Annotated in this window: 45 protein-coding genes and 1 pseudogene (1 of these 46 cut by a window edge); 19 read left to right on the forward strand and 27 right to left on the reverse strand. The window is 46.0% G+C overall.

The features are described from left to right. Nucleotides 1-730, forward strand: the 3' portion of a protein-coding gene (locus AAHF22_RS11500; RefSeq protein ID WP_347325146.1) for an AI-2E family transporter. Its footprint begins 368 nt before the window's first position; the window shows 730 of its 1,098 coding nt (coding positions 369-1,098); its start codon lies beyond the left edge, outside the window; it ends in the stop codon at nt 728-730. 385 nt (nt 731-1,115) lie between these two features. Further along, a complete protein-coding gene (locus AAHF22_RS11505; RefSeq protein ID WP_320543546.1) occupies nt 1,116-1,970 on the forward strand; it encodes a manganese catalase in 855 nt (284 codons plus the stop codon). Nucleotides 1,971-2,569: 599 nt separating this feature from the next. Here the strand turns inward: AAHF22_RS11505 and AAHF22_RS11510 are convergent. The 5 genes from AAHF22_RS11510 to dcuS all read right to left on the reverse strand — a co-directional run bounded on the left by AAHF22_RS11510 (nt 2,570) and on the right by dcuS (nt 9,941). Beyond that, nucleotides 2,570-3,760: an NAD(P)-dependent malic enzyme gene (locus AAHF22_RS11510; RefSeq protein ID WP_347325147.1), complete on the reverse strand. Its 1,191-nt coding sequence runs from the start codon at nt 3,758-3,760 to the stop codon at nt 2,570-2,572. Between the two features lie 203 nt (nt 3,761-3,963). After that, a complete protein-coding gene (locus AAHF22_RS11515) occupies nt 3,964-5,334 on the reverse strand; it encodes a 2-hydroxycarboxylate transporter family protein (protein ID WP_347325148.1) in 1,371 nt (456 codons plus the stop codon). A gap of 966 nt (nt 5,335-6,300) precedes the next feature. Beyond that, the gene (locus tag AAHF22_RS11520) at nt 6,301-7,344 is read right to left on the reverse strand and encodes a hypothetical protein (protein WP_347325149.1); all 1,044 of its coding nucleotides are present in this window, start codon (nt 7,342-7,344) and stop codon (nt 6,301-6,303) included. Between the two features lie 290 nt (nt 7,345-7,634). Then, on the reverse strand, nt 7,635-8,345 hold the full coding sequence (locus AAHF22_RS11525; protein ID WP_347325150.1) for a response regulator: 711 nt from the start codon (nt 8,343-8,345) through the stop codon (nt 7,635-7,637). Beyond that, nucleotides 8,346-9,941, reverse strand: coding sequence for a DcuS/MalK family sensor histidine kinase (gene dcuS, locus AAHF22_RS11530; RefSeq protein WP_347325151.1), 1,596 nt, complete (start codon nt 9,939-9,941; stop codon nt 8,346-8,348). A 240-nt stretch (nt 9,942-10,181) separates the two neighbouring features. On the opposite strand from dcuS, the gene AAHF22_RS11535 reads away from it, so the two are divergent. The 4 genes from AAHF22_RS11535 to pstB all read left to right on the forward strand — a co-directional run bounded on the left by AAHF22_RS11535 (nt 10,182) and on the right by pstB (nt 14,042). Further along, nucleotides 10,182-11,123, forward strand: a complete 942-nt coding sequence (locus tag AAHF22_RS11535; protein WP_347325152.1) for a phosphate ABC transporter substrate-binding protein — start codon at nt 10,182-10,184, stop codon at nt 11,121-11,123. Nucleotides 11,124-11,333: 210 nt separating this feature from the next. Further along, nucleotides 11,334-12,260 (forward strand): phosphate ABC transporter permease subunit PstC, encoded by a 927-nt coding sequence (gene pstC, locus AAHF22_RS11540; protein WP_347325153.1) that lies wholly within the window; start codon nt 11,334-11,336, stop codon nt 12,258-12,260. Further along, entirely contained in the window at nt 12,257-13,192 is a 936-nt protein-coding gene (pstA, locus tag AAHF22_RS11545) for a phosphate ABC transporter permease PstA (protein WP_347325154.1), read from the forward strand. The genes pstC and pstA overlap by 4 nt, the downstream gene beginning before the upstream one ends. Nucleotides 13,193-13,286: 94 nt before the next feature. Continuing rightward, the gene (gene pstB, locus AAHF22_RS11550; protein WP_347325337.1) at nt 13,287-14,042 is read left to right on the forward strand and encodes a phosphate ABC transporter ATP-binding protein PstB; all 756 of its coding nucleotides are present in this window, start codon (nt 13,287-13,289) and stop codon (nt 14,040-14,042) included. Nucleotides 14,043-14,733: 691 nt separating this feature from the next. Here pstB and AAHF22_RS11555 read toward each other — a convergent pair. Further along, a complete protein-coding gene (locus AAHF22_RS11555) occupies nt 14,734-17,817 on the reverse strand; it encodes a glycoside hydrolase family 3 C-terminal domain-containing protein (protein WP_347325155.1) in 3,084 nt (1,027 codons plus the stop codon). A 484-nt stretch (nt 17,818-18,301) separates the two neighbouring features. On the opposite strand from AAHF22_RS11555, the gene AAHF22_RS11560 reads away from it, so the two are divergent. From AAHF22_RS11560 to AAHF22_RS11570, 3 genes are all read left to right on the forward strand, one after another. After that, nucleotides 18,302-18,862, forward strand: a complete 561-nt coding sequence (locus tag AAHF22_RS11560; RefSeq protein ID WP_347325156.1) for an RNA polymerase sigma factor — start codon at nt 18,302-18,304, stop codon at nt 18,860-18,862. Then, a complete protein-coding gene (locus tag AAHF22_RS11565; RefSeq protein WP_347325157.1) occupies nt 18,859-19,593 on the forward strand; it encodes a hypothetical protein in 735 nt (244 codons plus the stop codon). Before AAHF22_RS11560 ends, AAHF22_RS11565 begins: the two co-directional genes overlap by 4 nt. A gap of 235 nt (nt 19,594-19,828) precedes the next feature. After that, nucleotides 19,829-21,037 carry an S-layer homology domain-containing protein gene (locus AAHF22_RS11570; RefSeq protein WP_347325158.1) on the forward strand — a complete coding sequence of 403 codons (1,209 nt, stop codon included), beginning with the start codon at nt 19,829-19,831 and terminating at the stop codon, nt 21,035-21,037. A 231-nt stretch (nt 21,038-21,268) separates the two neighbouring features. Here the strand turns inward: AAHF22_RS11570 and AAHF22_RS11575 are convergent, their stop codons facing one another. The 13 genes and pseudogenes from AAHF22_RS11575 to AAHF22_RS11630 all read right to left on the reverse strand — a co-directional run bounded on the left by AAHF22_RS11575 (nt 21,269) and on the right by AAHF22_RS11630 (nt 33,625). Next, nucleotides 21,269-22,381 (reverse strand): toxic anion resistance protein, encoded by a 1,113-nt coding sequence (locus AAHF22_RS11575; RefSeq protein WP_347325159.1) that lies wholly within the window; start codon nt 22,379-22,381, stop codon nt 21,269-21,271. A 100-nt stretch (nt 22,382-22,481) separates the two neighbouring features. Next, nucleotides 22,482-23,291, reverse strand: coding sequence for a hypothetical protein (locus AAHF22_RS11580; protein ID WP_347325160.1), 810 nt, complete (start codon nt 23,289-23,291; stop codon nt 22,482-22,484). A 124-nt stretch (nt 23,292-23,415) separates the two neighbouring features. Next, nucleotides 23,416-24,471, reverse strand: coding sequence for an ATP-grasp domain-containing protein (locus tag AAHF22_RS11585; protein ID WP_347325161.1), 1,056 nt, complete (start codon nt 24,469-24,471; stop codon nt 23,416-23,418). Further along, complete coding sequence (locus AAHF22_RS11590; protein ID WP_347325162.1) at nt 24,458-25,297, reverse strand: HAD family hydrolase; 840 nt, start codon at nt 25,295-25,297, stop codon at nt 24,458-24,460. The genes AAHF22_RS11585 and AAHF22_RS11590 overlap by 14 nt, the downstream gene beginning before the upstream one ends. Beyond that, nucleotides 25,297-26,463, reverse strand: coding sequence for a cysteine protease StiP family protein (locus tag AAHF22_RS11595; protein ID WP_347325163.1), 1,167 nt, complete (start codon nt 26,461-26,463; stop codon nt 25,297-25,299). The genes AAHF22_RS11590 and AAHF22_RS11595 overlap by 1 nt, the downstream gene beginning before the upstream one ends. Then, the gene (locus AAHF22_RS11600) at nt 26,456-27,928 is read right to left on the reverse strand and encodes a phosphoribosyltransferase family protein (RefSeq protein ID WP_371834059.1); all 1,473 of its coding nucleotides are present in this window, start codon (nt 27,926-27,928) and stop codon (nt 26,456-26,458) included. The genes AAHF22_RS11595 and AAHF22_RS11600 overlap by 8 nt, the downstream gene beginning before the upstream one ends. Before the next feature lie 76 nt (nt 27,929-28,004). Further along, nucleotides 28,005-29,213: an HpcH/HpaI aldolase/citrate lyase family protein gene (locus AAHF22_RS11605; protein ID WP_347325165.1), complete on the reverse strand. Its 1,209-nt coding sequence runs from the start codon at nt 29,211-29,213 to the stop codon at nt 28,005-28,007. Between the two features lie 361 nt (nt 29,214-29,574). After that, nucleotides 29,575-30,891 (reverse strand): TerD family protein, encoded by a 1,317-nt coding sequence (locus tag AAHF22_RS11610; RefSeq protein WP_347325166.1) that lies wholly within the window; start codon nt 30,889-30,891, stop codon nt 29,575-29,577. A 275-nt stretch (nt 30,892-31,166) separates the two neighbouring features. After that, nucleotides 31,167-31,745: a TerD family protein gene (locus AAHF22_RS11615; protein WP_347325167.1), complete on the reverse strand. Its 579-nt coding sequence runs from the start codon at nt 31,743-31,745 to the stop codon at nt 31,167-31,169. A gap of 178 nt (nt 31,746-31,923) precedes the next feature. Next, nucleotides 31,924-32,523 carry a TerD family protein gene (locus tag AAHF22_RS11620; RefSeq protein ID WP_347325168.1) on the reverse strand — a complete coding sequence of 200 codons (600 nt, stop codon included), beginning with the start codon at nt 32,521-32,523 and terminating at the stop codon, nt 31,924-31,926. 529 nt (nt 32,524-33,052) lie between these two features. Continuing rightward, nucleotides 33,053-33,133, reverse strand: a pseudogene (locus tag AAHF22_RS23880) (oxidoreductase dimerization domain-containing protein); the annotation flags it as partial. A gap of 64 nt (nt 33,134-33,197) precedes the next feature. Then, complete coding sequence (locus AAHF22_RS11625) at nt 33,198-33,356, reverse strand: hypothetical protein (RefSeq protein WP_347325169.1); 159 nt, start codon at nt 33,354-33,356, stop codon at nt 33,198-33,200. A gap of 41 nt (nt 33,357-33,397) precedes the next feature. Then, on the reverse strand, nt 33,398-33,625 hold the full coding sequence (locus tag AAHF22_RS11630; protein WP_347325170.1) for a hypothetical protein: 228 nt from the start codon (nt 33,623-33,625) through the stop codon (nt 33,398-33,400). Nucleotides 33,626-34,892: 1,267 nt separating this feature from the next. Between AAHF22_RS11630 and AAHF22_RS11635 the strand changes: the two genes are divergently transcribed. The 3 genes from AAHF22_RS11635 to AAHF22_RS11645 all read left to right on the forward strand — a co-directional run bounded on the left by AAHF22_RS11635 (nt 34,893) and on the right by AAHF22_RS11645 (nt 39,378). Beyond that, a complete protein-coding gene (locus AAHF22_RS11635) occupies nt 34,893-36,296 on the forward strand; it encodes a hypothetical protein (RefSeq protein WP_347325171.1) in 1,404 nt (467 codons plus the stop codon). 29 nt (nt 36,297-36,325) lie between these two features. After that, nucleotides 36,326-37,648 carry a hypothetical protein gene (locus tag AAHF22_RS11640; protein ID WP_347325172.1) on the forward strand — a complete coding sequence of 441 codons (1,323 nt, stop codon included), beginning with the start codon at nt 36,326-36,328 and terminating at the stop codon, nt 37,646-37,648. A 308-nt stretch (nt 37,649-37,956) separates the two neighbouring features. After that, nucleotides 37,957-39,378 carry a DNA-binding protein gene (locus AAHF22_RS11645; RefSeq protein WP_347325173.1) on the forward strand — a complete coding sequence of 474 codons (1,422 nt, stop codon included), beginning with the start codon at nt 37,957-37,959 and terminating at the stop codon, nt 39,376-39,378. 161 nt (nt 39,379-39,539) lie between these two features. On the opposite strand, the gene abc-f is transcribed toward AAHF22_RS11645, so the two are convergent. From abc-f to AAHF22_RS11660, 3 genes are all read right to left on the reverse strand, one after another. Then, nucleotides 39,540-41,171, reverse strand: coding sequence for a ribosomal protection-like ABC-F family protein (abc-f, locus tag AAHF22_RS11650; RefSeq protein WP_347325174.1), 1,632 nt, complete (start codon nt 41,169-41,171; stop codon nt 39,540-39,542). 603 nt (nt 41,172-41,774) lie between these two features. Continuing rightward, entirely contained in the window at nt 41,775-41,939 is a 165-nt protein-coding gene (locus AAHF22_RS11655; RefSeq protein WP_347325175.1) for a hypothetical protein, read from the reverse strand. Nucleotides 41,940-42,025: 86 nt separating this feature from the next. Next, nucleotides 42,026-42,604 carry a VanZ family protein gene (locus AAHF22_RS11660; RefSeq protein ID WP_347325176.1) on the reverse strand — a complete coding sequence of 193 codons (579 nt, stop codon included), beginning with the start codon at nt 42,602-42,604 and terminating at the stop codon, nt 42,026-42,028. A 602-nt stretch (nt 42,605-43,206) separates the two neighbouring features. Here AAHF22_RS11660 and AAHF22_RS11665 point away from each other — a divergent pair. Together AAHF22_RS11665 and AAHF22_RS11670 are read left to right on the forward strand one after the other, a co-directional pair. Further along, nucleotides 43,207-43,701, forward strand: a complete 495-nt coding sequence (locus AAHF22_RS11665; RefSeq protein ID WP_347325177.1) for a pyridoxamine 5'-phosphate oxidase family protein — start codon at nt 43,207-43,209, stop codon at nt 43,699-43,701. Nucleotides 43,702-43,712: 11 nt separating this feature from the next. Beyond that, nucleotides 43,713-43,892: a hypothetical protein gene (locus tag AAHF22_RS11670; RefSeq protein WP_347325178.1), complete on the forward strand. Its 180-nt coding sequence runs from the start codon at nt 43,713-43,715 to the stop codon at nt 43,890-43,892. Between the two features lie 157 nt (nt 43,893-44,049). Here AAHF22_RS11670 and AAHF22_RS11675 read toward each other — a convergent pair whose 3' ends face one another. Then, nucleotides 44,050-44,262: a hypothetical protein gene (locus tag AAHF22_RS11675; protein ID WP_347325179.1), complete on the reverse strand. Its 213-nt coding sequence runs from the start codon at nt 44,260-44,262 to the stop codon at nt 44,050-44,052. A 412-nt stretch (nt 44,263-44,674) separates the two neighbouring features. Between AAHF22_RS11675 and AAHF22_RS11680 the strand changes: the two genes are divergently transcribed. Beyond that, nucleotides 44,675-46,237 carry an FAD-dependent oxidoreductase gene (locus tag AAHF22_RS11680; protein WP_371834056.1) on the forward strand — a complete coding sequence of 521 codons (1,563 nt, stop codon included), beginning with the start codon at nt 44,675-44,677 and terminating at the stop codon, nt 46,235-46,237. Nucleotides 46,238-46,972: 735 nt separating this feature from the next. Here the strand turns inward: AAHF22_RS11680 and AAHF22_RS11685 are convergent. Beyond that, nucleotides 46,973-47,314 carry a YrhK family protein gene (locus tag AAHF22_RS11685; RefSeq protein ID WP_347325180.1) on the reverse strand — a complete coding sequence of 114 codons (342 nt, stop codon included), beginning with the start codon at nt 47,312-47,314 and terminating at the stop codon, nt 46,973-46,975. Nucleotides 47,315-47,440: 126 nt separating this feature from the next. Here AAHF22_RS11685 and AAHF22_RS11690 point away from each other — a divergent pair, with 126 nt between their 5' ends. Both AAHF22_RS11690 and AAHF22_RS11695 read left to right on the forward strand, forming a co-directional pair. After that, nucleotides 47,441-49,729 carry a hypothetical protein gene (locus tag AAHF22_RS11690; RefSeq protein WP_347325181.1) on the forward strand — a complete coding sequence of 763 codons (2,289 nt, stop codon included), beginning with the start codon at nt 47,441-47,443 and terminating at the stop codon, nt 49,727-49,729. Between the two features lie 753 nt (nt 49,730-50,482). Next, the gene (locus tag AAHF22_RS11695) at nt 50,483-51,778 is read left to right on the forward strand and encodes a homocysteine synthase (protein WP_347325182.1); all 1,296 of its coding nucleotides are present in this window, start codon (nt 50,483-50,485) and stop codon (nt 51,776-51,778) included. 292 nt (nt 51,779-52,070) lie between these two features. Here AAHF22_RS11695 and AAHF22_RS11700 read toward each other — a convergent pair whose 3' ends face one another. Continuing rightward, nucleotides 52,071-52,532 carry an NUDIX hydrolase gene (locus AAHF22_RS11700; protein WP_347325183.1) on the reverse strand — a complete coding sequence of 154 codons (462 nt, stop codon included), beginning with the start codon at nt 52,530-52,532 and terminating at the stop codon, nt 52,071-52,073. Nucleotides 52,533-52,582: 50 nt separating this feature from the next. Further along, nucleotides 52,583-53,068: a hypothetical protein gene (locus AAHF22_RS11705; RefSeq protein WP_347325184.1), complete on the reverse strand. Its 486-nt coding sequence runs from the start codon at nt 53,066-53,068 to the stop codon at nt 52,583-52,585. A gap of 227 nt (nt 53,069-53,295) precedes the next feature. Between AAHF22_RS11705 and AAHF22_RS11710 the strand changes: the two genes are divergently transcribed. Together AAHF22_RS11710 and AAHF22_RS11715 are read left to right on the forward strand one after the other, a co-directional pair. Next, a complete protein-coding gene (locus tag AAHF22_RS11710; protein WP_347325185.1) occupies nt 53,296-54,015 on the forward strand; it encodes a 3-ketoacyl-ACP reductase in 720 nt (239 codons plus the stop codon). Nucleotides 54,016-54,773: 758 nt separating this feature from the next. Beyond that, entirely contained in the window at nt 54,774-55,373 is a 600-nt protein-coding gene (locus AAHF22_RS11715) for an LOG family protein (protein WP_347325186.1), read from the forward strand. 313 nt (nt 55,374-55,686) lie between these two features. Here AAHF22_RS11715 and AAHF22_RS11720 read toward each other — a convergent pair whose 3' ends face one another. Continuing rightward, nucleotides 55,687-57,393, reverse strand: coding sequence for a methyl-accepting chemotaxis protein (locus AAHF22_RS11720; protein WP_347325187.1), 1,707 nt, complete (start codon nt 57,391-57,393; stop codon nt 55,687-55,689). Between the last annotated feature and the right edge of the window lie 278 nt (nt 57,394-57,671).

Genomic DNA, 57,671 nt, shown 5'->3' on the forward strand with positions numbered 1-57,671 from the left:
ATTTGTCCAGCAATTTATGCCTGCTGGCAGCAGTGCCAATAGCTCGGAAATGTTGCAAAAGCTAACCGAGTATCTGAATACCGTGTTTGATTGGCTGTCTGTGCATATTTCGGGCATGTTCTCGTTCGTCTCGAACTTTGTGCTCGTTGTCGCGACGGTACCGATCATGCTCTACTATTTGCTCAAGGATGACCGCAAGTTGTCGACTCGCTTGCAGCAACTGTTTCCAGGCAAATACCGTGAAGATGGCAAAACGATGCTGAGTGAAATCGACGATGCATTGAGCAGCTTTATCGCGGGGCGTGTACTCGTCAATTTTGCGCTCTGTGTACTGCTGTATATCGGGTTTCTGATCATTGATCTGCCGTACTCGTTGCTGCTTGTGTTTCTTGCCTTTTTCCTGAACTTTATTCCGTATATCGGGGCGATTTTATCGGCGGTTCCAGTGGCGATCGTCGGTCTAATCGAATCACCGATGATGGGCGTATGGTCGATCGTAATCGTCATTGTGGCTCAATTGATTCAAAATAACTTGCTGGAGCCGATCATTTTCGGTAATCAGCTTGATATTCATCCATTTACGATTATCGTGCTATTACTCGTTGGTGGCGATATGGGTGGTATTCTCGGCATGCTGCTCGTTATTCCGATCTATATGGCAGCCAAAATTAGCGTCGTGCATCTGTATCGTATGTACCTCAAACAAAAGGTTAGCAGTGAATTAGAATGAATACAGAGCGGAGTGACCAAGCGAGATCGCTGTCACTCCGGTCTTTTTTTGTGCGGTTCGGCTAAAACAGGGTCAACAACATCCGATTCCATAAATGCAATTTTATGGTCAAATATTCGGTTATCTCGGAAATGATATGGTTAATAGGGTTATGCGATGGCCATCGTGACCCGTCTTTCCATGGAAGACATTATTGTCGATGTCTGGCAGTATGAGGTTATAGCATATAGCCCATTCGGTAGAGCAGCTCTTCTACATACACGTAGTGCTGCCGTATCGGTGTGACTGTCCAGATACCAAACAGACTTTAAGTGAAATCACCATACCCGTACAAATCCTGACCTAACTTCAAGCGACATCATCATGCACAAGGAGGCGTTACATTATGTTCTTTCACATTAAAGAATTACAATACACTGCCAAACCGGATAAGCCAGATCCAGTCTATGCGCGTAAGCTGCAAGAAGTGCTAGGTGGACAATATGGCGAAATGTCCGTTATGATGCAATATTTGTTCCAGGGCTGGAACACACGTGCAGATAGCAAATACCGCGATATGCTGCTCGATATCGGGACCGAGGAGATCGGTCACGTCGAAATGCTGGCAACGATGATTGCCCAGCTGCTGGACGATGCTCCACTGGATCAAGTGGAAGCCGCAGCTAAAGATCCTGCGATTGGTGCCATACTGGGTGGTATGAATCCGCAGCATGCGATCGTATCCAGTCTGGGCGCCCTTCCATCCGATAGCGTTGGTTATCCGTGGAACTCGCGCTACATCGTAGCGAGCGGCGATCTGCTGTCCGATTTCCGTGCTAACCTGAATGCCGAATCACAAGGACGTCTGCAAGTGATTCGTCTGTATGAGCAAACGACTGACCCCGGCGTGCGTGATCTGTTATCGTTTATGATCGCACGCGACACGATGCACCAGAATCAGTGGCTGGCAGCCATTTCCGAGATTGAAGCGAAGCAGGGCACCATCACACCAGCTTCTTTCCCGCTTGAACTGGAAAAACGCGAAGTCGCGCACCAGTTTATGAACTTCTCGCAAGGTGAAGAGAGCGCAGCCGGACGCTGGGCAAGCGGCCCATCGATGGATGGTACCGGTACATTTGAATATGTACAACAGCCAAAAGCATACGGTCAGGCACCTATTCTCAAACCAGCTCCTGATATTATGCACTCTCGTCCAGAACAGGCACCAAGCATTATTAATGTGGGCACGTTAAGTAAATAATAGATGATCCATAATACCGCATTTTATGCACGCACAGGCATCGGTTATTTTGTTTATAACGGGAAATCCCACTATATATGTATATACAATGGTGCACGATATTCCAGACGCAATCTCACTCGTTATAATAAGATATCCAGCTAAGGTGCTGTATAGAAGTTGCCTATATGAAGTACCGAATATTATAAAAAAGTAGCCGCCTTCTCAGCATAGAACTACTGCTGAAAGAGCGGTTACTTTTTTATCTACTTATCTTCAAATATGCAGTTTATCCGTCTTGCTTTAAAAGGAACAAGTTACTGCTTACGTGCAAGTCTTTATTTATGGTGCTTGATGTTTTGATGCAAACGCAAAGAACTCAGGTAAGAAAACAGGGAGTAAGGAAGACTTACCGTGTTAGCGACTTGCTAACATAGATTTCAATGAAAATGAATTTGGCAAAGCAAAATATCTTACAGCCTTGTAGGAGCAAAAATCTTCATCCTTTCCTCATCCAAAAGATTCCCGCCGCTCTACCTGATCTCTGATCCAACCTAGGCCATGCCTTATTCTGTGCCGGAAGTAGTATGCCTCCCATCCGCAAAATTAGCTAACCACGATCAATGCACATCACTCACAACTAGCGGCTCATACCGCGCCACCCCACTACGATAGGCCGCCTCCATCACCGCCAGCCGAATACGCTCTACCACCCGCACATCAAACACATCGGGAATAATATAGTGCTCATTCAAATCAGCCGGATCAATCACCGATGAAATCGCCTGTGCTGCCGCCAGTTTCATATCTTCGTTAATATCGGTCGCCCCACAGTCCAGTGCCCCACGGAAAATACCAGGAAAACACAGCACATTGTTAATCTGATTCGGAAAGTCCGAGCGCCCTGTCGCTAATACACGTACAAAAGGAGCTGCGATGACCGGATCGATCTCTGGCACCGGATTTGCCATCGCAAATACGATACGGTCATCCGCCATACTTTGCACATCGCTCAGGCTCAGAATATTTCCGGCAGATACGCCGATAAACACATCTGCACCTCGGATCACTTCAGATAATGCACCTCTTTCACCATGCGGATTAGACATAGCGGCAAGCTCATTCCAATGCGGATTATCGTATTCCATATCGCGGCTAATCGCTCCATGACGATCTACACCGATTAGCTCAATAGCGCCCGCTTTGAGCAGCATTTTCGCTACAGATAATCCGGCTGCACCGAGACCGTTAACGATAATTCTCGATTGTGCTAGCGTTTTGCCGCATACTTTGAGCGCATTCAACACACCAGCGAGCGACACAATCGCTGTCCCATGCTGATCATCATGAAAGATTGGGATATCCAGCTCTGCGCGCAGGCGAGCTTCAATTTCAAAGCAGCGTGGAGAGGCAATGTCCTCTAAATTAATACCGCCAAATGTAGGTGCGATCGCTTTCACAATCCGAATAATCTCTTCGGTATCTTTTGTGTCCAGACATACAGGCACCGCATCCACACCAGCAAACTGCTTGAACAACGCTGCTTTGCCCTCCATCACAGGCATCGCCGCATGAGGGCCGATATCGCCAAGTCCCAGCACAGCTGTCCCATCCGAAACAACGGCAACGGTGTTTTTTTTCGTCGTTAGCTCGTATGCCTTGCTCTGATTACGTGCAATCTCCTCACACACCTGCGCCACACCGGGTGTATACACTTTAGCAAGATCTTCTTTGTTGACGATCGGGTGCTTGAGCATCGTTTCGATTTTGCCGCCTTGATGCAGTTCAATGATATCTCCGAGAATTCTCATGATGATTCCCTCCACAAATGAATAGGTTGTTCGCTCTGACGGAGCGACAGTACGATGTCTATCTCTATAGTTTATATTTCTATTTCAGTAGATATAACTGTTCTCGGTTTCGATCTCATCACGAATTCAAGTCCGAATGTAAGTGGATACCCGTTTCCTTGTATTGCAAAAAATAGGTCATACAGATTCCTTTCAAGAACGGATCAGCCTCCCCACATCGATAACAGCAAGGTCGCAATCACGACCGTTAATGCGCCGCCAATCCGAGTGGAAATTTGTGCAAATGGCATCAGTTCCATTCGACCGGAAGCTGATAAAATCGCTACATCGCCCGTTCCACCGAGACCACCACGACAGCCTGTTACAATCGCAGCTTCGACCGGATACATGCGTACCCATTTACCCACTACATAGCCGCTAACGATCATCGCCATAATGACGGAAGCACATACGAGAATGTACGGAATGGATAGGATCGCTGCTACATCACCGAGTGGAATGTACAAAATGCCCAACCCCACCATAATCGGCCAGGTCAGCGTACCGGAGACGAATTTGTAGAGCTGGTATGCGCCCTGCTCGATCGATTTTGGCAGTAGATTCGTTACTTTGAGAATTGCTGCACCGAAAATCATCAAAATCGGTCCCGGAATGCCTACAAATGGTGACAGCAAATGCCCGGTAATGAATAAGCCACAGGCAAACAGCAAGCCTGCCCCCATCAGCGCAAAATCGGGCTTTAATCCGTCGTACACACTGCCGCTCATCGTTTGGCCGTATTTCTCTCGGACGAGTACGCCGTTGCCGGTAATCGCACTATTTTTATCTGCCATTTTCTTGAGTACACCGGCACCAATAATCGCAAACACGTTCCCGATCACTGCCGCTGGTATCATTTGAGCGACATAGCTTGCCGACTCACCGCCGAGAATTTGTGAAAATGCAATCGATAGCGGCAAAATGCCCTCGCCCACACCGCCCGCAATAATTGGGACGATAATATAGAAAAAGGCATGGTAAGCACTGTAACCAAACATGATCGCTACAGCCAGACCAGCAGCGACTGCCGCCAGTGTCCCGGCAATCATCGGGATAAAAATGCGAATAAAGCCGTGGATCAATGTTTTGCGGTTCATGCCGGTAATACTACCTGCCACCAGACACGATATATACAAGTACAAAAAGTTGGATGTTTTCATCAGCGTATGCACCGAGTCGATGACCGGTGGATTCAGCACATGCCAGAAGACGAGGAACGAAGGGACCATGAGCGACAGAATCGCGGGTCCACCGATATGTTTGAGCAGAGGGAGCTTAAATCCAAGCTCACTCAGCAGCACGCCCATGACCATAATGGTAGCAAGACCGCCGATCATATCGTTAGGCAGATGACCTAGCGCAGCCGCCGCAAAAACGATTATTGCCATCAGCACATATAAAGGTAGCGGAATCGCTCCGATCTTAATATGTCCAAGCTGCTTGAGCCAGGCAGGAAGCTTGAACTTGCCTTCGTTAGCCGAAAGATGTCGTTCTTCCGCATGCGTATGAATCGGATGCTGAATTGACTTTTCCATCTTTTGTTTACCTCCTTTATCAGGCAAGCGTTCTGTCTATCGCTCGATGCTTGCTCTGTACAGATTTATAGTAAACTTTTTGAAAGCGCTTTAATATTTTTCTAAGTATCGATATCTTTTTTAAACTTTTTAAAGTGAGCCACAGGTTTCAAATGAGAATATGACTGGGATTTATTGAAAGTATAATTATAATCATAGAAAAAGGAACAACGCCTTGCATGGTAGCTGTGAGCGCTCTTTATAGTTTCATATTCATAATTTGGTATTTTCATGTATTTTTTAGGTGTAGTTTTAAATTTAGGATTTATACAGAGAGCTTTTTCAAATATAGGAGTAAAGCCACAAGAATCTTTTGGATTAGTAGTAAACAAAGACTCTCACTATCATTTTCTTGCACTGAATGTATAGAAGATACTTTTAACGATTTTAAGAATGTTATACATAGTTAATACTGAGTATTTATCATAGTTGTTCTGCATGACATACACTTTCATCCCATAATCAGCGCTACTTACTTTAAAATGTCGTTTTCCATCCATAGATGCCAGTTTTCTTTTAACAAAACAATCTTTCCCTCGATTGCTTGATACAGTAGTGTAGAATTGAAACAATGAGGCCGTATTCCTTTGCTATGATGACTTTAAGCTGAACTTATCATTTGTATTTTAAATTCAATAAAAAATGTTTAATTTTGTTGTTCGAGTGTTGTGGAAATTCAATCCTTCGACATAATAAAAAATAAAATGAAATATATTGTATACAAATAACACCAAAGTATATTCTGTGGATTTTATGTAAGCATCAACAAAATTTTGTCATTATAGAGAGTAGCATTGGACAGAGGAAAAGATCAGTTTTGGGGCAAGTCTATGTGATCCAATCTGATCTTTTGGTTTTGTTTAGTAGTAGATATTCAGTTACTCTTCATATCATATACGAGGAAGTTTTATTTACTTGTAAATGAATTTAATAATCATCAAAAAGATTGAATTTTAATTTTTCAAACACAAAAATTCTAAAAAAGTTTCTGTAGATATCTGAAGTCCTTCTCACTCCTCTAATATAAAGAGAAAATTTCAAAAATTGTATTTTTCTAGACTCATCTTTAAATAATCTGTTAATGTAATCTGGATTATATGTGACTTTTAAATCATATAACAATACGCATTTCGTAAGAAACCCCTCAAGTTTTTTGCTTTTTTTCTTCAAAAATAACTTATATAATAGATCACTTAATCGTTTACAGTGTACTGATTCATCTTTGAAATAAGAAATAACAACCTTTGTTTGATTCTTTTCAGGGAAAATATTCACAAATAATTTATCATTAACGTGACCACTATATCTAAATTTAAGGTAGTTAAATGGAAAAAAAGAAAAACATGAAATAAAATTCACTTCTTTATCAATTGTTATTACTTTAGTCTCGATACAATCCCAATCATCAATAGAGTAAGCTACCTGAAATTTTTTAAAATATTTCTGACCATATGGTAAACTAAAATTGGCGCGAAAGTTAGGACCTTTACTATGATTTGTTACTATTCCTTCATCATTCACGCGTTTCTCATGCATATAATCAAAAATAAATGCCCTCAAAGCAAACTGAAAATTTTGTTGTTTGAAGTTTTCCGCGTGTTCATCATATCTATTACCATTTTCTATTTTGTCAAATAGAGACGCATCATGCTTTCCACACAGCACATTTCTAGTATTTGCTTCATTCTTTGTGTGAACTAGAGTTAATAATTCTTCCCATCGTCCTCGTTTCTTTTTTTCACAATACGATTCATGGCCTATATTATACATAAGCACTTTATTATCCACTGAAGCAATTCTAGAAAGATAGTCATTCTCTGATATTATATGACTTCCAATTGTTAATTTATTTTTTTGGTTACCTGAACATACATGTTTAATATTCTTAAAAAGACACTCTTGTTGAGCTTCCAATTGTCTTAATCTTTCTATATTTTTATTTCCTGAAACAGTATTTCTTTTATTCCCCATTTTCCACCACCTAATTTTGAATGAACGCTTTTGTTTTTAGTGCAGCCGATTCACTTTTGTATACGTATAGACATAACAATGATAAATTGATCTGTATAGCATTAACTTTAGAAAGTTGTTAATCGCACCTTTCCTCCTAAATGTTCTTATTTTATGGAAATGAATTAAGCTTATATAAGCATGAAATCGAGAAGTACTTATAGAAGCTTTATGAAGCAGTTTCCTAGCATTTATCATAATCACACTTATACTTTAAACCATGTAGTCAATGTCTGTACTCTTTACTTAGCTCAAATATATTTGCCGATAATCGCATCTGCGCCGGATGTAGTGCGATAGCGTTTGACAGGGCGGCCGATCATGCCGTAGGTCGTTTCCAGTTCAAGTATGCCCAGCTCCTGCATGGCTGTCAGGTATTTGCCCACGGATACACGGGATAGTCCAGTTTGTCCGGCGATTTCTTCGCTGGAAAATACAGAGCCTGGATGCACGTTGATCGTCTCCCAGATCAGTTTGAGCGTGACGCGTGTAAGCCCTTTGCCTAGGTCTGTTTTTTCAGAGGCATGGGTAGGCTGAGTGAGTAGATCAAGCTGAGCCTGGGCGAAATGATTGCTGTTATACAACAGGGAATGCCGCTCGCGATAGGCAGCTAATGCGGCTCGAAACCGTTCAAATTCGAACGGCTTAATCAGATAATCGACTGCACCATTTTGCAGGGCATAACGAATGCTCGTTTTATCGCTTGCTGCGGAGATAATCATCACATCCACCTCTATATTGGCATGCCGAATGTCAGCGAGCAGCTCTAAGCCGTTATGTTCTTTCATATAAATATCAAGCATCACCAGATCAATACCGTGATTCGTTTGCTGTAATCGCTCCAATGCCTGTACCGTTGATCCTGCCCAGCCTACACAATGAAAACCGTCCACCTGACTCAAATAAAACTTGTTCATCTCTGCCACCATCGGATCATCTTCTACGATCAGTACGTTAATCATTTAATCACCACGCTTGATAGAATAAGGAATCGTTAATTCAAAGATTGTACCGCTGTTTTCATAGCTTATGACACGAATATCGCCGCCGAGCTTGGCGATGCTTCGACGTACAAGATACAATCCAACACCACGATCATGTCCTTTAGTGGAGAAACCCTGTTCATACATGCGCTCGACTAGCTCATCCGGTATACCGATACCGTTATCGTTTACCGTTATGGCTAGCTCTTCGTCATTATAATCAAAACCCAGTTCAATCACAGGTTCTATCGATTGACGCGATGCCTCCATCGCATTTTCCAGCAGATTGCCGACGATGGTCACTAATTCGTATGCCACCTGCGGATCAGCTGCTTCCGGCAGTAACGCATCTTCCTTCAGTATCATACGTACATGCAGTTCACGCGCACGGCTAAGCTTGCCGATCAGAAAGCCTGCCACTATAGGGTCTTTGATCTGCTCTCGTACTGTACCTGCCTCCATTTGCAGGCTTGGCACTATACTGCGTATATACGTCTCCAATCGATCATACTGCTTCATATGCAGTAATCCCATCATAATATGGAGTTTATTCATAAATTCATGCGTCTGCGCACGCAACGTGTCTGCATACATCGAAATCCCGGATAAACGCTCCATCAGCCTGCTAATCTCGGTCATATCGCGAAACGTCGCAATCGCGCCTTCGGTTTGTCCGTTCACCTGAATCGGCTCCACATTTACAAGCAACATATGCCCGTTAGCAGCAACCTCCACATCCTTAAGCGGCTCACCTGCCAGTGCTCGTTCCATCTGTAAAGAACGCAAAAATTCACGAAAGCGCCGTTCATCCGCTTCGCTATCACCAGCCGCTCCGATCAATCGACTGGCTTCAGCATTGGCAAGCGTAATCTGAAACCGTGAATCAACCGATAAAATGCCCTCTTTTGCCGATTGCAGCATCGCACTGCGCTCCTCCAGCAAACGTGCAATTTGTCGCGGCTCCAGTCCGAACATCAGGCGCTTGAACTGACGGGCAAGCAACACAGCTCCAATTGTACCCAGCAGGGCACCCAGGGCAATCCCCCAGTACAATATCCACTTGTTGTCACTGATCGCCGTCATCAGCGTACCGATCGATACCCCTACCGCTACCGCGCCAACTTGCTTGCCATTCGCATTGAAAATCGGCTCGAACGCTCGTATCGATCGTCCCAGCGAGCCATCGGCGATCGATATCGTTTCCTGTCCATGCAGTGCCGACACTTCATCTCCACCGCGAAAATGTTTGCCGATCTGCGCCGGGTCCGGGTGGGATAGCCGAATACCTTGCATATTCATCACTACAACAAATTCAACACCATTGATACGCCGCACATGCTCTGCATACGTCTGTACTTCCTTTGGCTCCACCTTTCCATCCAGCGCCTCATACACAAGTGGTGTGTACGCCGCTGTACGCGCAATCGCAACCGCGCGTTGCTCTAGCCCTTTACGTGTCTGTTCGGACACCTCAATGCTGTACATCACATACACACAAAGCAGTACAAGTGCGACAACAAGACAGACGAGCAATGTGATCGTCGTTTGTAAACGTAAGCGAATTCCTTTTCTCACTGAACTCACCTCAGCCTGTTTGGGGTATCGTATCCTGTCATGCCTTTTCCGGCAATGATCATTTTTTATAAAGAAGAAACACCATTTCCGTCTTACATTTCGCATACATTTTCGCAAAATTTTAATACAGAGTTTACAAAACTACGACTTAAAGCTAACACTGAACTCCTAAAATATGTTTTGTGATCAACAAAAACATACAAGTATGGCGCCTTTAATTAGGGGGAGGAGACTTTACAAATGTTTAAGAAACTGCCAATTATGCTTTTCACGCTGACTATGATTCTGGTACTTGCTGCCTGCGGATCTGGAAACAGCGGCTCAACAACTACAGGTGCATCATCCGGCACAGGTAGCACTGGAGAAACAGCTTCAACCAGCACAGATAGCGGTTCGATTCTCGCTGTAGGTTCCACTGCACTGCAACCACTGGTTGACCAAGTCGCACAGAAATTCATGGCAGACTCCAAATATGCAAACATCTCTGTACAAGTACAGGGTGGCGGTAGTGGTACTGGTCTGACTCAAGTATCTGAAGGTCAAGCAACAATCGGTAACTCCGACGTGTTCGCAGCTGAAAAGCTGGATGCTGACAAAGCAGCTGAACTGGTTGACCATCAAGTAGCGGTTGTTGCTATGGCAGCAGTTGCTAACAAAGATGCTAACGTAAAAGGTCTGACTAAACAACAACTCGTTGATATCTTCACTGGTAAAGTAACGAACTGGAAAGATGTTGGTGGCGCTGACCAGAAGATCGTGATCATCAACCGTCCAAGCAGCTCCGGTACTCGTGCAACATTTGAAAAATACGCACTGGGTCAAAAAACAGAAGATCCAGCGGGTTCGATCCAACAGGATTCCTCCGGTACAGTTAAAAAGCTGATCGCTGAAACACCTGGCGCTATCGGTTACCTGGCACTGTCTTACCTGGATGACAGCGTAGCTGAACTGAGCTATGACGGCGTAGAGCCAACGGTAGAAAACGTTGAAGCTGGTAAATATCCAGTTTGGGCTTACGAGCACATGTACACGAAAGGCGAGCCAGATGCTTCTACAAAAGCATTCCTCGACTACATGCTGAGCGATGACGTTCAAAAGAGCGATGTAACACAACTGGGCTACATTCCAATCTCTGGCATGCAAGTACAACGTGATGCAGAAGGTAAAGTAACTAAAAAATAAGCCTTACTTTCAAATAGAACGAGTGAAAAGATCCAGCTGTCGGTGAACCGCAGCGAAAAGAGGCGGATGATCCGCCTCTCTTTTCACGTTAGCACCACATACCTCCTGTGCAAGAGGTCTATTCTCCCTGTTCCTACACATATAGATATAGACTATGCAATGGCAAGACAACGGATTTTAAACGCTTTGTAGAAAAGAGGTTTTTTATTTATGGAGCATTCCAAGGTTACTCCACGAGAAGCGCAGCGTCGCAGACTGCCGCTCGAAAAACATCGGATTGAGGATTGGATCGGTCGTATTTATACTTCGATCTGTGTCGTCTTTCTGATTGCGACCATCGTATCGATCGTGTACTTTGTTACATCGAAAGGTGTAGCTACGTTTGCCGTGAATGGTGTGAGTTTTGCAGACTTCTTCTTCGGCACACGCTGGGCGCCGGATGCATCGCCGCCAGCATTTGGCGCGTTGCCAGCCATTGCGGGTTCATTTCTCGTGACATTGCTGGCAGCCGCGATTGCAAGTCCACTCAGTATTGCAGCTGCATTGTTCATGACCGAAATCGTGCCCACATTCGGTAAACGTATCCTGCAACCGGCGATTGAGCTGCTGTCCGGTATCCCATCCGTTGTATACGGCTTTATCGGCTTGACGCTGATCGTTCCGTTTCTGCGTGACCATGTAGGCGGCCAGGGTATCGGTGTTGGCGCCGGTGCGCTTGTACTGTCGATCATGATCTTGCCGACCATTACAAGCGTAGCGGCTGACGCACTGGCAAACTTGCAGCGCGGTCAACGTGAAGCTTCCTATGCACTAGGTGCTACACGCTGGCAAACGATCTATCGTGTCGTACTGCCAACTGTTCTGCCTGCACTGTTAACAGGTATCGTACTCGGTATGGCACGTGCTTTCGGTGAAGCACTGGCGGTACAGATGGTTATTGGTAATGCTCCATTTATTCCAACTTCCTTGCTGGAATCTGCGTCTACACTAACAAGTATTATTACACTCGGCATGGGTAACACAGCGATGGGTTCCATTCAAAATAACGCATTGTGGAGTATGGCGCTGGTACTGATGCTGATGACTTTCGTCTTCATCATGATCATTCGTCTGCTTGAAAGGAGAAACCGGATATGACAACCCAAACTCAGATATTACGTAGTAAAGCACGCAAACGGGCCAAAACCGCTGATAAAGTCGCTACGGTTGTCATTATCGTGTTTGCTCTGTCGATCGTCGCTATTTTGCTTGGTTTAATCGGATTTATTATGTTCCGTGGACTTGGACATATTAGCTGGCACTTCCTCACTTCCAACCCACAAACGATTCGTGAAGGCGGCGGTATCGGGCCTCCGCTGTTTAACTCGCTCTACCTGCTTGTACTCACGATGATTATTACGATTCCGCTCGGATTGGGCGGCGGTATCTATATGTCGGAGTACGCAAAGCCTGGTAAAATTACTAGCTTTATTCGACTCGTGGTAGAAGTATTGTCTTCCTTCCCATCGATCGTTATCGGTCTGTTCGGCTTGCTCGTATTTGTTAACACATTTGAAATGGGCTTCTCCCTGCTTGCAGGTGCGCTGGCGTTGACGATTTTCAACCTGCCGCTCATGGTTCGGATTACGGAACAAGCATTTTCCGGTGTTCCACGTGAACAAAAAGAAGCAGGCTTGGCACTCGGTTTGTCCAAATGGAAGATCATCACATCGATCATGCTGCCTGTAGCGATTCCATCACTCGTTACCGGTACGATTCTGGCGGCTGGTCGTGTATTCGGGGAAGCGGCAGCATTGCTGTTCACCTCCGGTATGACCACACCACCACTGAATTTCTCAGATTGGAATCCACTGCATCCGCGTTCGCCGCTAAATCCGCTGCGTCCTGCTGAAACACTGGCGACTCACATCTGGAAAGTAAACAGTGAAGGTCTGGCACCGGATGCGATACAAATTGCTGCTGGTGCTTCCGCTGTACTGGTCATCATGGTACTGCTGTTCAACCTGTTTGCACGCTGGGGTGGACGTACACTGTATCGCTATATGACTGCATCCAAACGGATGAACTGATCCGATACGACGCCGTAGCCTGTACGATCCAATATCATCATGACGGATTGTACAGGCTGTGCAACCACTCAAGGAGGAACATTCAATTATGGTAATGCCAATGCCTTTCAGTACCGAAGATTTAAGTATCTATTATGGTGAGTTTCAAGCCATTAAAAATATTAGCATGGGTTTCCCAGCAGCAAGTGTTACGGCATTAATCGGGCCATCCGGTTGCGGTAAATCGACTTTCCTGCGTTCACTCAATCGCATGAACGATGAGATTGCTGGTTCTCGTTCAACCGGACATATCTGGATGGACGGCATCGATCTGACTGCGCCGCATACCGACGTGATCAAGTTGCGTCAACGGATCGGCATGGTATGGCAGCGTCCGAACCCTTTTTACAAATCGATCTATGAAAATATCGCCTTTGGCCCACGCTATTACGGCATCAAAAACCGTAAGCAACTGGACGAGATTGTGGAAACGAGTCTCCGTCGTGCGGCATTGTGGGATGAAGTTAAAGATCGTTTAAAGGACTCCGCGTTAGCATTGTCCGGCGGACAGCAACAACGTCTCTGTATCGCACGTGCACTATCGGTTAATCCACAGATTTTGCTGCTGGATGAGCCTGCTTCCGCACTTGATCCGGTATCTACTGGTAAAATTGAGGAACTGATCACCGAACTGAAAAAGGATTTGCGTATCGTTATCGTTACGCACAATATGCAGCAGGCAGCGCGGGTATCGGATTACACCGCCTACTTCTATCTCGGTACGCTCGTTGAGCATGGCGAGACCGATCAGATTTTCACCAATCCAGAGAAAAATTCTACGCAGGAATATATTATGGGACGCTTCGGATGAAGCGTCTTTTTGTTTGCTTTGTATTTGTAGATGGAGTTAGCGATGTAGATGGAGTTAGCGATGTGGTGGTTTCATTGGATGATAACATTGTCTAGTTAGTGATGGTAAACAAGCAATTGGAGCACCGTATAGCAAAAAGATCGTATAGTCACCTTATTGTTGGTGGCGTATACGATCTTTTTTGGTTGTTATTTTGGTACGGTATTTTGTGCGGTATTGTAGGGATGTGACATGTATAGTAAGTGGAAATAGTCGCTGTGTTGATGATTATTGGATGTAGTGAGTGGACGTTGATGTTAGCGGCAATAACTGCTCCGTAAAAGAATAAGGGGACAGACTCCGTTCTGTGTTATTTGCATCACCGTGCTTCAAGTTCAAATGCTCGTAGACAGTTTGTTCTATTTCGCTACAAATGTACTCGTACATTCGTTTACAGGTAAACCATAAATACAAAGATCAAATGCTTCAATCCCTTGTAGTTAGGTTCTTTAGCACTCAATCCTCAATCCTCAATCCTCAATCCTCAATCCTCAATCCTCAATCCTCAATCCTCAATCCTCAATCCTCAATCCTCAATCCTCAATCCTCAATCCTCAATCCTTTAAAAGTGTATTCTGCGCCTTATAAACTTGCAAATATTATTCTATAAAGATATACAATCTAATCTGGCAATCACACGTCAAAGGCACGATTATGACTTAGCCGAATGGAATCTAAATTCGCTAATACGCGTTCCTTTGCTCGGTACCAGATAAATAGATTGTAAGCCGCTTAAATGATGTAAATCAGCGGTTACTTCGTGCCAGTTCACAGTAGCTGTTGTATAGGTTACGTAAGCTGCATCGGCTACGTGAGTTGTATCTGTTGCACTTGTCGAACGAGTATGTTCACCTTTAATCGAAGCAGACAAAATAGCGACTGGCTCGGAATCGGTCTTTCCTACATAAACTCGAACCCCAGCGGATTCAGCCCCGCTGCCGATGCGTGCCGTTATGCTGGACGCACCAGCGGTAAAATTCATATCGTCATATAGCAGCCATGCCTGTTCATCGATTGCTTCTGTCGCTGCGCTGCCATCGCCAGCTTCTACGAGCTGAATGGCTGTGTAGTTATCGTAATTCTCTGCACGGATCGTCTGATATGGGTCGCGTGGAGGAATGATTTCGCCATTAATCTGGATATTCGCTTCCAGACGAATATCGCTGGAAGAGCTTCCTACGAGCATGCGGTACGTTCCTGTTTCGACTACATATTGATGACGGGTGACATCCCAGAAAGCAAGTTCCTGGATAGGCAGTTGGAGCTGGATTTGCACAGATTCGCCTGCTTTGATATGAACACGCTGGAATGCGCGTAACGTTTGGAGCGGCTGTTTGACCCGTGATTGTTCATTACGAGTGTACAGCTGTACGACTTCATCGCTATCCAGTCCGCCTTCATTTTGAATGGTGACATGGATGGTGAGCAGGTCTTCGGTTTCTAAAGTGTCCGCTGATAGCTCCAGCTCGCTATAGTTCATCGGTGAATAGGTCAATCCGTGACCAAATGGGTACAACACATCCCCTGTAAAATACTGATACGTCCGGCCAGAACGGATCATATCGTAATCCAGTAGATTGCCGAGTTGCTCGACGGAACGGTACCACGTCATATTGAGTCTGCCTGCCGGTGCATAATCGCCATACAGCACATCTGCAATTGCATTGCCCAGTTCCGGTCCAGCATGGGTTATATACACAATCGCTGGAATATGTTCCTGTATCCAATCCATCGTAAATGGATAGCTTCCGACCACGACAACTACTGTATTCGGGTTCACGGCATACACTTCTTGCACAAGCCGAAGCTGTGAAGCTGCCAGTTCCAATCCTGGGCGATCGACTTCTTCTTTTCCGTTGATGAGCGGATGATTGCCGACGAACACAATCGCGGTTTCAGCATCCCGAGCTAATTGGATAGCATGTTGTACACCATCTTCCAGCACTTCTTTTTTGAAATGGAAAGTTTCCGCTGCACGTTCGGATGCTGTCGCAGCAGTGCTGGGGATGATGGATGAAGGAGCAACATCTTCTACAGACACATTTCCTTGCGTTTTGTTCACAGCGGCGCGCGTGGCAGCCGGAATTTGCCAGTCTGCTTGCACTGGCGGATATCGATGCTCGCCTTCGGCAATCCGTATCGTGCCGTCTGTCTGATCCCAGTATAGTTCACGACCATTCCATGTACGAATGCCGATATGACCATCTGGTTGCTCTATCAATCGCAGCACTTCTTTGGCAAACCAGCCATACACTTCATCGGTCGCTGTAGCGATCCGTTGCTGCTCATCATCTGCTGCGACATACATTCCCGTTGCTTCACAGCGCAAGCAATAGCTATCATAGCCCCAGTCCGATAAAATAAAGCGTTCGGATGGTGGTTGGCTATCCACTGTCATATTCGCATTTGCCGCATCATATTCCGCCGTCTGTGTTCCTATGCTACCGTCAGCACGAACAGACAACAGCTCGCCATTCGCTGCGCGTAGCCTAATGCGATCATTGCCATCTGCATAATGAACGTTCCCAGCTACTTTACTTCGAATCGCTTCTACAGCGGTAACCGCATAAGGGAGCGTACCGGAATACCAGTCTCGATAGACCGTACCACCTAATTCGCCGATAAGTGCTACGCTGCTAGTAGCTTTGTCGGATAGCGGTAAGGTAAAGTTATCGTTTTTGAGCAGCACTACCGATTTGCGGGTAGCCTCGGCAGCAGTCGCTTTCGCCTGCTCGGTCATCATCGATTCTTCGCCAATCGTAGCATATGGATTCAGTTCATCCGGATCAAATTCGCCAAGCATAAATCGCACGCGAAATGTGTTGTGCAGCGCGGTATCGATATCGTTCCAATCCAGCAATCCTTGCTCTAATGCTTCACGCAGTGCAGCTTTGGACAGATCTGGATCATCGGTAATGCTATCAATGCCTGCTTTGATCGATGCCGCTACACCTGGCGTATGGGAATCATAATAGCCATGATCACGCATAATGCCCATCACATCACCGGCATCACTGACGATAAAGCCATCCATATTCCATTCCTCTTTAACGACTTCGTGCACAAGCGGATGCATCAGCGCAGGGATACCGTTGATCGAATTGTAAGCTGTCATCATCGACTTCGCTTGGCCCTGTACAAATGGTCGCTCAAACGCCTTTAAATAATATTCCCGCATATTGCGCGGATCAATGCTGGATGAGCCTGCACCACGATCGACCTCATTGTTATTACCGAGAAAATGCTTGAGCGTCGCCACGGCTTTTAAATATACCGGATGATCTCCCTGAATTCCCTGTACCAGCTTGCTTGCCAATTCGCCCGTCAAATACGGGTCTTCTCCATAGGCTTCTTCATTACGTCCCCAGCGTGGATCACGCTCCATATCTACTGTTGGTGCCCACAATGTCAAGCCATGAACCTCGGGATTCCGCTTGTACATTACGCGCGCTTCATCGGAAATTACTGTTCCGATGCGCTGCATTAGCTCTGCATCCCATGTACAGGCAAGACCGACAGGCTGTGGGAAATACGTGGCCTCGCCCAGCCAGGCAATGCCATGTGCCGCTTCGGTTCCATGCTTGTACGCCTGCACGCCAAGTCGCTCTACTGCGGGCTGATACTGTAACATTGATTCAATCTTTTCTTCTTCGGTCAAGCGGGAAACGAGATCCGTTACACGATGATCCAATTCCAGCGTATGATCTTGAAACGGATAAGGTGTTGTTTTTGCCATCGATTATTCGCTCCTTTGTATGTAGACAATCGTGATCATGTATGGGTGAAAATAGGCTGTAACCAGCTTGTAGTAGTAATGAATCGGGAATCCTATCGACTCAGGCTGAAGTATGATGAGTAGTATGAACAACTGGGTAACTTGAGTTACCCGATTAGCCTGAGTTACCTGAGTTACCTGAGTTACCTGAGTTACCTGAGTTACCTGAGTTACCTGAGTTACCTGAGTTACCTGAGTTACCTGAGTTACCTGAGTTACCTGAGTTACCTGAGTTACCCACCTATTGTGTCGCCTTCCCTCCTAATGGTAAAGTAAATATTTTGCAAAAGAAAGCCCTTACAAAAATGTTCCTCAGGTCATAATTAGCGTAATAATTAGTGATAGCTCACTGCTGCAATACAGAGGAATTTCTATTTTACGATAACCTTTGCCGCTCGTTATCGTCTGTGTATATAGAGAGACTATGAATCAAGAGAGGGATATCATGCTAAACGATGAAGACATTGTGCAGCTATACTGGGATCGGCGCGAATCGGCTATTGCGGAATCGGCTGCACGGTATGAGCGCTACTGCTACTCGATTTCGTACAATATTTTGCATGACACAGAAGATGCGGAGGAATGTGTTAATGATACATGGTTACGTACATGGAATACGATTCCACCGCAGCGACCGAACAAGCTATCCTTTTTTGTCGGACGCATTACACGTAATTTATCACTGGATAAATACAAAGCCAAAAAAGCTAAAAAGCGTGGTGGCGATATGCCGTCCTTGATGGAAGAATTGACCGAATGCATTCCTGCCAGCACGAATGTAGAACAGACGCTACTGGATCAGGATTTAAACCGAACGATCAATCAATTTATGCACAGCTTGCCGGAGCGTGAATGTAATCTGTTTTTGGCACGATACTGGTATGGGATGTCTCTGTCCGAAATGGCAGAACGATTTAATGTGAAGGAAAACAATATTAAAGCCAGCCTTTTCCGCAGTCGTGGCAAGCTGAAAAGTTATCTGATCAAGGAGGGAATGGAGCTATGACTACTTCGCCCACGCGTGAAGAACGATTATTTCAGGCGATCGGTCAGGTAGATGATGTGCTGCTGGAGCGATTGGAGCAGCAGTTACAGCTAATGGAGCCTGTCCCTTCAACGCTAGCGTCAGATGAGCGCGAACGAGCAATGAGTAGCCCACGCCGACGTCGCTCGTTGCGTATAGGTATCGCTTCTGCGCTGGCAGTCGTTGCTGTAGCCGCCTGTCTGTTTATGTTTAGCTCATCCTGGCCAAGTCAGCCTGCGATGTATACCGCCTCCGAACCGGTCGTGAACAGCTATATTTCCAATCAGAAACAGCCTGCCGATGTGTCACCGGCGATGCAAATGCCTGCCAATGGCACCGTCCTGTACAGTCCGGATGTGAAACAAGCGCTACAAGCGAATCAAGGTAAGCAGGTAGTGTTCCTTGTCGCTATTGATCTGTTCCATAATCGCACACCTATGGCTCAGGATAGCGAGCAGACGCGCGCTGAACTCAAACGACTACAACAATTGGATTATACTATCGGCTATTCACGTTACTGGACCTACGCTGGAGAAAATCAGCAGGTAAACGGTATCCTGGTCGCTGGTTATTTAACCGCAGCGCAATTGGAGCAATTTGCTACTAGTCCGAATTATGGCTATTCGATTCATTTTGCTGTAAATGGAGATGGTTCACCGATTCCGGCGGAACAGGGGATTTTCACCGATCCGCATAATCCGGCTTTGAAGTAAACTGTTCGCCATCTAGCATTGAAAGAAATTGTTCGTTAGTAGGTTAATGTGTTCGTTTAGCGTGTTCGTTTACCTATTCTGTACGATGAATGAGTAGACAATGATAAAAAAGCGATCGATTTATTTTCAACAATTCATCCGAAATGACCTAACCATTTATACGCATTGTCGTCTTTTAAGGTAGAACGTTCCATTCTTATCGATGGATAAACCTATTTTCAAGGAGGAATATACGATGAACAGCAACAAAAGTAGAAATCAGATGGTCGCAGCAAAAAGCAAGGAAACAGGCTCGAATAAAAGGCGCCGCAGGCTCGGTCAACAACTGGCAATCTCAACGCTGGCAATCTCCCTGTTGTCCGGCGGCATGGCTACCAGCTCTTTTGCCGCTAGCTTTGACGACCTGAACGGTGTACCGGGCAAAGACAAAATTACATCACTTGCCACTCAAAAGGTAATTAACGGCATGAGCGACACCCACTTTGCCCCTGGCAAATCGTTAACTCAAGCGCAGGCGCTGCATATGATGGTCAAAGCGTTCAAGCTGGATACCGTTCAATCTCCTGCTCCAGACCCATTAGCAGGCGATGAGAATAAGGCGCAGCAGCCAACCATTCCCCAGTTTAGCAAGGTAAAACCTTCGGCATGGTATGCCGATACGTTTACTACCGCCGCGCAAGCAGGTCTTGATATCCCTGCCACCGTTAATCCAGACGCGCCCATCACTCGCGAGCAATATGTCGACTATGTGATGAGCGCTATGCAGCTTACTGGCAAAATGCCTGTGTTCCGCATCATTCCACCCGATATTAACGATCAATCTGCGATGGATATTAGCCATGTCGGTTCCGTTCAGCTCGCGATCGTTTTGAAAATCGTAAGTATGGATGCGAACGGCAACTTTAATCCGAAGCAAAATATAACTCGCGCCGATGCTGCGATTATGTTGTACGATGGTCTGAATTATTTGAACCGATTTACACCAGCAGCAGCGCCATCAGCAGACCACTCACAAGTTGCGAGTGACCTACCGTTAATCGAAGATGCACCTGCCGGTGAATCGTATGCGATGACCAACAATGGCGAGATTATACTCATGCAAGATGTGAATCAAGCACTCGCTCAGCACGCTAATGACAAAGATGCGCTATACTTCGTCGCGATCGATCTGACTCAAAACGGCAAACCGCTCGAACCCGATAGTACGCAAGCAGCGGCTGAACTAAAGCGCATGCAACAGCTCGGCTATGATGTAGCGATGAATACAGGCTGGACGTACAAAGGTCAACTGGAAAAGTCCGAATTCCGCTACGTATCCGGCTATTTTACCGCGGATCAACTGAAAAGTTTCAAGCCAGATGCAAACTACGGTTATGCGATTCACTTCTCCTATAATGGCGATGGTTCCCCTGCAAAGGCAAAGAACGACGCGATTAATCGTTAACACGATTGTTAGACCAATCCAAAAAGCCGCTTCTGTTATCGCAGATAGCGGCTTTTTGGATGGATTTCGATATCCGTTTCAATTTCTGTCTCAACATCCACTTCGATGTTCACTCCAGCATTTGTGCACATTTGCACTTCGACTTCGACCTCAACTTCCACCTCTACACTGACCGAAGCAGGTGTCGCACGATAGCTCTCGCTATGTTTATGTCGATGTCGCTGACGATGCTTAACGGAGTAAGTCTGCCAGGGGATCTCGTGCCGGCTCAGTGCCGCGTGACGTGGGGGAAGGCGTATTGGCCTCGGCTTTTTCCAGCCCCAGACGACGTGTCATCTGATCATTAATAGTGGACAGTTTCACCGTATAATCCTGACAGCTGGCAATAATTTCACGATTGGAACGTTCCGATGTATCGAGTGCCGACATCAGATCTGCAATCGCCTGATTGACCGATTCCAGTGACATCGTTGGCTTTTTCAGCAGCTCTGCCGAGCGCTCGCTGTTCGTTTTCAGCATTTGTGCATTTTGACGGAATTGATCTTCAATCGTCTGATTTACACTTTCGACTGCATTCGCCACACGTTCCTGATCTTCAATCGCCAGTGCGATCATGGCGGAGATTTTGATCAAGTTCGCTGCTTTGTATACAGAGTCGTTAACCGAGTCGATCAGCTTATCATTCGTATCATTGACGATATCAGTCGCAGCAATTGCCTGATTGAACAGCATAATATTTTCAGTCATCGATTGGACGCGAGTCACCACTTTGCGCAATCCACGCTCCAAATACACTTTACGATGCTCATTTTCCGGCTTCTGGATTTCGGCTTCAAATAGCTTTTTCAGCTCATTGCCCATCGCGATCTTATATTGCAAATTGTAGATTTCCTCCAGCGAATTGCGCTTGAGTGTACGCATGCTGACCATGTTTTCTTCCAGTGTGTCTTTGCCGTCACGCAAACCCTGTACGATCGCGTCGACATTTTTGCTGACCGACTGATATTTGTACACATAGTTTTTGATCGGAGATTTGCGCAGCAGTTTAGCGAACAAGCCTACATTTTTACTTTGCTGGAGCGCTTCACACTCATCACGCAATGACAAAATCAAATTCGATACTTGCTTGGACTTGCCGGACATCAGATCATTCACCGGGCGATCCAGCATTTGTAGCGTCTGGGTTGCACGCTCCTGCGTTTGCATGCCCAGCTTACCGACTTCATCCATCAATCCATCCAAATTTAGCGTATCCGCGCGGGAGACCTGTTGCAGAATGACACTTGCTTCCTGGGTTACTTTTTGCTCATCTTCTTTTTTTAACGAAATCGCAGGTGTTGCCATGGGATCATCTCCTTTAGGGCTGACAGGCAGCCTGGATTGATACAACGTAGTGGACGACCGTCCTCACATCGATGTCATTCTATGACTCGTCTCTGTTCACTCAGGAATATCGATGATGCAGCAATTCGGCTCTGGACTGAAGTTCCATCAGATCCTTGTGCTCGATCGTTTTCACAATCTGAGTCACACGGTTATTCACGTCCTTTAATCCATCCAGCAAAATGCGGCGATTTTTCGTCTTCGCCTCACCGCTCAGTCGTAGGAATGGATTGATCACACTGTTTAGATCATTCATGACGAGACGCTTGATCGTATGATTAATATCATCGTTATTCAATTCCGACAAAATCGGAATCAAACGCTGTAATCGTAAAAATAATGCACAGGACTTCTCCACAATCTCATTATCCAGATTATGCTTCTGTCCTTCCGAAATAATCATTTCTTCCAGTACACCGAGATATTCGAGTACCGGTTGGAAAATAGGCAATACCCCTACAGTGCCTTTATGCTCCGCTGCGGTTGAAGCGTGCTGTGCATTGGATGTCTGTACACGTGCTGTACTTGCGGATCGCGCCGCTGCTTCCTGCTCACTATGGCGTTGTTGCTCCACCGCCCGTTGACGAGCAGCCTGTTCATACTGCTCCTGCAACGAATGACGACCGGACGAACTGGCGCCAGACGCTTGATTTGGGCGCGCTTGCGGCTGGGACAGAGGGGGTTGTGTCGGTGCGGGTGGAAGAGCCGGATCGCGCTGTGAACGCCCTGCCCATACGACTCCATAAATCGAACCAGCAAGCGGGAATAACAGCGTCACGGCATCGGGCGTCCATATGCCGACCAGACAACCAGCAAGATAGCCGATCGCGCCACCAAGCACGGTTTTGCCAACAATTTTGCCTGTACTCATCTGAAAAACACCTGCCTCTGCAAAAGTCTCATGTACTATGCTACGTACACGCCTGTCCGTCGGTTGCGTCATCCGCGCAAACAATATGTAAAAAAAGATAGTACATATTCGCTAGCGGAGCACATTACGGCTGCGGCTGCTCGGTTGGCTGATGCCGCATCACAAGCGGTTGCTCTACATATGTCGTTAATAGCCCATATTGTGGTTGCTGAACCGGAACCGAATAACCAAGTGCCATTTTCACAGCCAGATAAGGGAAATTAATTCCTGATAGACAGGACATATGCAGTCCGCCGGACATGCGTGGATTGATCTCAAGTGCTTTCGGGGTATCTCCCTGATAAATCAGCTGTAGATTATAATTATAAGGAATTCGGTAGAAGCTCGCTACCCGCGCCGCAATCGCTAGCAATTCTTCATTATGTTCAAGCAGCCTTGATCTGCCGCCATTTTTTCGTCTTGGAATCGCAGCGAGCAGTTCACCTGCCGGAGAAGCCAGACAATCGATGCTGTATTCCGGTCCTTCCAGCATCTCCATTACCATTAGTTCCGGGAACGTCTCTACACTGGATAGCGTACGATACGCATGCTCAAATGTCACACGCGCACTCACCGTGGAAAATAGCTCTTCCAGCGGATCGACTTCATTATGGATAATCCGAAAGCCTACGCCGCCTTCCATCCGTGTCGGCTTGAAGCATACACCCAGGCCCAGCGCTTCGATGCGTTCGTAAGCAGCCTTGAATTGCTTCGCCGTATGTACAACCTCATATTCCGGTACAACCATTAATTGTTGCTCTGCTACGGACCGGAAGAAGTTGCCTTTATCTTCGATCTCATCCAGCAACTGTGCATCTGTACAGCAAACGAGCTTCACACCCATTTGTGCAAATTGTTCCGCTGCCGCCACAACATAACGCATCCCCCAGCGTGGAAAAAACACCTCAATCTCATGCCGACGGCAAAAATCAAGACAGAACTCCGCGTACTCACTTCCCGTCAGGACAGGCTCCACTTCGGTATAATCGCAGGACAGCAAGGACACATGCTCTGGATCACGATGAGAACCGTAAATTTCAAAAGCCAGACCATCCTCATTGTTACGAACTGCCTCCATATAATGATAGCCTACCGCAAAACTGCGGTTAAACCAGATTCGGATCTTTTTATCGGTACTCATTCGCATAGCTTCCTTCCCTGTCCATAATATCCGCTACAAATTGCAAAATATCCTCTGCTGCCACAATGCCAGACCGTGCCGTAAAGCCAAACGACATATCCGTCAGTGTTCCATTTCCATAAGCGCGATATAGCTCACCATGTGCAGGTGCAATCGCCTCATCGGCCGCTTGCAGTAAGCCAAGATCAAGCAACGAATCACCGGAAGCGATCACATGCGTAGCACCGCATAATCCCTTCACATGTGCAATCGCCCGATTTTTACTGACGGGAAAAGGAACGAGATACACTTTACGCCCCTGGATCGACAGCCCCCAACCCAATTGTTCCAGCGCTGGCGCAAGCGCCATCACCTGCTCATAAGGCATCTCTTCACGCTTTACGAGCACCGAGAAGAACGTATCCTCCCAATAGCTTTCCCGCACTACCCATTCGGGCTGTGCAATCGTATGAAATACCGCTATCGCTTCGCTTGCCGGTGCAGCCAGCTTCCGCACATCGTCCATAATATACGCATGCCACTCCTGATCGATCTGTCCATTGATCAAAATATGAGCGCCATTACTCGTGATCGCATAGGCAGGCACGACCTGATCGCGAAACAGGTGAATGCGATCGTACAGCTCCAGCACCCGTGTTGTGACCGGTACAAATGGAATCCCAGCTGCAATCCGCTGTAATCGCTCCAATGCCAATTTGGAAATATGGGACGTTATCCGCCCATCTACCGTCTCAGCAGGCAACATCGTATTCTGGTCAAGCTCCATTCCACGGGAACGCTCCGAATAGATTAGCGTTTGATCCAGATCACTTGCATATAACAGCATTAGCCGTCACCATCTCTCGGTTTAATTATTCCACAGCAAGCGTAAGTCATATCCGGCTTCATCTCAATATCCGCACCACGCTCACGCGCCAGATGCAAAATATGCTGTAAATGCGGATTGTCCTCGCGATCGATCAATATTTTCCACGGTACACGGCGAAGCAGTACACGTGTCGTCTCCCCAACACCAGGCTTAATCAAATTAATATCGCTAAGTCCAAATTGCTCCTGAATAGAGCGAATATCTTCCATCCCCTGCCAATCGCCCGGCTCTGGCTGTTCCAGCAGTTCAGTAGCACGCTGAATCGCCGCCTGCTGAATATGTTCAAAGCAAGCACGGATCCGATCCACGAACACATTCGACAGATCCTGATGCAGCCAGTGACGATAAAATTTCGACCCGTGAAAATCATGCTCCCCGATCAAGTCAGCTCGTAGCACCGTCCGGCTCATCAAGCCCGATACGGTTGAGTTCAAGCAAGCGCTTGGAATTAGAAAATCCTCGCGTGTACCATACGTATCCGAGCAACGCCCTGGATCGGCAAGTACCGCCAGATCATCATTCAGCTGTACGCCATAGCGCTCATTAAACTGCCGACATGCCTGCACCAGCACGCGGCGAATCGCCCCTTTACCCGTCCAGCCATCGACAAATTGAATCTGTGTCTCCGTCCCATGCTGCTGCAAAATGTATTTTAACGCATTCTCATCGATGCCCTTGCCACGAATAATCGAAATGCTGTAATGTGGCACCTCTAGCCCATACATCGCTTCCATATAACGCTTGATCAAAATACCAACCGGAGTACCCGCACGTGCCAGCGAGACGAGCACAAGCTGTCGCCCACGTTTATGCAGGATACATTCACTCACTACGCCCGCTGCAAGTGCGACCTGCTCTGCCGAATGCTCTAACGCTTTATGGAACAGTCCTACATATTCTTCGGTCGGCTCATATTCCGCTGGCAGCATTTCTGAATAATGCGTCCCCGTCTGAATCGCTTCTTCCCGTTCCTCGGTTGCACGCTCCAGCTGTACATCACTCAGATCTTTGAGCAAAAAGACCACATCATCTGCACGGTAGCTCCCTAATGGTACAGGTGCAGCCAGCGATGGCTCTGCCCAGGCAGGCTGTGTCTGCGCTTGCTGTGCCGTCGGTTCACTCATCGCCATTCCCCTCTCCATTATGACGGTACAAGCGATCATGACGGTGTGAGCCGCAAATGACCACATTCACCTGCTTGAATCCACGTGAACGTAATGTATTTAACAATCCATCCAGATGTCCTTCCGGTACAGCACGTTCCAAAAATACGAATACGTCATCATAGCTGCCAAATGGAATATTGTACACATAATTTGTCACACTGGAATCTTCTGGCGATGGAAACGTATCTCCGCTATAGATCGCATACTCCGGCGCTGCCGTGCGATAAACCGGACTGCGTGTCGTAGAGTGATACTTCACACCAGCGCCCATCTCAGCTGCAATCCGCATCGGAATGTACATAAATTCCTCTGTGCCCAGACAGAGTGTACGGTTTCCTTTACGCAGCTTGGACAGCTGGCGAGCGGCCTGACCGATGCCCTGCTCCAATGCAGCGTTATGCTCAGCTGCCAATCCAAAGCGACCGGTCCAGCGTACAAATGGAGCATGATGCTGAACACCAGCGCCATCTACCGATGGATAGCCCTGTAATAGCTCCAGCACACCCTCCAGCTCTGTATACGTCACCGGAACATTCTCGTCTAGCTCTAACGCTTTAAATGGCGGATGAACAAGCTGTGCCTGCCCTTCCACTGTAATTCGCCCTTTCACAAGCGATAGCGGCACAATCGTAATGCCTAGCTCCTGCTCCAATTCCGCATAGCGCAGCACATGCTGCTCACTGCGCCAATCTAGCAGCGAAGCGATATAGTACGTCGGGCGCGGATACTGTTCATGAAGCGCGCGAATAATATTGAGCGTCGTTTTGCCTGTCGTGATCTCATCATCTACCAGTACAATCGGCTGCTGCCCTGCAATCATATCGGTATGGAGCGCATAACAGCGATGTGCTACCGCATGGGAATGCTCCTCTTCAAACGTAATGACCGGCGTTAATCCTGCCACATCATGACGGGTCGTGTGTACGTAGGAAGCTTCGCCACGAAACGGTGCATACATGCTATGCCCAAGCGCCGTAGCCGTCTCCGCAAAGCCGATAAACGATACGGGCTGCGTCAGTACAAGCCCATTCTCCATCAGGCGCTCATACGCTTCCTTAGCGCCTTCTCCCGTCATTAACGCTTTCAGCACATCCGGCAATAGTGTAGCTAGCTGATCAGACGCTCGTGCTATGGACGGCTCGTCTGGATCAAGCGATTCATGACGATCATCATCAGTTGGATCAAGTTCTATCTGATGTTTGGTTGGATTCCGCTTCGCTTTAGTGGAATCCAGGGGCATACTGTCATCCATTACAAGTGCCTGCTTCTTTCCAGCGGTAGCAGACAACTCCAATTCGCGATACAGCAGCAGCGATAAGGCTGCTCCGCTCAGCAACGATACATACGGATCAACGGCAAGATGCTTGCCCAGCACACGGCTCACAAACAAAAATGAACGCTTCGGATTAATCCGCGCCGCCATCTGAAACAGACGATCCAGTGGCAAGCCAAACGGATTGCTCTCCACTTCCACCTTTACTTGTAATTGCTCTAAAATATTATACGTATACACTTCTTTCCTGCTCGGAGAGGAGGGAGATAAAATGTTGTTGTTCATGCAGCACCCCATATATTTTTGATCTGGCAAGTACCTTTTTAGCCCAATTCAAATGCGGCTTAATTTCGTTCATTTTGTTGGAATAGCCGCTTTTGAATACACCCAGCTCTCCATTGTTACGCTCAATAATGCCGATCGCATCGTCATACTCCTCGCGTGTCACCGTGTACATCGACTGCACCAGACGTATATGTGACGGATGAATGATCGTTTTGCCCACGATACCATTTTCCTTATCCATCATCACCTCGCGGATCAATCCATCCACATGCCGATTAATATACTCATTGCGCAAGCGGCGCCCATCCGGTCCTAACGCTTCTTCAAAGGGAGACTGCCGAATTTGTGGCTTCAATACACGCTCTCCACTGGCAAAATACTCCCACACCGGCCCGGATATTACATACGGCGCATCCATCCGCCCAAACAGATTAATAATATCGGAAATGCAGTCCCGAATCGGGGCAATCTCATAGATCGTCACATCTGGATTACGACGTAAACCGAACAGACTGGAAAAATCGGTCGCACCGATACGCACATTCAGCACATACGCTCGATAACGATCCAGCACACGCTTGATCGCCAGTAGTGCATCCAAACGACTCTCCCTGTAGATGACCTCCGCTGTTTCCAGAATGGGTAACCCGTACAGCACCGGCGCACAGCTATCTGTGTTCTCATTATATCGGGATATCGTCTCAAAATAACGTTCTCCCTGCTCCGCGCCAAACTTCGGCAACATGATCCCTGTAATTAACTCCATTAGCGATCCCATACTTTCCAGTACACGCCCAAGCTGCTCCACACTGCGAACGCGGATAAACAGCAGCGGGACACGTCCATATAATACAGGGTCCTGCTCCAGCGACATGCGCAGGCGATTCATCTGCACCGTCAGTGACATCTCCGCCGCTTCAACCTGCTGATCTCCGATCGCATCCTCCAGATCGAACACCCATGAGGTCAAACCGAGATGCTTGCCAGACAGCACATCCGTCGCAATCGTTGGACGTGTAGCCGGACAATACAGTGCCGCACCAACCGCATACGCCAGCAGCTCCTGATCCGATGTATTGTTGTACTCTACAGGTAAGGAATAAAACAATTCCTGCTCTTCTGCTTGCGATAAATAATTAAAATAACGCATAATACCCCTCCCGGTATACACCAGCTCATATGAATCTACTTCGTAAAGCTATGTCCAAATACAGCCCCATGGCTATGATGTCCATCACGATGTGGCTTGTTCAGACAACCGAACACGAAAACCCTCCCATTTATGCAAACAGGAGGGACGCTTGTCATCCGGCACATTCCGGTGCCGGGAAGGATACAACTTGCTTAATCCATACCGTATAGCTTTGCATGGGGATCGCGTCATCTATTACAGGTAACGTTTGATCCGCATTCTTGATCGAGCGAAGACGTTTTGTCATTACGATTATGACGAGACATGGCTCATGATCGTAATGACAAGTTCGAGATCATCCTATACTAGGCGATCCCTATTATTTCCGTCCTGCTGTCCAGCGCATATTCCAGTTGAAGGCAAGGTCCATCTCCCTGTGACCACTAAAATACTGTACAACCTTCTCAATGCTGAACGTATCACCAACATTTTGAATCATCGCTACAGCACACATCGTGCGGCGATTATCCGGTTCATCCAGACGAACGATAATGTCTGGCCCACCCTGTTGCTGAATCGTCACTACACCATCTGCCTCGGTCCAGCGACTAATCCCTTCATAAATAAACGAGAATACGAGCACCCGTTTAATATCAGATAAACGATTGCCATTGATGCGCATATTCTCCCCATTGGAGCGTTCTCCTGTACGATCATCCGCATCAAGTGAAATGTACGGTTCCAACTCCAGACTGCCAAATCGATTACCGAGCGCCTGTACAACCCCTTTTGTTCCGTCCTGTAGCTCATACAGACAGCCCAGATCCAGATCGGCACCCTGCGAACTCGAACCGCCGAAGCCGAAAAATCCACCACTTTTGCCCTGTTTGCGGTTCCAGTTCAGATTAATTAACAACTCACCGAGCGATACCCCCGGCTTTTTCTGTAAATTAATCACATCGCCCTTTTTCTTCAGCTCAATCTTGGACAGATTCAGCGGAGCAGACGGCGGCGTAGGAGAAGTCGGTGGTGCAGGTGGTAGCATCGGCGGTGGAGATTGCTGAATCGGTGGCACAAATGACCGCGATGGTTGCACGGATGGAGCAGGCGGTGGTGGTGAAGGAGGTGTACCCTGTGGCTCTGCCGGTGACTCCACCTCAACCCCATAGCTGCTACATAGCTCCTGTAATCCGCCAAAATAGCCAGCGCCAACAGCAGCAAACTTCCACTCTCCCTGATACCGATACAGCTCCCCAATCACAATCGCCGTTTCATTGGAAAAGCCAGCTTCCAGGTTATATCGGAACACCTCGGTCTGTCCCGAATCCACCACACCTCGTATGTACATCTGCTGCATGCGGCTAAACGTATGACCAGGTACCTCCGCATTATAAATCGTCAATGTTATCGCAATTTTATCAATCTGCTGTGGAATCGCAGAAAGTGCTATATCAAAGCGGCGCCGATCCGTACCGCTACCCTGTTCAATGTATCGAATAAACCCATTGCCTGCGTTGCCGTAAAAGATCAGATCATCATCGCTGGCGACACGTCCATTCGCCTGTAGCAAAAAAGCCGATGTATCCAGCTCCATCGTATCCGGTGCCTGCCAGCCTAGCAGCAGACTGAACTGTGTAAGTCCGGGTCGATTTTTCGTCACATCCGTTTTCTGTCCTCTGACGATCATACTGCTCATGCCTTCACCTCCTGAGCGAGATATAGCTTGATGTTAAAATGACATACAGGGACGTACCCTGTATGTCATTCGTTATTACGTAACGATTTGAGCTTGCCTGCTAAGCAAGCGTTATGCATTCCTATCGTTTATTATCCTGTTATGCTGCTCTCCGTGCGAGAGTGTGGATTGAAAGTCGATCGATTCCTGGTAAGTTACCAAATGAATCTCATTACTCTCCATATAAGAGCGAATATCAGAATGGTACACGGAGTACCCTACCGATAAAGTGTCAATTAAGCTTGCAAACCGTAGTCGCGTACCAGACCTGCCAGACCATCACGGTAGCCGCTTCCGATAGCGCTAAATTTCCACTCTGCACCGTGACGATACAGTTCGCCTACGACAACGCCTGTTTCAACAGAGAAGTCTTCACCCAGATCGAAGCGGATCAGTTCTTCGTTTGTTGCATCATTGACGATACGTACATAAGCGTTGGACACTTGACCGAAATTCTGGTTACGAGTGTCTGCTTCATAGATCGTAATCGTAAACGCGATCTTTTCCGTTGTTGCCGGTACGTTTTGCAGGTCTACTTTGATCTGCTCATCATCGCCGTCACCAGCACCTGTACGGTTGTCACCGCTGTGTACAACAGATGCGTTTTCATTTTGTGGATTATTGAAGAAAATGAAGTCCTTGTCGCTTGCTACTTTACCTGCACCGTTTGTGCAAAATACGGATACGTCAAGGTCGAACTCGCCGCCGCCATCATATTTATTCGTATCCCAACCCAGACCTACTGTGATTTTGGAAAGTCCTGGATTTGTTTTCGTCAGATCGATTTTTTGGCCTTTACTCAGGTTGATTGGCATAATAAGTTCCCTCTTTTCTCAATATATAAGTATAGGTGGTACAGCTTACCATTGTTGCTAGGGGGTACTACAGATCATACACTGTTCTCTATCCGCTAAAGGATACAAAAGAACGGACCTCACTTTAGACTAATGAATCCATATATGCTCATCGTCACGAGGTCATTACACGTACAGCTTAAACATATTCGCGAGCAAGAATATCGACATGAGCAGCATGCTTGCCCTGACCGATCGCATTGAACTTCCAATCCGATCCGTTACGATACAGCTCACCTGTCACCAGTGCGGTCATGCCTGCGTAATTATCCGTCAAATTATAACGCGCCAGTTCCTCGCCCGTTTGTTCATTAGCTACACGGATATAAGCAGATGCAATCATGCCAAAGTCTTGCCGACGCTGCTCTGCCTGGTAGATGTTAACGACGACCAGAATCTTGTGCACATCAGACGGCACTTTGGACAGGTCGATCAATATTTGCTCATCGTCACCTGCACCTTCGCCAGTCAGATTATCGCCACTATGTTTTACAGAACCACAAGCACTGGTCAGATTGTAAAAGCAGACCAGATTTTCCTTGCGCAGCAGTTTGTCGTCTTCACTAAGCATCAGCGCCGATGCATCACAGTCGATATTAGGCGTAGACTTTTTGAAGCCGAACAACCCGCGGGACTTTTCTTCAGCAGGGTCCCAGCCGAGTCCAACCAGCAGCTTTGTCAGATCACTGCGGCCTTTGGTCAGGTCAATCTTCTGTCCCTTTACGAGATTGATTGTCATGAATGAGATAGGCCTCCTTTTTGCACGTAATGGTACATAATACTGTGCAGGTCGAGCAATCGTTTCATTTTTTTCAAATCGGTCAGAACAAGCCCGAATGATCCAGGGCTAGCCTGTCGCCAATGACGGCTCTTGTCCGATAGGAAATGATGGGCTTGGGCAAGCGATCATCATGTCCTTACCTCCATCTTAGCAGAGCAACAAGGGCAAAGGAAAATTTCGCCATCGCAAGCGTTCATCATCACGGAATATTCAGGTAATTATGTATAATGAATGCCATTGCATTCCTCTTTATTTTCCCACACGTTAGTAAAAAAACAGCCTGTCCCTTTTAGATAACGGCAAGTATCAACAGCATGTAAATCTAAGTCGGTACATATGTAAAAGCGCCCGATTGCATTAATCAGACGCTTGATCATTAACCTGTTTTAGCCTATATCAGCTTCGATAAGAAGTTCGATTACAAAAATGAATATACAGCCCGACCTCTAGCCATTGTCATCGTCAGATGATTGTGTCAGCACCAGAGTGGGTGAGCATGAATAGTCAGAGCCAAATCTTCCAGGGTAGCACCCATTTCGATGGCCAGACTCATTTCAGCGATCATGTGGACAGGGTTACTGAAATCGCCATGCTACACAGCCTATATGAGACGATAATCATTAAACTAGCATTCAGTAAACTGGCATCATAATCGATACTAGCACAATGATCGATACTAGCATCATAATCGCCACTAGCACAATAGTCGTTACTAGCATCATGATCGCCACTAGCACAATAGTCGTTACTAGCATCATGATCGCCACTAGCACAATGGTCGTTACTAGCATCATAATCGCCAAACTAGCTCGGCGGAATTCAGCACCTTCAACTATCTAGCGTGCTTATTACGATTAACCGCATTGCCTTTGAAAAAATAAAGTGCGATCATATCCCCCAGCGACAGCAGTATAAATGCCACAATGGCGGTACCGAGCGCTTCACCGGCACTATTTTGCAAACCATACAGCCAGAACAAATAGATAATCACAGCTGGAATAATGTTACCCATCAGCCGTTGCCGGACAAACATAACCAAGGCTATCAAAAGCCTGTTCATGGTGGACCCTCCAAAAGATGTAATAGACTCCCGCAATTCATATACCCATCGTCAGAAGTGCGTAAATGATAAACGATATACAGTATGACATGTTGCGAGCTTCAGCTCTCCGCTCGCAGAATCCCATTATTATACATTTACTACACTACTACCAGTGTATAATTGACTAATTAAGCCATTACATTTTTGTCGAAAATTATCAATCAACAAATAGACCGTCTATACGGCCTGTCAAAAAAGAGAGCAATCTGCATCGGAAGCTGGGACGCTTACACGGGTAGAGCAGATCTTTCTCAAACGATAATGTCACGACAGCGCCATCATATAGACAGCTTTTGACAAAAGTATACGTAAACACTTTCATGAACAATGACTTTATTTTAAGATATCAATGTAAAAAAAAGCCCAACCAATTCGGTACTGGGCCACTCTCGTTCGCCTGTGCCTGGCTCAGGCGTTCTTGCTTTGCTTGCTATATATCACAGCGTGTATGCGCTGCAATCTTTCCATCATGCCGTAAACATGATGCCCTGCTAGGCGTACTCCATTAAGAATACGCTAATAAAGTGAAGCTATGTAGCCATATGGCTACTGTTATGGCTATAGGTGTTCTATGATATAAAAAAACACGAACTTATGATATAGGTGTAGCTACTGTTCCCGGACACCATCCAGACGCTGCCAGTACAGAAACAAATGCATCTTCTCTATCGCTGCATCCGCAAGTCTGGTACTTCCCCGCTGCGTTAGCTATGTCCTTGTTCAAGCTTTGGTGAAACGTTACGACCAGGCATACGATGTGCAGATCTATGATGTTCTGACCTGCATGTCTTACAATTTCTATTATTACAGCAGTTTGCGAAAATCGGACTTATTTTTTTTGTAATCACATCCTTTTTTTTGAACTACTGTTCTTTGTCTGGAATTTGATGCAGTCCATATAATAAGTTACCAAAAACGAACATTCAAGCTTTTAGGTAACCTATATAATAATAAAAATTATCATTTTTTGGCAAACGAAATGCCGCCTTCTATTCGAGCATGATCGCGCTTTTTTAATCGGATGACGATATAAACATATAGCAGTTTGCATACGATGAAACGGAAATGATGACGTATCGATTATGTCCCTTTGATTATAAAAAATTTACAAAATTATGAAACGTATAGACGATATGGCTACGTAATAGATAACAAAGTCGACAATGTATGACACCGGTGCTTCATCGACATGAAGTTAATGCATGACCATAAAGAGGTGATTCACTTGCAGAAACATTTCACCACACTACGCCACGAGCTAGAAGCCGAAATCGCACGTCAGGGCTACTCTCTGAGCAGCTTTAGCAAGGTATCGGGCATCAATCGTGGCATCCTTAGCTCAACGTTGAACGGCTCACCACCCAAACCGATGTCTATCAATCAATTGGATAAAATGATACACGCATTGAATAAACCTGAAGGCTGGCTGTATGAAAAGTTCGCCCAGGAATGTTTCAATGAGTCTGGCAAGACCAACTGGCGCCGCGTTCGCCCTTTACTGCTGCGCTGTGTAGAGTTAGGTCGAAACGATTTGATTACGCGTATACTGGGGTTGTTGATGGAGGACCCGAATCATATTAGTCATGTGTTTGAGTTGGCGGAGGAACTATCCGATACCGAACAAGACAGCGCTTCGATCATGCTATACCGCTGTGTAATCGAAAATGAGCGGAACTATCAATCCGAACGGCTTGCGATTAGCCAGTACCGTATTTTTCGTGCTGCGCTGAGTCATAATATCGAGCATAATCTTCGAGCAGCACTGGCATTTGAGCCTTTTCGTACCCAATTGCCTGTGCAGCTGAAGCTGGAAGCATTGCTCAAGCTGGGCAATATCTTTTATACCGTTCAAGATTGGGAGGTCACCGGTCAGTATGGCAAAGAACTTCATGAGCTAGCCAAACGCGTATACGATTATCGCCAGGCGAGCCAGCGCAAAGGCTATCAGCCTAAAGCGATTCCATTGGAAGAGCCGCTCGTCTACTACTATGGTCAAGGACTAACACTGCGGTTCAGCGCTCATAAATACCATGAACGATATGATGAAGCCCGGCAACTGCTCGATCAGCTCGCCAATCTGGATTGGTTTGACGATCACCATCCGACGAATCAGCAACATATTGAGCGCTTTCGCTTTTTCACTTCGTTTAACCGGTTGAGTGTAGAAATGCTGTCAGGAAATAGCGAAGCTCTATCCGAATATGCCGCATTACTGCGTGCTCACCCAGAAGAAGCATTAACCGGGCTGCATGCTATTTTGCAAGCGGCAAACAAGCATGATTTCAATGTGGATTCCACTTTGGAAGATCATGAGCATGTGCTCTATCCGTTTGAAATTTTCGGAGATGCTGCCACAGGCTACACGTATACAGCAGCCTTTGAAGGCTTTAAAGATGAATCAATCGTGATCAGCCGTTATGTAAACGTGTACTATGAACTCGCCATTTATTACTGCAATCGCAAAATCTACGATCAACGGCTGGAAAATATATTGTTAGCACTAGAAACGACCATCGTAAAATACAATCGTGGTCGAATCATCGATTGCTTGAATTTATTTAAAAAATTGCGTGAACTGCGCGAACCCCTTGAAATTAAACAAGCTAAGTGCAATCCAGACTCTAACTAAAATCCGCAATACGGGGGGCGTGTAGCTTCATGAACCATACGCATAGCGTACGTGATGAACTGAATACAGAAATAGCGCGGCAAGGCTACACGTTAAGCAGCTTCAGCAAGGCGTCAGGCATCAATCGTGGTGTGCTGAGCCTGACGTTGAACGATCAGGCAACCAAGTCCTTTTCTATGAATCAGCTAAATCAGATGACCGAAGCTTTGCAGTTTCCGGCAGGCTGGTTGTATGAACGGTATGCACAGGAGATGCTGGTAGATATCGAAAATGTGAGCTGGCGGAGAATCAAGGACCTGCTCACTCACTGTTTGACGCTGGAGAAGATGGAATTGATTGAGATGGTGTTGGATGCGCTTCAGGATAAGGCGAGTTATACGAATTATATTTTTAGTTTGGCGGAGGAATTGACTGAGCAAAACGTGAATGCAGATTTGTGTATATTTTATCAATATGTACTAGACCATGAGGTAAATCTACAAAATGAACGTTTTACAATCAGTCAATATCGCTTATTTCGTGCTAATTTGGGGCTAGACTTGCAGAAAAGCTTTAAGTCTACGATTCAGTTCACTCCTTATCGACATGCTCTACCTATCCATTTAAAATTAGATGCGCTTGCTCAGTTAATTAATGTGTCTTTTGCAGTTAAAGATTGGGATGCTTTAAAACAATATGGCGAAGAACTCGTTACTAGCACAATTCTCGTATATAACACGATAATAGAAAGACAGCACCCATATATTAAAAAATCGGAACGTTCGTTGCTTGTTTATTATGGAAAAGGTTATATCGCTCAAGCTGTAAGCTTGGAGTATAAAGGACATTATGAGGAATCAAAAGAACTAACAACGCAGTATGAAGATTTGAGTTGGTTTAAATTTTTAGATGATACTGATAAGGCTCAGGTCGAAAAATTTCTCATCATCGCTAAATGCAATCGATATAACCTCGAACTTTTACAAGGAAATGCTAGCGTACTTAAGCCCTATATAGACTATCTTGAGTTTTTTCCAGAAGAACAGCCTGCTAGTATAGAAATCATCATAAAATCTAGTAATATGCATAAATGGGATATTGATGGGATTTTAGAAAAGTATCATGATATTATTTATCCTACTGATGCTTTGCATTACCTTCAGACGACCACCACGTACTCTATAATTAGTGAAATTAACCGATACACTAATATTTATTATGATTTGGCTTTATATTATTTTGAACGTAAGGATAGAACAGATCAATTAGAGCATGTATTGACGAAGTTAAAATCTCACATAGAGCAATATAATCGGATTAATGCCTTTGATAGCAGTGAGCTATTTGAAAAATTATGTAAATTTTATTTTTAAATTGATTGCTTATCAAGCAATATTCCTCAGATCGATATCAATTAAAAACCTAAAATAAGAGTGACTACTTCAGTAGTGATTCTTATTTTTTTACAGATTTATATTCATAATTTAAAATACCTATACTTACCTTTTTAGCAAAAGCTTTATACAGTGTTTCCTAATTTCGATACCTATTTCTCGTTTTCTTAATTAAAAGTAATTGACCATAGTTTAAGCTCTAATATATAATGTAATAAATTTGAAAGCATGGGTTAACTGGGACGCAATACACGGGAAACTTTTACCTTAGAGGGGTGTGTTCGGTTATGATTACCAACACCACAACCATACGTTTGGAGATTGAAAAGGGAATACGTCAACGCGGACACTCCCTTAGCAGTTTCGGCAAGCTTGCCGGGATCAATCGCGGGATTATTAGCGGTATTTTAAACGGTAATCCGCCAAAATCCATTTCCATCCGCCAGCTCGATCTTATGGCTGAAGCACTCGGTCATGAAGAAGGCTGGATGTATGAATATTATGTGGATGAATGTTTTATTAACGAAAAAGCAGACTGGCGCCGGATCAAGGCTTTCCTCCTGCGATGTACTGAGATTGGACGCTATGACTGCATTCAGGCTGTATTGGATCGCCTGATGGAGGATTTATCGAATACGGTTTCTGTATTCGGATTGGCTGAGGAATTATATGAAGAAGGTAAAGTGAAGGAAGCTATTCCTTTTTATGAATGCGTTATCGAAAATGAGAAGCATCAGCATTCGGAGAGATTGGCTATTTCGCATTATCGAGTATTTCGAGCTTCGATTGGTGAAAATACAGAAGCAAGCTTCCGAGCTGTCATCCGCTTTGAACCATATAAAAATAGACTACCAGAAAATTTCATGCTAGATGCCTTACTCCAATTAGCCAATGTATATTATCTTATACAAGAATGGCGAATGATGGAATATTGTGCAGATGAACTTCGTTCTTTACTCTCTACCGTCTATAAAATGTCAGAAAATTCTAAAAAATCAGATATCCAATGGCCTACTTCTACGGACCGACACCCAGTTGTATATTATGGTCAAAGTTATCTTTTGAAGTCTGTAGCCCTAGAAAACTTAGGCAAATATGAGGAAGCCAAAACATATATATTAGGTTATGCTGATCTAAGCTGGTTTCCTGATTTAAACGAAGTTGGCTTACGTGAAGTTGCTAAATTCAAGGTCTTGGCTGAAGCAAACACTCATAATCTTGATTTACTAATGGGTAATACGACTAAACTGAATGAGTATGTGGAATTTCTGGATAGATATCCAAATGAAATTCTAGCTAGTATGATTACTATTATTGATTCAGCTAATAAATATAATTTAAATATAGACTCTATACTTCAAAAATTCTCGCTTGATCCAGATTCACCAATTAATTTTGATCATGGTTATTATCATAAATCAGCTCATATGATTCATACTTGGATTATACAGTATAAGCTGGCACTGTATCATTTCTTTAAAAAGCGTTATGCTGTGAGTATAGGCTTCATTCTCAGAAGCATCGAGATGAGCATACAAATTGAGAATAAACCAAAGATTTTGGATTGTGTGTCTTTATTTGAGCAATTAAAAGAATATGCAACTGATTCTCAACTAAATGCTTACCATCAATTAATAAAAGGAGTGAATGAAGATGTTGAAGTATATCGTAAAACTATCTCTGGTCATAGCAGTAGCCGTCATGACTAATCCTGTTACACATTCCGCAGTGAATCATTTTACAACAATGGGTAATGGTGTAATGACGTGAAATTCCGCTGTTGAAAAGCTATTAAAAAAGCAGCCGATTATTTATTAAAATCGGCTGCTTTTTTGTTTATATATGTTTAATTTATAAATACAATCCTACCCTACACACCAGCCCCTACATAATCCTCATAATTCCCCAACGTCACCTTCAACTCCCCATCCTGCAAATTCCACACCTGCTCCGCAATTCGATTGATAAAATACCGATCATGCGAAACCGCTAGAATCGTACCTGGGAATTCCTCCAGCGCTTCTTCCAGCGCTTCGCGTGCAGAAATGTCCAGATGGTTCGTCGGCTCATCCAAAATGAGCAAATTCGGACGCTGATGCATAAGAATCGCCAACCGCAGGCGGCTCCATTCGCCTCCGGATAGGCCGGATACTTTTTTGAACACGTCGGGTCCGTAAAAGAGGAATTTGGCGAGTTGGCCGCGGGCTGCGCCTTCTTCCATGCGGGCGTGTACTTTGAACCATTCTAGTACCGTCTCCCCTGCATCTGGTGGTGCTGCCTCCTGGGCAAGGTAGCCGACATCGGCGCGTGAGCCGACTCGGATCGTTCCAGCATCGGCGTGATCTTCACCGAGAATCATGCGCAGCAACGTCGTTTTACCTGCTCCATTGCCACCGATGATCGTGGCATGCTCTCCATAGCGTAGCAATGCGCTCGCTTCCTGTAGCAGCATGCGGTCGCCATAACTTTTCCATACTTGATCCAGCACAAGCACGCGCTCGCCGGAGCGACCCTTTTGACGCCATTCCAGATCCATACGTGCCTGATCCATCACCGGGCGCTTCACCTTTTCCATGCGATCCAGCGCTTTTTGCATCGATGCGGCACGGCGGTGGAAGCCCGGGTTGGGCGGATTGGAGCGATTGCCCCATTCGATTAGGCGTTTGATCGATTCTTTGATGCGTTTGATTTCCTTTTGTTGCTCCTGATAGTCCTCGAACTGACGCACCAATCGGCGCTGTTTTTCATCTCGATAGGCGGAATAGTTCATCGGATAAGCAGTTGCTTCTCCATCCTCTAATTCGATAATTTCCTGCACAATCCGATCCAGAAAATATCGATCGTGCGAGATCACGACTACGGTTGCGTTCGAGTGAGCAATGAAATGTTCTAACCAGACGACTGCATCCATATCCAGATGATTGGTCGGTTCGTCTAGCAGTAAAATGTCTGGGTTGGTCAGCAGCATAGCCGCCAGCGCCACTCGCGTTTTCTCACCGCCGGACAGCTTGCCTACCGGCTCGTCGTAATAGGCGACTGGAATACCGAGACCGTTGGCGATGCTATCGATACGCGCAGACATTTCATACCCACCTGCTCGTTCAAATCGTTCCAGTGCATCTCCATAGTCACGAATCGCTTTGTCCATCTGCTGCTCGCTCTGCTCCGTGTCGCTCATACGAAGCGCAAGCTGCTCCATCCGCTCCTGTAATGCAAGCAGATCGCTAAAGCTGGTACGCAAAATTTCCATGACTGTCATGTCCGCGGCATAGTCGGGCACCTGAGCAAGATAGCCGACTTTTGCCCCTTTTTGAATGTGTACATTGCCCTGATAGGGACGTTCTTGACCGGATAGCAGGCGGAACAGCGTCGTTTTCCCTGCGCCATTCATTCCGATCAGACCGACTTTGCGGCCGCTATGAATTTCTAAAGTGACGCTGGAAAGTACTTGCTCTGCTCCGTAATATTGTTGTACCTGATGACAGGCGATCATAATAGACATGTATATTCTCCTCATCGGGCAGCATATCTTTTTGTACCGATTGGCTTGTTTAAAGGAATCGGTGCCGAAGTGAATATGCGCCATGTTTTGTAATGGTGGATGATGGAGAAATGCACGCTACTGCCTGCCAGCCGATAGGATATGGGCTTGCTCGGTTTGCCGTATATATGCCGGATGTGTTCGCTTCCTTTATCTGCTTGCTTGATCCTCAACATTGCATATTAAGGATGTCAGATTGATCCTCTCTGGTATCACATCATCGACAGATGTGTTGTATGATTCCAGAGAACGATCAGACCTATAACATACCGATTGACCTCGCATACAAATCGATCACGTCTCCAGATGAATCATCAAGGAGAACAAAGACCGGATAACCGTACTCTACAGACATCGGTTACCAGAGCATAGGATCGTATCGGCAAACATATAAAAAAGCCACAGGCAATTATACCTGCGGCTTCATATTCGCAATTCGGTAGTTGTCTGTTCGTACAGACGTACAGCGATAATAAACCTGTGATTGTTATGAGTGTACGGCAAATGTACAACAAACAATCGCAGAGGGATACAGGGATCGTATATCACCATTACGCTGAACAGTTACTCAAATAACCCGACCGAGGCTGAAGGCAGGAGCGGCATTTCGCCATTGATATCATATTCATTTTTGGACAGACTTCTCCCGTCTTCGTAAAATGTGTTTGAAATACTAAAAACGCCTTGCACTCTGCAATCCAGCGTCATAGAAAATGGGAAATTCAACATCCTGCCTCACCTCCTTGGTATAACATGTGAGTCAGCAACCCCTGCTCCTTCCCGGAAGCGATGGACTGATTCACACGTCGTCATTATTACTTTTTTACCACGTCTGGAAGCCATCTGGCAAGCCTTTTTTTTCCAAACGTCGTTCTACAGAACAACCGCAGCAGTTCCCAACCGATCATCGCTCCAACGAAATTAAAGATAATATCGTTCATATCTACTGTGCGATAAGTATAGCCGAACCACAGATTGAATAGCCCTTGAAGCAGTTCAATCGTCACACCGATCCCCAGCGCATAAAATAGCATTCGCTGACGATTCATCGGTACAAGTAGCGGTAATAATAGACCATACGGTACCGTCATCAACACATTCAAATAGTTCGACTTATCTTGAAAGATCGAACTGTAATGCTGAGAATAAAACGGGATTAAATTGATCCTGACCAGATCCTTTTCGTTCATCGTCGTGCGCATGAGTTCGATCAATTGGGTATGAATCGGAAAAGGGAAAAACGTATACCGAATGACGTTAAGCATGTATATACCGAAAATACTGGCGATCAGCAGCCATGATACGGGCTTACGATAGACCGATTGGGCGATGAGCAATGCTACGGCGAGCATCATGATGCCAACGATCCAGATGAATCCGTTAAATACAAGCATGGCGACCCTCCTGTTCTGCAAAATTCAAGTTACTTCAGCAAGCGCGAATGAGATACATGGTTGGGGTAGCTGTGTATATTTTCGCCTGTTTAACTGCATATCTGCTATCTGCTATCTGCTATCTGCTATCTGCTATCTGCTATCTGCTATCTGCTATCTGCTATCTGCTATCTGCTATCTGCTATCTGCTATCTGCTATCTGCTCAAATTATATTTTTAATAGTTCAATTCTGGTGCAATACTTTTCAACCAGGGCGTGTCTTCAAAATAGTATACTCGTGCATACAGAATCACATGCACATTAATGCTAAACTTATGAGCTATTGTAAAGGTTGTCGCTCCGATGTGCAAAATGTCGTTGCGCTGTGTAATCATGTTAAGTAACGTATGTACAATGCAGGAATGTGCTCTTGTAGTGTAGCAAAGATAAGATCGATAGCTTGCGCACTGACATATGATGAGTTACATATCGATAGATCGTGCAGCAGCATGATATTTTACACATTAAATCTGCATCGGTGCATTGGTATTAGAAATTCATCAAATAGATCATCGTGATAGACGATCTTGCAGTAGAAGTTAAACATATGGAGGTTAACGATATGAATGATCATGCCATCGATCAAGATATACAGCAGCAAGCGGTACGATTACCTGCTATCCTGCAAAAGCTCTGGAATGGGCAACAACTGGAGCACAAGCAGCAGCTCGCGATGCCCTTGCTCACAGTTAGTGAGGATGGTTATCCTCATCAGGCGATGGTCAGTGCTGGTGAAGTGCTGGCGATGGATGCGCAGACGTTACGTATTGCACTCTGGACGGGTACGAACACGACAGCTAATTTGTTGCGGGATGGTAGAGCATTACTAACGGTAGTAATCGACGGCGTATCTTATGCACTGCGGCTTCAAGCGATGGCATTACCAGAGTTACAGCATACAGCTTATCCGCGTGCCCGGTTTGAAGCGAAGATTCAGCATATTCGTGAGGATGTGGCGAAGTATGCTGAGCTACTGACGGGTGTGACATATCGTCTGCATGAACCGGAAGCGGTGCTGGAACGCTGGCGAATGACGCTCGATGAATTACGGAGATAAATAGAATTGGTTTGGAATTGCGTTTGCGTTTGCGTTTGCGTTTGCGTTTGCGTTTGCGTTTGCGTTTGCGTTTGCGTTTGCGTTTGCGTTTGCGTTTGCGTTTAAGCAAGTCGGGCTACGAAATGAGTTTGAACCATTTTAACGATACAATATTTAAAAAAACAGCCATTCCTGAACAGCCAACAGGCTAATCGGGAATAGCTGTTTTTCGCATGTGCATATGTCTAAACACGTCTTATTTATCTCACTTATTTCTTGATGATTTCTTACTTATTCCTCGCTTCTTTTTTTCTTATTTCTTATTTCTTTTCTTCTTACTTCTTTTCTTAACTACACTACTTTACCTACTTACTTGCGACCGTTGCCACGCTTTTGCATCATACGGCGAATGAACTTTTGGATAAGGATGGGCAGGACGAAAGCCAGTACGGCTACGAGCATTAATCCATAGGCATACAGTCGATCTGGACTGGAAGGGTTACGCAGGATGATCGATAACGCAAGTACGATAATTGCAAGGCAAGTAATGCCTCGTATGATTAACATTCTTCTCATATTCATGGGGGAAGTGGCTCCTGTTCTCTATTTTCCTGATGTGGATAGTCAATCATGATCACATTTTACACAAATCTACGAAACTATAAATCTACGAAGCTATAAATCCATGAAGCTATAAATCTAAGAATCTAAGAACCTATGAATCTGTGAATCTGTGAATCTGTGAATCTGTGAATCTACGAGTGAGTGTACGCATGACACTAACGTAGATCCTATACGTTCTTTTATTATACATGTTCCCGTCTATTGCTACATGCTTCTACTCCATATAGATGTGTTGGATCTATGAACGACGCCACATCGCTCAACAACGAGCTAACCCTATATCTTCTATTTACTGGTTAAACTCCTTCCTGAAAGTGGTAATGAGGAGTATCGAAAACGACCTATGATCCACTATTTAAGGAGGGCTTTTATGAAGTATGATTCAAATCGTGACCTAACACGCAAAACGGCTGAAACTGAATTACCGATGACATCCCATTCGTTCTGGCGAGCGACAACCGAATTTCCTTCTTTTCCAACGTTGGAGCAGGAGATCGATACGGAAATTGCTGTAGTTGGAGCCGGGATTACCGGAATTACGGCTGCGTATTTACTTGCTCTGGAAGGACGTAAAGTTGTGCTGATTGAAGGCGATCAGGTATTAAATGGGACTACCGGACACACAACGGCTAAAGTTACTTCACAGCATGGACTCATCTACGATCATCTGCGTAGCCATTTTAGCGATAAGCAAGCGCTGCTCTATTATGAAGGTGCAGAAGAAGCGAAAGCTTTTATGCACCAGCTTGTACAGGACAATGAAATCGATTGTGATTGGCAGGAGGAAACCGCCTATATCTACGCTGAGAGCGAGGATACAGGTCTGAAAAAGCTCAAAAAAGAGATGGATGCCTACCGTGAGCTTGGTTTGCCGGGCAAATGGGTCGAATCGTTACCGATTCCGCTCTCGATTGAAGGAGCGATTGCTTTGCCGGGACAGGCGCGCTTTCATCCGCTGCAATATTTGAAATTTCTGCTGCTGGAGTTTCTGCGTCTGGGCGGTACGATTTACGAAAATACGCTGATCAGCGAAGTGGAAGACGAGGAGCGTCCACGTTTGCTCGTGCAGGATCGTGATTTTGGGATACGGTGTGATACGGTCATTTCCGGTTCTCATTATCCGGTAACGGATCAGAACGGTTTTTATTTTGCCCGCTTGCAGCCGGAGCGTTCGTACACACTGGCAATTCGCGCGGAGACGCCATTTGAAGGTGGAATGTACATTAGCGCAGACGAGCCGAAACATTCACTGCGCTCCGCTACTTTTGACGATCAGCAGTACATTATTGTCGGTGGTAAAGGACATCGTACCGGTCAGGAAGGTGATACGATTATGCATTATGCCGAGCTGGAAGTGTTTGCAGGAAAGCTGTTCGGTCTACATGATATCCCGTATCGCTGGTCAGCACAGGATCTGTACTCGCTGGATCAAATGCCGTGTATCGGGCAGCTCACCTCGGATACGCCGAATATTCTCGTGGGAACTGCTTATGCTAAATGGGGGATGACGACCGGTACACTTGCTGCGATGATGCTGACCGATCGGGTGATGGGACGAGACAATCGCTATGCAGAACTGTTCGATCCCGCTCGTAAAACGCCTTTTCTGAAACGGATGCAAACTGCGGTCAGTCACAATATGACGGTAGCCAAAGAATTGGTGACCGGTAAGCTTGATTTTAACCGCCATAAGGCAGAGGATTTGAAGCCAGACCAGGGAGCCGTCGTCTGGCAGCGTGGCAAACGTACTGGAGCTTATCGCGATCCAGAGGGCGAGCTGCATCTGGTCGATACGACCTGTACCCATATGGGCTGTGAAGTGCAATGGAATGAAGCGGAACGCTCATGGGATTGCCCTTGTCATGGCGGACGGTTTGATTACAAAGGTGAAGTGCTGGAAGGACCACCTACAGAGCCGTTGAAAAAGCGGTAACTGTGATGTAGCTGCTGTATAAGGAATACGTTTTTAGGTATACGTATTCCTTATATTGCGCTTTATGATTTATATTGGAAGTCGTTACTTACATGATGATGTACTAGTTAGTTGGAGCGTCGTTATTTCCATCGCAATTTAGTCGTTTATTGAACATCGTTATGCACACCATGCTTGAAGTGTTCCACGATACGAAGCGAACTTGTGCAAGCAACGTCAGCAGCTGTTCGCGTTAAGTGAGAAAGTCCGTCGCACTTTAGTCGTTTATTGAGCATCGTTATGTACATCATGTTCAAAGTGTTCCACGATACGAAGCGAACTCGTGCAAGCAACATCAGTAGCTGTTCGCGTTAAGTGAGAAAGTCCGTCGCACTTTAGTCGTTTATTGAGCATCGTTATGTACATCATGTTCAAAGTGTTCCACGATACGAAGCGAACTCGTGCAAGCAACGTCAGTAGCTGTTCGCGTTAAGTAAGGAAATCCGTCACCATTTCATCCCAAATAGGCGCAGCTGCTCGGTTGTCCACCACTCAGCACTATTCGTCAATGGCGCACACTGGGAACCACTCAAACCGCATTCACACACAGATTTACTTTCGCCTCTTCACCTCATCCTATTCATAAAAAAAGAAACGCTCCGTATGGCCGCGTTTCCGTCTATCCGTTACTTATCTATGTAAAAGCCCGATGCTTCCAGCAGAAGACCGGGACAACTGGCAATGGGAGCTAGCCCTTTATTTTAGCTGTGTACTACTTTCTGATGATTCATTTTGAATCCATTCCACATGGATTTTGCGTATTAATGAAAGGATCGCTCTAAAAAGCGTATTGGCATTACCGATAATAAACATGATGGTTCCTGTTTCCGTTTCTTTATGAAAAAAGAAGTAACTACCGACCAGAAAACAGATCGTCGTAATAATATCGTTAAGTACACTAATCATCTCATAACGGTTACTGGTCACGATCCGCCGACGCTTGAATTCGATAGCAAGCTGATAAGAGTCTGGGCGACGGATACAGATTTTCCGCTTCTTTGTTGGTGTTGGCTTGGATTCTGCCTGATGTTTGTTCATGATGCAACCCTCCTTTTGAGGACTTACCCGCTATACGAAAGGCTATAACAACATTTGTCAAATTAGTAATAACTGTTTAATCTATAAATATACTATTTATCCCATAACATGAAAAAGGATGAAATTATGCGATCTCGAAAACAAGCTCATCGACGTTCTCGTTTGCCGTTCATTATTACCATTGTCGTCACTGTACTTATCGTAGCTGGACTGGCAATTTGGCTGTTACGTGGAGGCATGGGAATGTTGTCCTCTACAGCGAATAAACCCGGCGGTTCAGCTACAACTGCGCCTGCCTATACACTCCCGATTGTCGAAAAAGACGGGATTAAGCGTACATCCACCGTCGTTGGTGAACAACTAGCAACCTACGACGGCAAAAGCTGGCAGCCTTCGTTCTGGGCAGGTATGAACCTGGGTGCTACAACACCCGGACATTATCCAGGCGAGCTGAGTCCGACTAAAGCGGATTATTTGCGCTGGTTCCCGGAAATGAAGGCGATGAATATTCGCGTGCTGCGTATTTATACGATTTTGCCGCCTTATTTTTACGAAGCGTTACAGGAATTTAATGCAACGCAAAAAGAACCACTGTATCTGATGCAGGGCGTCTGGTCGCCAGAGGAAGAACTGATCGGTGAAGATGGTAAAGGCCGCGATGCGTATACACCGGAAATCACCAATGCATTCAAACAGGAGATTCAAGATGCGGTCGGTGCGATTCATGGTAAGGTGACGATTGCTGAAAAGCAAGGACATGCGCATGGTACGTTTACGGCTGATGTGTCCCCCTACGTACTAGGCTGGGTCGTCGGAACGGAGTGGTATCCGTTCGCTGTCGATGTAACTGATAAGGCGCATCCGAATCAGCCACCGTATAAAGGCAAATATTTTAGTGCAGCATCTGATGCTACCGCTTTTGAAAGCTGGGTAGCCAGCATGCTCGATGTAGCGGCTGAAGCGGATATGAAGTACGGCTGGCAGCATCCGATGTCTTTTACGAACTGGGTCACGACCGATCCGCTCTCCCATCCCAATGAGCCACTGGAGCAAGAGGATTTAGTATCGGTTGATCCGATGAATATTACGCCGGTAAAAGATAGCTGGACGGCTGGATACTTTTCTTCATATCACATTTATCCGTATTATCCTGATTTACTGCGTCAACAACCAGAATACAAAACATTTAAAAAAGCCGATGGTACAGCTAGCGCGTATGCAGGCTATCTGAATGCGATGCGCAAGCACCATAAAGGCATTCCGCTGATCGTAGCCGAGTATGGGATGCCAAGCTCGCGCGGGATGGCGCATTATGGACCGAATGGGCGTAATCAGGGGATGCATACCGAGCAGGAGCAAGGCCAGCTGGATGCCGGACTGCTCAAAGACATCTATGATGAAGGTCTGGATGGTGCACTGCTGTTCGAATGGCAAGATGAATGGTTTAAATTCACCTGGAATACGATCGATATGGAGCCTGCCGATCGTCGCGCGATGTGGCGTAATCGTCTGACCAATGAGGAGCATTTTGGTGTCGTTGCTGTTGAGCCAGGTGCCAGTGTGGACGATATGATCCATCTGGACGGAAATACATCCGACTGGAGTAATCGCCCGGATGTTACAACGACCGATTATCCCGACATGACGATGCAAATGTCTCATGATGCTGCCAATCTGTACGTGAAGCTGGAAAAGAAAAACGGCAACTGGGACTTTGGCAAAGATCAATTGTATCTCGGTTTCCACACCGCCAATGATGGCAGTGTAACCGCCGATAAAGCACCAGGGATCACGTTCCCTGGACCGATTGAGTTCCTGCTCAGCATTGCAGAACCATCCGATCAAGGCGGACATATTTACATTAACAGCGCCTATGATCAGCATACGTATCTGTATGGATATAGCCGCAAAGAGATTCCGTATGATGCGAAATATGCGGACGGTAGCAAAGGCTATTTCCTGCCGTGGAAACTGGCGCTCAATCGTCAATTGTATTTGCCCCAAACGAAAGTAACGATGCCATTCGAGGAGCTGGAAGTCGGCAAGCTACATTATGGTATCAACGATCCAAACAGCCCAAATTTCAACAATCTGTCCGACTTTTACGTCAAAGACAATGTGATCGAACTGGCGATCCCGTGGATGCTGCTCGGTTTTATGGACCCAAGCAGCCATATGGCATGGCAAAGCCCATATAAAGCAAATGGCATCGCTCCACAAACCGTCGATGCCGTCAAAGCAACACCTGTCATCGTAGCAAAAGGTAGCTCTTCTGCTGTCCAAGCACCACAGTTTGGCAGTTACACCTGGCAATCATGGAACGAACCTGTCACCCATGAACGCAAAAAGAAAAGCTACGATATCCTGCAAAAAGCATTTGCTGAATACACAGAGCCTGCTAAGAAAAACGATTAACACTATTCATTCGTCAGGCCATTAAAAACGTATAACGTATAATGATGCACCGTATCGTTTAATTTCCTATACGCAGCCAGCTTAGAAGCCGGCTGCGTATTTTTTGTATTTACTTTTTGTATTTACTTTTTGTATTTACTCTATGTATTTATTTTATATATTCATTTTACTTCTTCCCCTAGCGCTTTTATTTCCAAAACATGTATACAAACTTCATGTATGTAAATAGCACTTCACTGCGGCAAGGAAATAAGGGATAAGGACGACTTCTAGTGTTAGCGATCTTCTAACACGAGGTGCAATGGAAAAAAATTTTCATACAGCGAAATATCGTACTTCTTCAGCGTTAGCGATCTTTTAACACGAGGTTTAATGAAAAAGTGATTTTTGCATAGTGAAATAGTTTACTTATTTTGAGCACGGGAATAGACAATCACCTTCTCCGTAAATTCCCGTACCAGATGGAGTCCATCCCCTTATTCTTTCCCAGAGTGATACCTGCCACACTACATAAGTTGACGTACAACGCCTAGATATACATGTACCTTCCACTTATTTAACTTTTCTATCCACTATAGAATATTTCGCAAATCCAAATTTAGTTGTTGAATAGTCGATTCGCTCGTGCGAGAATAGTTTAAATTCAACCGCTGACACCACATGACAGCATCTACAGCGAACCGGTTGGATCATGTCATACCGTATCACGCTTGGACCACGCTATGATTTTGACCCAGACAAAGGAGAATGATGATGACTGAACCTAACCCTTATTTACTGGAAACGCTCGCCATTCATGCTGGACAGGAAATTGATCCAACGACATTTTCACGTGCTGTACCGCTGTATCAGACGTCTTCGTATGGCTTTCGGGATAGTGAACATGCAGCCAATCTGTTTGCATTAAAAGAATTTGGCAATATTTATACCCGTCTGATGAATCCAACGACAGACGTACTGGAAAAACGTCTGGCGGCACTGGAAGGCGGCGTAGGCGCACTGGCAACCGCATCCGGTCAGGCAGCGATTACGTTCTCCATTCTGAACATCGCAGGCGCAGGTGACCATATCGTGTCGGCATCGAGCCTGTATGGCGGTACATACAATTTATTTGCGAATACATTACCTAAGCTAGGAATCGAAGTAGCCTTTGTCAATTCAGATCAGCCGGACAACTTCCGCGCTGCCATTAATGAGCGTACGAAAGCCATTTATGCTGAAACGGTAGGTAATCCGGGTGGCAATGTACTGGATATCGAAGCGGTCGCGGCGATTGCACATGAACATGGTATTCCGCTAATCGTAGATAATACATTCCCAAGTCCGTATCTGCTACGTCCGATTGAACATGGTGCAGATATCGTCGTGCACTCGGCAACGAAATTTATCGGCGGTCACGGCACATCGATCGGTGGCATCATTATCGATGGCGGTACATTTGACTGGACGCAAAACGATAAATTCCCGGGTCTGACTCAGCCAGATCCAAGCTACCACGGACTTGTGTACACCGATGCACTCGGTCCGCTCGCTTACATTATTAAAGCGCGCGTACAGCTGATGCGTGATCTGGGCGCGCCGATCTCGCCATTTAATGCATGGCTACTGCTGCAAGGATTGGAGACGCTACATCTACGTATGGAACGCCATAGCGAAAATGCATTGCAGGTGGCGCAATATTTAGAGCAGCATGCGGATGTAGAGTGGGTAAGCTATCCGGGCTTGAGCAGCCATGCTTCTCACGAGCTGGCGCAAAAGTATTTGCCTAAAGGAACAGGTGCGATTCTAACATTTGGTATCCGCGGTGGTGCTGAAGCAGGACGCAAGCTGATTGGCAATGTGAAGCTGTTCTCTCACCTTGCCAATGTTGGCGATTCCAAGTCGCTCATTATCCACCCTGCCAGCACCACGCATCAACAGCTGACAGAAGATCAGCAGTTGACGGCGGGTGTGAATCCAGAGCTGATTCGTTTGTCGGTTGGGACGGAGAACATTCGTGACCTGATTGCGGATCTGGAACAGGCGATTGCTGCGAGTCAGCAAGAGTGAGTGGTCGGAACGGTAGGATTGGAATATTCGCTTATGTAGCCTAAACTAGGGCGTATACGCATACGAGTTGGCGCATAGGAATGACCTGTACATGACGTTGCTGCCCTATTCGAGGTATATGCGCATACAAGTTTGCGCTCATACTCTGGATTGCAGTACATTATCGTATGAAAAGAAGGCGCTGATGCGATATCAGCGCCTTTTTTATGTACACGAATATATTTTAAAAATGACACTCCTATTCTCTTCCTACTCCTGTGCTGACTGCTACCCAGCTTCAACCTATTCACGCTCAGCGATATACGCCGCGTCGCCCTGCTACAAAATCAGCCAGCATATCCACATTTTGCTGATTGAATAAGGGCGGTGCATGCTGTAGATCGAAAAAACGCAGCTCTTTCGTTTCCTCATTTGCCGTCAACGGTTCGCCGCCAGTGATATGACAGACGAAGGCGGTCAGCATCGTTTGTGCTTCGTCGCCATTCGGATAAGTATAGTCATAACGGGTGTACACGCCCTGCAAATAATCGACCTGCACGGTATACCCCGTCTCTTCCAGCACCTCGCGCAGCACAGTCTGCTCTGCCGATTCGCCCAGCTCCATCGCACCGCCCGGAAAACCCCATTGTCCGTTATCCTGACGCTTTTGCAATAAAAGCTGTCCTTGCTCATTTACAATAAGGGCACCGGCAAAATTCGTAAAAATTTTGGCGGTGCCTGTTTTGGAACGTATCCAGCCGATATAATTAGCCATCCGTACCTCCCGTTCGTTATACGAGTCATCATACGGTCATTGTAGGCGATTCAAGCAATCACTTCAAGCTCACTGCTCGTCGTTGCTGCTTCTTGAATCCGTTCATGATACGCTTCAAGCGAACATTGTACAATTTTCTCAAATACAAAACGATCGACCTCTGGGACGAGTTCTGATGCATAATCCCACGCATTTTGTTCAATGCGTAAAGCGAGACGCGCAGCTTCCAATGGCTGAGGACAATGATCCAGTTCATCGGATAGCTGTTCTAGCAATGGATCATGTGCATGACCCATCTCATGCGCCAAAATAATCCTAAAATAATCATCGACCGAGCGAAGTGAGCCGAAAAGCTGAAAGCATTGCTCCTCGATCTCTTGCAAGTACAGGGTAATGATTCGGCTGCCCATCGAAAATTTGCCGCCGACTGAACGCGAACCGGGAAATTTCTTTTTGGTGCGAACCCGAACATCACTGCTGGCACGATGAAGCAAGGTCTGAATAGTAGTTTTAACATGACGCTGGTTCACGGGCATCCCTACACTTTCCTGAAATTTGGTTCGGAGTCATTCCTGTTCGTCACGCTGGAGAACAGAACAACATTCAAACCATTATACAGGAATATGTCGGATTATGTAACCTAATAGTTTACCCTTTTGTATAAAAAATGAAACCATTTTTTTGCAATCGGGATAAGTAGTATAATAGTCAGGCAAAGGCAATGCCTATTTGCGAACCTACTCATTCAGGAGGAATTTATCATATGGAACTGACAAACAAGACTGCAATTATTACAGGTGCAGGTAAAGGTATCGGTAAAGCAACCGCAGAAGCACTCGCTGCCGAAGGCGTACAACTCGGTCTGCTCGCACGTACAGCTGCTGATCTGGAGCAACTTGCCGAAGAGCTGAGCAACCGCTATGGCATAAAAGTATTTACCGCTACAGCCGATGTAGCCAACTCTGCTGACGTTCGTGCTGCCGTCTCCTCGCTGGCAAGTTCACTCGGACGTGTAGATATTCTGATCAACAACGCAGGTACAGGCGCATTTGGCAAAATGGTCGAAATGGACCCTGAGCAATGGGAGCAAATTATCCGCGTTAACCTGATGGGCGCTTATTATGTTACTCATGAACTGCTGCCAGGCATGCTGGCACAGGAAAGCGGAGATATCATCAATATCGCTTCAACTGCTGGAGAACGCGGCTTTGCTACAGGCTCCGCCTACTGCGCATCCAAATTTGCCCTGCTTGGCATGACCGAAGCTCTGATGCAAGAAGTCCGCAAATCCAACATCCGCGTCACTGCTCTAACACCAAGCACCGTCAACACCCCAATGGCAGTCAACGCCGGCCTACCGATCGGCGAAGAAGACCGCATGATGCAACCAGAGGACGTAGCCCAGCTCGTACTGGCAGGTTTAAAATTACCATCCCGTGTGGTGCTAAAATCCGCTGGTATCTGGACAAACAACCCGCAGTAACAAGGGATAGAACGCGAGATGCACCTATAAGATTCAATTACAACGAATCTATCCCCGAACAAGAGTGTAAGAACAGCTACTACAATCTAACCACAACATATCGAACATAGGTCGACATTAGCGATCACTATATACGCCCTTCTGTTAAATCTATTGTTCACTTCAACCGGCTGCTCCCCCTCCAAAAATTTAAAGTTTTGCGCTCGTAACTTACGAGCTGACAAAGGAGATTAGTTCAACATATATATTTTTGCTATAACTGAATAATTGCGAAAGCAATAACTCAGTTATAGCTTACATAAAGCTCAATCAATTAAAATAACTAGATTCATTAAAAAGAGACTATTGCTACAAAGATGCTAGCTAGTATTACTATGTATTAATGAACATCATGCAAGCAGCACAGAACAGAGGCAAGGAAATAAGGGAAAAGGACGACTTTTGAGCACGGGAATCTACATTCTCTCCTACTCCGTAGATTCCTGTGCGAGACGGGAGTCCGTTCCCTTATTCCTTGCCGGAGTGGTACCCCTCATTTCACATCCCACTTTGCGCAATACACCTCTATCTTTTTACTTCCTCTCCTTTACACCAGCTACACCATTCCCACAAAACAACTACAAAAATCCAAAGTCACCTCCCCACTCCAGCAAAACTTTAAATTTTTCACAATTCATCACTTCCAAGCTACCTCTCCAAACACAATTCAGGTATAGTAGAAGATACTGTAATTTATTTCCTGATGAGGAGTGTACAGCATGAGATCAATCTGCGTATTTGCCGGTTCCGGCACAGGTCATCATCCCGAATATATGGAGCAGGCTGCACGTCTGGGCAGTCATATTGCTGGACTTGGCTATCAACTGATCTATGGTGGTTCACGATTGGGCTTGATGGGCGCAGTCGCAGATGCAGCACTCTCGTCTGGCGGACAGGTGATCGGTATTATGCCAGAAGGACTGCTACATGGCGAGCGTGCACATCAAGGACTGACCGAACTGATTCGTGTAGGGAGTATGCATGAACGCAAAGCGATGATGCAGCAAACTGCGGATGCTTTTATTTCGTTACCTGGTGGCTTGGGCACATTGGAAGAATTGTTTGAAGTATTGTGCTGGTCACAGATCGGTATCCATAACAAACCGCTCGGTTTGTACAATATTCGCGGCTATTACGAACCGTTGCTGCATATGATTCAACACAGTGTGCAGGAGGGCTTCACAGATGCAAGCTGCATGCAGCGTTTATTCGTATCGACCGAGCCGAAGGAACTGATTCAGGCAGTCAGCCATGAACTGCCCACAACAGCTGATCTGCGCTGGAAAGAAGCGAACGACAGAGCTAATAAGCTGGAGTAGTCTGGATCGGATGTAAGCTGCTTGATGGTTACAGCATCCATTTACAAATAAAAGCGGACTTCCCATCATTATAGATCGAGAAGTCCGCTTTTTGCTGTGATAGTATCTCTTTTGATACTGCTTTTATGCTGATATTGCTTTTATGCTGTGCCATATTTATCTACAGTCATTTCATATATACAATTATTCCATATACACAGTTACTCTGCATATAGTAACTCCATATGCAACAACTCCGTACACACATTTACCAAATATAATATACCTCAAGATATACCTCAAGCTACTGCCTGCTATTTGCTATCCACCAGCATTACGTCAGCACACGAGATACAGCATGTTGCAGCTGCGACGACATCGCATCCAGTTCCTCCGAGCCAGCCGCGAGATTTTCCAATTCGCCGGCAGCCGTTTCGGACACTTCAAGTACCTGACGGGAAGCAGACAATGTATGCTCCACTGTATGTTCCAGCTGATTCAACATATTTCTCACCTCTCGCGCGTGTTCCACTTTTTGCTGCGCGATGACCGATACTTCCTGAATACTTGCTGATGTCGTACCGATCGCATCCCAGATCGCTTCCAGTGCTTGCTCGGACGATTGGGCGGCGATACGGCCATCCTCTAACTGTGTGCGACCATTGTTCAGCATAGCGACTGCCTGCGCTAGCGAGTCACTAATTTTGCTCGTAAACTCTTCTACAGCGCCTGCCCCTTCACTTGCCTGCTCCGCAAGCATACGTACTTCCGATGCGACAACAGCAAAGCCACGCCCGGCCTCGCCTGCGCGTGCTGCTTCGATGGAAGCATTGAGGGCAAGCAGATTGGTGGAGCGTGCAATCCCAGAAATGGTAGCGGCAATCTGGCGAATTTCCTGTGAGTATTCTTGTAGTTGTCCAACGATCTGTCCATTTTGCCGCGACGTTTGAGCAAATGTCTCCAGCGCGTGAATCGTCTGTTCCATCGTTGCTTTGCCGCGCAGCGCTGTTTCCTGCGTATACTGAGAATCCTGCACAGCACCATCTATACGAAGGGCTGCCTGGGTAATCAGATCAGACAGCGTATTGACCGTATGCACCGATTGCTGAACGACCGTGTGGCCGGTACGCGCATTATCATTCATTTCTTTATTACTCAGTACTACCTGACTATAGGAGCTGCTCATCTCTTCCAATGAACGCGAAAATTGTTCGGACGACGAGCTAATGCTACTTGCGGTCGTATACATATTTTGACGAATATCGTGCATAAGTGCACCTAGGTTTTCCATCATCGCCCCAATGGCAGTCGACAAACGTCCGATCTCGTCGCGGCTCTGTACCTTAGGCAATTCCACCTGTAAACTACCACCTGCAACCTGTTCTGCCGCACGAGTGATCATAACGAGCGGACGCAATAGACGGCGCGTGAGCAGCCAGATCACCAGCACAGCAGCGATGACTTCGATTACAATGAACACGATAATGCTATTGCGAAAGTGTGTTGTTGCCTGCTCATACGGTTCATTAGGCACGCCAACATACCAGATCCCAACGATCTGGCCTGCTGCATCTTTGAGCGGAATATAGGCTGCCTGGTTCGTATGGCCGACCACTTCAGCTACGCCCATATACGCTTGCCCTTGCTTCAACACGATGTTACCGACCTTTTCAGAAATTTTCGTTCCGACTGCGCGGCTTCCATCATCTTTTACTACATTGGTCGCGATTCGTGTATCCTGTTGAAATAGTGTTGCGGTATCGCCGGTCTTTTGACCAAATGTATCGAGCCATTCCATATTGTTATTCATTACGGTTGTGCCCTTGTATAACTTATCTCCCTGGATCGACCATTCACCAGGATGTAATGCGTTGAGTAACAGTAAACCGGTATCCAGATCGCCCTGTAGTTTTTTCTGAGCTGCCTGTATTAGCTGTGTACTCGCCTGTTGTACGGCGTAGTAGCCAAGCAATCCGCTGCCTAGCAAAATCACCAGACTAACCGACAACATCATTTTGCCTTTGAAACTTATCTTTCCCATCTCTTCGCTAACTCTCCTGTCTGATTAATGCTATATCATGATGGCATGCCGCATAAAACGATAACACACTTTGCGGAACGGATCAGATCGCCTCAGTCATCACATATGCCTGAATAAGATCGCAAAACTGACTGACTGTTCATTTATCGGATAGAAGTGGTCGCTAAGTTAATACATTTAGTTAAAATTTTAATTTTTCATGAAATTTTTTCGCTATCTTTCAGCAAATCCTCCCTTTTTTCATCCATGATGTCCATCCTATGACTTAATACACAATT

The sequence above is a fragment of the Paenibacillus wenxiniae genome (assembly GCF_039822605.1).
GTDB classification, from domain to species: domain Bacteria; phylum Bacillota; class Bacilli; order Paenibacillales; family Paenibacillaceae; genus Saccharibacillus; species Saccharibacillus wenxiniae.

Bases quoted from the DNA above. Each gene is read 5' to 3' on its own strand.
- AAHF22_RS11505 (WP_320543546.1), top strand. From the start codon at position 1,116: ATGTTCTTTCACATTAAAGAATTACAATACACTGCCAAACCGGATAAG.
- AAHF22_RS11510 (WP_347325147.1), bottom strand. From the start codon at position 3,760: ATGAGAATTCTCGGAGATATCATTGAACTGCATCAAGGCGGCAAAATC.
- AAHF22_RS11515 (WP_347325148.1), bottom strand. From the start codon at position 5,334: ATGGAAAAGTCAATTCAGCATCCGATTCATACGCATGCGGAAGAACGA.
- AAHF22_RS11520 (WP_347325149.1), bottom strand. From the start codon at position 7,344: ATGGGGAATAAAAGAAATACTGTTTCAGGAAATAAAAATATAGAAAGA.
- AAHF22_RS11525 (WP_347325150.1), bottom strand. From the start codon at position 8,345: ATGATTAACGTACTGATCGTAGAAGATGATCCGATGGTGGCAGAGATG.
- AAHF22_RS11535 (WP_347325152.1), top strand. From the start codon at position 10,182: ATGTTTAAGAAACTGCCAATTATGCTTTTCACGCTGACTATGATTCTG.
- pstC (WP_347325153.1), top strand. From the start codon at position 11,334: ATGGAGCATTCCAAGGTTACTCCACGAGAAGCGCAGCGTCGCAGACTG.
- pstA (WP_347325154.1), top strand. From the start codon at position 12,257: ATGACAACCCAAACTCAGATATTACGTAGTAAAGCACGCAAACGGGCC.
- pstB (WP_347325337.1), top strand. From the start codon at position 13,287: ATGCCAATGCCTTTCAGTACCGAAGATTTAAGTATCTATTATGGTGAG.
- AAHF22_RS11555 (WP_347325155.1), bottom strand. From the start codon at position 17,817: ATGGCAAAAACAACACCTTATCCGTTTCAAGATCATACGCTGGAATTG.
- AAHF22_RS11560 (WP_347325156.1), top strand. From the start codon at position 18,302: ATGCTAAACGATGAAGACATTGTGCAGCTATACTGGGATCGGCGCGAA.
- AAHF22_RS11565 (WP_347325157.1), top strand. From the start codon at position 18,859: ATGACTACTTCGCCCACGCGTGAAGAACGATTATTTCAGGCGATCGGT.
- AAHF22_RS11570 (WP_347325158.1), top strand. From the start codon at position 19,829: ATGAACAGCAACAAAAGTAGAAATCAGATGGTCGCAGCAAAAAGCAAG.
- AAHF22_RS11575 (WP_347325159.1), bottom strand. From the start codon at position 22,381: ATGGCAACACCTGCGATTTCGTTAAAAAAAGAAGATGAGCAAAAAGTA.
- AAHF22_RS11580 (WP_347325160.1), bottom strand. From the start codon at position 23,291: ATGAGTACAGGCAAAATTGTTGGCAAAACCGTGCTTGGTGGCGCGATC.
- AAHF22_RS11585 (WP_347325161.1), bottom strand. From the start codon at position 24,471: ATGAGTACCGATAAAAAGATCCGAATCTGGTTTAACCGCAGTTTTGCG.
- AAHF22_RS11590 (WP_347325162.1), bottom strand. From the start codon at position 25,297: ATGCTGTTATATGCAAGTGATCTGGATCAAACGCTAATCTATTCGGAG.
- AAHF22_RS11595 (WP_347325163.1), bottom strand. From the start codon at position 26,463: ATGAGTGAACCGACGGCACAGCAAGCGCAGACACAGCCTGCCTGGGCA.
- AAHF22_RS11600 (WP_371834059.1), bottom strand. From the start codon at position 27,928: ATGGCGGCGCGGATTAATCCGAAGCGTTCATTTTTGTTTGTGAGCCGT.
- AAHF22_RS11605 (WP_347325165.1), bottom strand. From the start codon at position 29,213: ATGCGTTATTTTAATTATTTATCGCAAGCAGAAGAGCAGGAATTGTTT.
- AAHF22_RS11610 (WP_347325166.1), bottom strand. From the start codon at position 30,891: ATGAGCAGTATGATCGTCAGAGGACAGAAAACGGATGTGACGAAAAAT.
- AAHF22_RS11615 (WP_347325167.1), bottom strand. From the start codon at position 31,745: ATGCCAATCAACCTGAGTAAAGGCCAAAAAATCGATCTGACGAAAACA.
- AAHF22_RS11620 (WP_347325168.1), bottom strand. From the start codon at position 32,523: ATGACAATCAATCTCGTAAAGGGACAGAAGATTGACCTGACCAAAGGC.
- AAHF22_RS11625 (WP_347325169.1), bottom strand. From the start codon at position 33,356: ATGCTAGTAACGACCATTGTGCTAGTGGCGATCATGATGCTAGTAACG.
- AAHF22_RS11630 (WP_347325170.1), bottom strand. From the start codon at position 33,625: ATGAACAGGCTTTTGATAGCCTTGGTTATGTTTGTCCGGCAACGGCTG.
- AAHF22_RS11640 (WP_347325172.1), top strand. From the start codon at position 36,326: ATGAACCATACGCATAGCGTACGTGATGAACTGAATACAGAAATAGCG.
- AAHF22_RS11645 (WP_347325173.1), top strand. From the start codon at position 37,957: ATGATTACCAACACCACAACCATACGTTTGGAGATTGAAAAGGGAATA.
- abc-f (WP_347325174.1), bottom strand. From the start codon at position 41,171: ATGTCTATTATGATCGCCTGTCATCAGGTACAACAATATTACGGAGCA.
- AAHF22_RS11655 (WP_347325175.1), bottom strand. From the start codon at position 41,939: ATGTTGAATTTCCCATTTTCTATGACGCTGGATTGCAGAGTGCAAGGC.
- AAHF22_RS11660 (WP_347325176.1), bottom strand. From the start codon at position 42,604: ATGCTTGTATTTAACGGATTCATCTGGATCGTTGGCATCATGATGCTC.
- AAHF22_RS11665 (WP_347325177.1), top strand. From the start codon at position 43,207: ATGAATGATCATGCCATCGATCAAGATATACAGCAGCAAGCGGTACGA.
- AAHF22_RS11675 (WP_347325179.1), bottom strand. From the start codon at position 44,262: ATGAATATGAGAAGAATGTTAATCATACGAGGCATTACTTGCCTTGCA.
- AAHF22_RS11680 (WP_371834056.1), top strand. From the start codon at position 44,675: ATGAAGTATGATTCAAATCGTGACCTAACACGCAAAACGGCTGAAACT.
- AAHF22_RS11685 (WP_347325180.1), bottom strand. From the start codon at position 47,314: ATGAACAAACATCAGGCAGAATCCAAGCCAACACCAACAAAGAAGCGG.
- AAHF22_RS11690 (WP_347325181.1), top strand. From the start codon at position 47,441: ATGCGATCTCGAAAACAAGCTCATCGACGTTCTCGTTTGCCGTTCATT.
- AAHF22_RS11695 (WP_347325182.1), top strand. From the start codon at position 50,483: ATGACTGAACCTAACCCTTATTTACTGGAAACGCTCGCCATTCATGCT.
- AAHF22_RS11700 (WP_347325183.1), bottom strand. From the start codon at position 52,532: ATGGCTAATTATATCGGCTGGATACGTTCCAAAACAGGCACCGCCAAA.
- AAHF22_RS11705 (WP_347325184.1), bottom strand. From the start codon at position 53,068: ATGCCCGTGAACCAGCGTCATGTTAAAACTACTATTCAGACCTTGCTT.
- AAHF22_RS11710 (WP_347325185.1), top strand. From the start codon at position 53,296: ATGGAACTGACAAACAAGACTGCAATTATTACAGGTGCAGGTAAAGGT.
- AAHF22_RS11715 (WP_347325186.1), top strand. From the start codon at position 54,774: ATGAGATCAATCTGCGTATTTGCCGGTTCCGGCACAGGTCATCATCCC.
- AAHF22_RS11720 (WP_347325187.1), bottom strand. From the start codon at position 57,393: ATGGGAAAGATAAGTTTCAAAGGCAAAATGATGTTGTCGGTTAGTCTG.